General features: G+C 66.1%; 44 protein-coding genes, 1 tRNA gene, 1 other RNA gene and 1 riboswitch. Of the genes, 19 read left to right on the top strand and 27 right to left on the bottom strand.

The genetic code is table 11. From position 1 onward, the window contains the following. Window positions 1-490 (bottom strand): alpha/beta fold hydrolase (locus KBZ15_RS00230; RefSeq protein WP_255012386.1); only part of this gene is annotated, 490 nt, incomplete at its 3' end. A 49-nt stretch (window positions 491-539) separates the two neighbouring features. Here KBZ15_RS00230 and KBZ15_RS00225 point away from each other — a divergent pair. After that, window positions 540-854, top strand: coding sequence for a hypothetical protein (locus KBZ15_RS00225; protein ID WP_254930717.1), 315 nt, complete (start codon window positions 540-542; stop codon window positions 852-854). Here KBZ15_RS00225 and KBZ15_RS00220 read toward each other — a convergent pair. Together KBZ15_RS00220 and KBZ15_RS00215 are read right to left on the bottom strand one after the other, a co-directional pair. Further along, window positions 814-1,371, bottom strand: a complete 558-nt coding sequence (locus KBZ15_RS00220) for an isoprenylcysteine carboxylmethyltransferase family protein (RefSeq protein WP_255012385.1) — start codon at window positions 1,369-1,371, stop codon at window positions 814-816. The genes KBZ15_RS00225 and KBZ15_RS00220 overlap by 41 nt on opposite strands. Further along, on the bottom strand, window positions 1,343-2,698 hold the full coding sequence (locus KBZ15_RS00215; RefSeq protein ID WP_255012383.1) for a cation:proton antiporter: 1,356 nt from the start codon (window positions 2,696-2,698) through the stop codon (window positions 1,343-1,345). Before KBZ15_RS00215 ends, KBZ15_RS00220 begins: the two co-directional genes overlap by 29 nt. 141 nt (window positions 2,699-2,839) lie before the next feature. Between KBZ15_RS00215 and KBZ15_RS00210 the strand changes: the two genes are divergently transcribed. Continuing rightward, a complete protein-coding gene (locus KBZ15_RS00210) occupies window positions 2,840-5,251 on the top strand; it encodes a phosphoketolase (RefSeq protein WP_255012381.1) in 2,412 nt (803 codons plus the stop codon). Further along, a complete protein-coding gene (locus tag KBZ15_RS00205) occupies window positions 5,248-7,770 on the top strand; it encodes a glycogen/starch/alpha-glucan phosphorylase (protein WP_255012380.1) in 2,523 nt (840 codons plus the stop codon). The genes KBZ15_RS00210 and KBZ15_RS00205 overlap by 4 nt, the downstream gene beginning before the upstream one ends. Window positions 7,771-7,811: 41 nt before the next feature. Here KBZ15_RS00205 and KBZ15_RS00200 read toward each other — a convergent pair whose 3' ends face one another. The 4 genes from KBZ15_RS00200 to KBZ15_RS00185 form a co-directional block, all read right to left on the bottom strand. Further along, window positions 7,812-8,285, bottom strand: a complete 474-nt coding sequence (locus KBZ15_RS00200; RefSeq protein WP_254930722.1) for a hypothetical protein — start codon at window positions 8,283-8,285, stop codon at window positions 7,812-7,814. A 36-nt stretch (window positions 8,286-8,321) separates the two neighbouring features. Further along, window positions 8,322-8,654, bottom strand: a complete 333-nt coding sequence (locus KBZ15_RS00195; protein ID WP_255012378.1) for a hypothetical protein — start codon at window positions 8,652-8,654, stop codon at window positions 8,322-8,324. A 54-nt stretch (window positions 8,655-8,708) separates the two neighbouring features. Beyond that, complete coding sequence (locus KBZ15_RS00190) at window positions 8,709-9,218, bottom strand: cytochrome b/b6 domain-containing protein (protein WP_255012376.1); 510 nt, start codon at window positions 9,216-9,218, stop codon at window positions 8,709-8,711. Between the two features lie 33 nt (window positions 9,219-9,251). After that, window positions 9,252-9,325: transfer RNA gene (locus KBZ15_RS00185), tRNA-Arg, on the bottom strand. A 44-nt stretch (window positions 9,326-9,369) separates the two neighbouring features. Between KBZ15_RS00185 and rnpB the strand changes: the two genes are divergently transcribed. After that, window positions 9,370-9,779, top strand: an RNA gene (rnpB, locus tag KBZ15_RS00180) — RNase P RNA component class A. Window positions 9,780-9,797: 18 nt separating this feature from the next. Beyond that, window positions 9,798-10,517: a ribonuclease III family protein gene (locus KBZ15_RS00175; protein WP_255012373.1), complete on the top strand. Its 720-nt coding sequence runs from the start codon at window positions 9,798-9,800 to the stop codon at window positions 10,515-10,517. Here the strand turns inward: KBZ15_RS00175 and KBZ15_RS00170 are convergent. Then, window positions 10,495-10,674, bottom strand: coding sequence for an NAD(P)H dehydrogenase subunit NdhS (locus tag KBZ15_RS00170; protein WP_197153229.1), 180 nt, complete (start codon window positions 10,672-10,674; stop codon window positions 10,495-10,497). The two genes, KBZ15_RS00175 and KBZ15_RS00170, sit on opposite strands and share 23 nt — an antisense overlap. 76 nt (window positions 10,675-10,750) lie before the next feature. On the opposite strand from KBZ15_RS00170, the gene rimM reads away from it, so the two are divergent. Together rimM and KBZ15_RS00160 are read left to right on the top strand one after the other, a co-directional pair. Then, window positions 10,751-11,302, top strand: coding sequence for a ribosome maturation factor RimM (rimM, locus tag KBZ15_RS00165; RefSeq protein WP_255012370.1), 552 nt, complete (start codon window positions 10,751-10,753; stop codon window positions 11,300-11,302). 52 nt (window positions 11,303-11,354) lie between these two features. Next, on the top strand, window positions 11,355-12,815 hold the full coding sequence (locus KBZ15_RS00160) for a mannose-1-phosphate guanylyltransferase/mannose-6-phosphate isomerase (protein ID WP_255012368.1): 1,461 nt from the start codon (window positions 11,355-11,357) through the stop codon (window positions 12,813-12,815). Between the two features lie 48 nt (window positions 12,816-12,863). On the opposite strand, the gene glmS is transcribed toward KBZ15_RS00160, so the two are convergent. Both glmS and psaC read right to left on the bottom strand, forming a co-directional pair. Continuing rightward, window positions 12,864-14,783: a glutamine--fructose-6-phosphate transaminase (isomerizing) gene (gene glmS, locus KBZ15_RS00155; RefSeq protein ID WP_255012366.1), complete on the bottom strand. Its 1,920-nt coding sequence runs from the start codon at window positions 14,781-14,783 to the stop codon at window positions 12,864-12,866. Between the two features lie 88 nt (window positions 14,784-14,871). Continuing rightward, window positions 14,872-15,117, bottom strand: a complete 246-nt coding sequence (gene psaC / locus KBZ15_RS00150; RefSeq protein WP_006042515.1) for a photosystem I iron-sulfur center protein PsaC — start codon at window positions 15,115-15,117, stop codon at window positions 14,872-14,874. A gap of 145 nt (window positions 15,118-15,262) precedes the next feature. Here psaC and acpP point away from each other — a divergent pair, with 145 nt between their 5' ends. From acpP to KBZ15_RS00125, 5 genes are read left to right on the top strand one after another with little or no spacing between them, the layout of a single operon-like run. Then, window positions 15,263-15,505 (top strand): acyl carrier protein, encoded by a 243-nt coding sequence (gene acpP / locus KBZ15_RS00145; RefSeq protein WP_197153217.1) that lies wholly within the window; start codon window positions 15,263-15,265, stop codon window positions 15,503-15,505. An 8-nt stretch (window positions 15,506-15,513) separates the two neighbouring features. Next, a complete protein-coding gene (gene fabF / locus KBZ15_RS00140; protein WP_255012364.1) occupies window positions 15,514-16,761 on the top strand; it encodes a beta-ketoacyl-ACP synthase II in 1,248 nt (415 codons plus the stop codon). A gap of 34 nt (window positions 16,762-16,795) precedes the next feature. Further along, on the top strand, window positions 16,796-18,802 hold the full coding sequence (gene tkt, locus KBZ15_RS00135; protein ID WP_255012362.1) for a transketolase: 2,007 nt from the start codon (window positions 16,796-16,798) through the stop codon (window positions 18,800-18,802). A 33-nt stretch (window positions 18,803-18,835) separates the two neighbouring features. Continuing rightward, window positions 18,836-20,005, top strand: a complete 1,170-nt coding sequence (locus KBZ15_RS00130) for a glycosyltransferase family 2 protein (RefSeq protein WP_255012360.1) — start codon at window positions 18,836-18,838, stop codon at window positions 20,003-20,005. A gap of 24 nt (window positions 20,006-20,029) precedes the next feature. After that, window positions 20,030-21,538, top strand: a complete 1,509-nt coding sequence (locus KBZ15_RS00125; RefSeq protein ID WP_255012358.1) for a glycosyltransferase family 39 protein — start codon at window positions 20,030-20,032, stop codon at window positions 21,536-21,538. Window positions 21,539-21,578: 40 nt separating this feature from the next. On the opposite strand, the gene thiC is transcribed toward KBZ15_RS00125, so the two are convergent. From thiC to ruvB, 6 genes are all read right to left on the bottom strand, one after another. Continuing rightward, window positions 21,579-22,961: a phosphomethylpyrimidine synthase ThiC gene (gene thiC / locus KBZ15_RS00120; RefSeq protein WP_255012357.1), complete on the bottom strand. Its 1,383-nt coding sequence runs from the start codon at window positions 22,959-22,961 to the stop codon at window positions 21,579-21,581. Window positions 22,962-23,003: 42 nt separating this feature from the next. Continuing rightward, a riboswitch (TPP riboswitch) is annotated at window positions 23,004-23,121 on the bottom strand. Window positions 23,122-23,146: 25 nt separating this feature from the next. Further along, a complete protein-coding gene (locus KBZ15_RS00115) occupies window positions 23,147-23,737 on the bottom strand; it encodes a HEAT repeat domain-containing protein (protein ID WP_255012354.1) in 591 nt (196 codons plus the stop codon). Continuing rightward, window positions 23,734-23,952, bottom strand: coding sequence for a DUF3188 domain-containing protein (locus KBZ15_RS00110; RefSeq protein ID WP_197153201.1), 219 nt, complete (start codon window positions 23,950-23,952; stop codon window positions 23,734-23,736). Before KBZ15_RS00110 ends, KBZ15_RS00115 begins: the two co-directional genes overlap by 4 nt. Next, on the bottom strand, window positions 23,949-25,169 hold the full coding sequence (locus KBZ15_RS00105) for an amidohydrolase (protein WP_255012352.1): 1,221 nt from the start codon (window positions 25,167-25,169) through the stop codon (window positions 23,949-23,951). Before KBZ15_RS00105 ends, KBZ15_RS00110 begins: the two co-directional genes overlap by 4 nt. A 42-nt stretch (window positions 25,170-25,211) precedes the next feature. After that, window positions 25,212-25,967: a tetratricopeptide repeat protein gene (locus KBZ15_RS00100; RefSeq protein WP_255012388.1), complete on the bottom strand. Its 756-nt coding sequence runs from the start codon at window positions 25,965-25,967 to the stop codon at window positions 25,212-25,214. A 16-nt stretch (window positions 25,968-25,983) separates the two neighbouring features. Further along, window positions 25,984-27,042 carry a Holliday junction branch migration DNA helicase RuvB gene (gene ruvB / locus KBZ15_RS00095; RefSeq protein ID WP_254929879.1) on the bottom strand — a complete coding sequence of 353 codons (1,059 nt, stop codon included), beginning with the start codon at window positions 27,040-27,042 and terminating at the stop codon, window positions 25,984-25,986. 62 nt (window positions 27,043-27,104) lie between these two features. Here ruvB and smpB point away from each other — a divergent pair, with 62 nt between their 5' ends. Beyond that, window positions 27,105-27,602, top strand: coding sequence for an SsrA-binding protein SmpB (smpB, locus tag KBZ15_RS00090; RefSeq protein ID WP_254929880.1), 498 nt, complete (start codon window positions 27,105-27,107; stop codon window positions 27,600-27,602). Window positions 27,603-27,629: 27 nt separating this feature from the next. Here the strand turns inward: smpB and KBZ15_RS00085 are convergent, their stop codons facing one another. Further along, entirely contained in the window at window positions 27,630-29,630 is a 2,001-nt protein-coding gene (locus KBZ15_RS00085) for a protein kinase domain-containing protein (RefSeq protein WP_255012349.1), read from the bottom strand. Beyond that, complete coding sequence (locus KBZ15_RS00080; RefSeq protein WP_197153172.1) at window positions 29,630-30,631, bottom strand: cysteine synthase A; 1,002 nt, start codon at window positions 30,629-30,631, stop codon at window positions 29,630-29,632. The genes KBZ15_RS00085 and KBZ15_RS00080 overlap by 1 nt, the downstream gene beginning before the upstream one ends. An 81-nt stretch (window positions 30,632-30,712) precedes the next feature. Between KBZ15_RS00080 and egtB the strand changes: the two genes are divergently transcribed. From egtB to KBZ15_RS00060, 4 genes are read left to right on the top strand one after another with little or no spacing between them, the layout of a single operon-like run. Beyond that, window positions 30,713-31,921 (top strand): ergothioneine biosynthesis protein EgtB, encoded by a 1,209-nt coding sequence (egtB, locus tag KBZ15_RS00075; RefSeq protein ID WP_255012346.1) that lies wholly within the window; start codon window positions 30,713-30,715, stop codon window positions 31,919-31,921. A gap of 25 nt (window positions 31,922-31,946) precedes the next feature. Further along, window positions 31,947-32,918 carry an L-histidine N(alpha)-methyltransferase gene (gene egtD, locus KBZ15_RS00070; RefSeq protein WP_255012341.1) on the top strand — a complete coding sequence of 324 codons (972 nt, stop codon included), beginning with the start codon at window positions 31,947-31,949 and terminating at the stop codon, window positions 32,916-32,918. A 21-nt stretch (window positions 32,919-32,939) separates the two neighbouring features. Beyond that, on the top strand, window positions 32,940-33,176 hold the full coding sequence (locus tag KBZ15_RS00065; protein ID WP_255012339.1) for a hercynine metabolism small protein: 237 nt from the start codon (window positions 32,940-32,942) through the stop codon (window positions 33,174-33,176). Continuing rightward, the gene (locus tag KBZ15_RS00060) at window positions 33,173-33,652 is read left to right on the top strand and encodes a hercynine metabolism protein (protein WP_255012337.1); all 480 of its coding nucleotides are present in this window, start codon (window positions 33,173-33,175) and stop codon (window positions 33,650-33,652) included. Before KBZ15_RS00065 ends, KBZ15_RS00060 begins: the two co-directional genes overlap by 4 nt. Before the next feature lie 137 nt (window positions 33,653-33,789). On the opposite strand, the gene KBZ15_RS00055 is transcribed toward KBZ15_RS00060, so the two are convergent. From KBZ15_RS00055 to KBZ15_RS00025, 7 genes are all read right to left on the bottom strand, one after another. Then, entirely contained in the window at window positions 33,790-34,053 is a 264-nt protein-coding gene (locus tag KBZ15_RS00055) for a hypothetical protein (protein ID WP_190388593.1), read from the bottom strand. 44 nt (window positions 34,054-34,097) lie between these two features. Continuing rightward, window positions 34,098-35,639: a lysine--tRNA ligase gene (gene lysS / locus KBZ15_RS00050; RefSeq protein ID WP_255012336.1), complete on the bottom strand. Its 1,542-nt coding sequence runs from the start codon at window positions 35,637-35,639 to the stop codon at window positions 34,098-34,100. 12 nt (window positions 35,640-35,651) lie between these two features. Next, on the bottom strand, window positions 35,652-36,440 hold the full coding sequence (gene rpaB, locus KBZ15_RS00045) for a response regulator transcription factor RpaB (protein WP_197153451.1): 789 nt from the start codon (window positions 36,438-36,440) through the stop codon (window positions 35,652-35,654). Between the two features lie 140 nt (window positions 36,441-36,580). Then, window positions 36,581-37,939: an ABC transporter substrate-binding protein gene (locus tag KBZ15_RS00040; RefSeq protein ID WP_255012334.1), complete on the bottom strand. Its 1,359-nt coding sequence runs from the start codon at window positions 37,937-37,939 to the stop codon at window positions 36,581-36,583. 4 nt (window positions 37,940-37,943) lie between these two features. Continuing rightward, window positions 37,944-38,447 (bottom strand): rod shape-determining protein MreD, encoded by a 504-nt coding sequence (locus KBZ15_RS00035; protein ID WP_255012332.1) that lies wholly within the window; start codon window positions 38,445-38,447, stop codon window positions 37,944-37,946. Further along, window positions 38,444-39,184 (bottom strand): rod shape-determining protein MreC, encoded by a 741-nt coding sequence (gene mreC, locus KBZ15_RS00030; protein ID WP_255012330.1) that lies wholly within the window; start codon window positions 39,182-39,184, stop codon window positions 38,444-38,446. The genes KBZ15_RS00035 and mreC overlap by 4 nt, the downstream gene beginning before the upstream one ends. A 5-nt stretch (window positions 39,185-39,189) precedes the next feature. Beyond that, window positions 39,190-40,236 (bottom strand): rod shape-determining protein, encoded by a 1,047-nt coding sequence (locus KBZ15_RS00025; RefSeq protein ID WP_197153144.1) that lies wholly within the window; start codon window positions 40,234-40,236, stop codon window positions 39,190-39,192. 126 nt (window positions 40,237-40,362) lie between these two features. Here KBZ15_RS00025 and KBZ15_RS00020 point away from each other — a divergent pair, with 126 nt between their 5' ends. After that, window positions 40,363-40,776, top strand: coding sequence for a single-stranded DNA-binding protein (locus tag KBZ15_RS00020; protein ID WP_255012329.1), 414 nt, complete (start codon window positions 40,363-40,365; stop codon window positions 40,774-40,776). 124 nt (window positions 40,777-40,900) lie between these two features. On the opposite strand, the gene ahcY is transcribed toward KBZ15_RS00020, so the two are convergent. Continuing rightward, window positions 40,901-42,328, bottom strand: coding sequence for an adenosylhomocysteinase (gene ahcY / locus KBZ15_RS00015; protein WP_255012326.1), 1,428 nt, complete (start codon window positions 42,326-42,328; stop codon window positions 40,901-40,903). Window positions 42,329-42,448: 120 nt separating this feature from the next. Between ahcY and tsaE the strand changes: the two genes are divergently transcribed. Continuing rightward, complete coding sequence (gene tsaE, locus KBZ15_RS00010; RefSeq protein WP_255012324.1) at window positions 42,449-42,916, top strand: tRNA (adenosine(37)-N6)-threonylcarbamoyltransferase complex ATPase subunit type 1 TsaE; 468 nt, start codon at window positions 42,449-42,451, stop codon at window positions 42,914-42,916. On the opposite strand, the gene KBZ15_RS00005 is transcribed toward tsaE, so the two are convergent. Continuing rightward, on the bottom strand, window positions 42,917-43,206 hold a 290-nt coding region (locus tag KBZ15_RS00005; RefSeq protein ID WP_255012322.1), incomplete at its 5' end, for an NUDIX domain-containing protein.

The following is a 43,206-nucleotide window of genomic DNA, read 5'->3' as shown; positions in this document are numbered from 1 at the left end:
GCACCGGGCTTTTCAGCAGGGCGCCACCGATGGTCTGGCGGGCGATGGCAGCCCAGCCCTTGGGCGGAGCCTGCTCATCGCTGAACGGTCCGGCAGCATTCAGCAGCACCACTCCGGCCGCCTGGTTCCCCAGGGCCGCCCCGGCGGCCAGGGCAGAAAAGCCGCCTAGGGAATTGCCAACCAGAACGGTGGGCCGGCCGATGCGCTCGGCCACGTAGGCGGCCAGCTGGTCGCGCCAGAGGGCGCCGCCGTAGGCCAGCTCCGCCGGCTTGGCGCTGCGGCCGAAGCCCAGCAGGTCGATGGCGTGCACCTCATGGCGCTGGGCCAGCACGGGGATGTTGTGGCGCCAGTGGTCGGTAGAGGCACCGAAGCCATGCACCAACAGCACCGCGGGCCCAGCCGGCCCCTCGGGCCCCTCGGGCGCAGCCGTCACAACATGAACGGGATGACCGGCGTAATTCCAGGGCTGGGGGTCAGACAGGCAAGCCACTACGTAGGTCACCGGGCTGATCGATGCTAGGGAGATCCGCGGTCGGCCATTGCTCTACCCCAGCCCCGACTGGACCCCGTTCCTGCCGGGGGTCGCCCTCTGGGCCCTGGCGCTCTACCTACCCCTGAGCGGGCCCCTAGGGCGCCTGGAGGAGGCCCTGGCCGCAGGCCCCCTGCCTGGGGCGGCCCAGCAACTGCTGCTGGTGCTCAGCAGCCTGTTGCTGGCCCTGGCTATCGGCGTGCTGGCCGACCTGGCCCTGAGCTGGGCCCTGGGCCCGGACTGGGCCAGCAGCCTCGGCCTGATCGCCGCTGGCTGGGGGCTGTTCACAGCACTCGCCAGTCGAGCCAGGGAAGACGGGGAATGATCGCCGGGGTACTTGCTCGGTAGGCGACGTAGTCGGGATGCAGTCTCTCAAGGGATCGCTCCTCCCGCCTGGCCTTGCCCCCCAGCACGGCGCAGAGCGCCAGCAGCAGGGCCAGGTGCAGCAGGCTGCCCAGGGCAAGGCTCACCCCCAGGGAGCAGAGCAGCAGGGCCTGATAGAGGGGGTGGCGGCAGCGGCCGTAGGGGCCAACGGTGACCAGGGCAGCACCGGGAATCGGATCGGGCAGGGGGGTAAGGCTGGCGCCTAGCCCCCAAAAGGCCTGGGCCGCCAGCGCCAGCCCCAGTAGAAACAGCAAGGCCCCGCCAAGGGCAACCGGCAGGGGCCAGGCGTAACCCCACGCCCCTGGAGCCGGCCAAGGCGGAAGCAGGTGGGCGGCTATCAGGGCCAACTGGGCCAGCAACCACCACTCGCCGCGGCGATTGTCGAACCAGCCACCCCAGCTCAGGCCCCAGCGCCTCGGCCCGGGGAACTCAGGTTGGGTTTTCGGCGAGCGGATCAAGATCGGGCCCTCCAGCACTAGCTCCTAAAACCAGTCTGAGCAGGATCGGAGCCAGGAAGGTGGTGCCAATCACCATCAGCAAGATGGCGGCTTCCAGGGGTTTGGTGAGCAGGCCGGCCTGGGTGCCGAGGCCGAGGAAGATCAGGCCCACCTCGCCCCGGGGCATCATCCCCAGCCCCACCACCAGCCGGTTGGTCTTCTCCTTACTTATGTAGCTCCAGCCGGTTGCCACCTTGCCGGCAATGGCGACGATGAGCAGGAAGGCCGCCACGATCAGGCCCTCCCGGTTGGCGGGGTTGAAGGGGTTGAGCACCGAGAGATCCATGCCGGTGCCGATGAGCACGAAGAAAATCGTGGCAAACAGGGCCACCAGGGGCTTGACCGTGTCCTGGATGGCGTGGGTGTGCTTGGAGGAACTGAGGATCAGGCCGGCGGCAAAGGCGCCCAGGGCCGCTTCCAGGCCGATGGCCTGGGCCACGAAGCAGCAGAGCGACAGCACCACGAAGGCCGCCACCACGACCTCACCAGGGGCCTTGAGCTGGTCGAGCAGCCAGTCGAAGCCAGGGGCCGCGGTGCGGCTCAGAAAAAGGGCCGCCGCCACAAAAACCCCCGCTGCTGCCACCAGCTTGAGGATCGGGCCCAGACTGAAGCCCTCGCCACCGGCCAGGCTCACCACCACGGCCAGGATCACGATGCCGAGGATGTCATCGAGTACGGCCGCGCCGATCACGGTCTGCCCCTCGCGGGTGCGCAGAAACTTCAACTCGCCGAACACACTGGCGGTGATGCCGATGCTGGTGGCGGTCATAGCCGCCCCGGCGAAAATCGACGGTATCAGCGGCACATCGAAGAGGTAATAGAGGCCCGCAGTGCCGAGGGCAAAGGGCAGCACCACGCCGGTCACTGCCACCGTGGTGGCCTGGGCACCCACCGCCACTAGCTCGTCGAGCTCGCTCTCCAAACCGGTGAGAAACAGCAGGGCAAACAGGCCGATCTGGGAAACCGCCTCCAGATTTGGGAAGGTCTCGGTGTAGATCTCCTGCACCATTTCCGGTGAGAGATCGGCCAGGGAGCTGAGCAAGCCCAGCCCCCAGCCGCTGAGCTGGGCCTGGGTGTCGGGGGGCACGATCAGGTGCAAACCGGATACTCCGATCAGCACGCCGGCGACCAGCTCGCCCAGAATCGTGGGCAGCTGGACCCGCACCATCAGCTCCGCCAGTAAGCGCGCAGCCACAAAAATGACCAGGAACTCCCCCACCGAGATGAGGGTTTCAGCCACCTCGGACTGATGACTGCCGATTTCGAGCAGTAGCGCGGGCAGACCCATGGAAAGAGAGCGTGGGGGCGACCCTAGGTGGACCGGATCCCAGATATGGGAATCCCATCTCTATCCGGGCTTAAAGCTGCTGCGTAGCAGCCATGGCTACGGTCAGGTTTAGGGATTCGTGCACAGGGCATGGCGGCAACGATGACCTCGGCCCAGCTGCAACTGCTCGACGGCTGGTGGCGGGCCGCCAACTACCTGGCGGTGGGCATGATTTACCTGCAGGCCAACCCCCTGCTGAGGGAGCCGCTGCGGCCGGAGCACATCAAGAACCGGCTGCTGGGCCACTGGGGCTCCAGCCCGGGCCAGGCCTTCATCTGGGCCCATGCCAACCGGGTGATCCGGGCCCACGACCTGAGCATGATCTACCTCTCGGGGCCGGGCCATGGCGCGCCGGGGGTACTGGCCCCCACCTACCTGGACGGCTCCTACAGCGAGATCTATCCCGACAAATCCCAGGACACCGTCGGCATGGGCCGCTTCCTGAGGCAGTTCTCCTTCCCGGGCCACATCGGCAGCCACTGCACCCCCGAAACGCCCGGCTCAATCCACGAGGGGGGCGAGCTGGGCTATGTGCTCTCCCACGCCTGCGGAGCGGTGTTCGACAACCCGGAGCTGATCGCCCTGGCCTGCGTCGGCGATGGCGAGGCGGAAACGGGGCCCCTTGCCACCAGCTGGCACATCAACAAATTCCTCAATCCCGCCAGCGACGGCGCCGTGCTGCCGGTGCTGCACCTCAACGGTTACAAGATCGCCAATCCCACCCTGCTGGCCCGCATCCCCCGGGCGGAGCTGGCCAGCCTGCTGCGCGGCTATGGCTGGGAGCCCTTGTTCGTGGAAGGCAGCGAACCGCTGGCGATGCACGCCGCCATGGCCACCGCCATGGACAACGCCATCGACCGGATCCAGCAGATCCAGAGGGAAGCGCGCCGCAGCGGTGATCCCACCGACGTCAGCCGCCCGGCCTGGCCCATGGTTGTGCTGCGCTCCCCGAAAGGCTGGACCGGGCCAAAGGAACTCAAGGGCAACAAACTCGAGGGCTTCTGGCGCAGCCACCAGGTCCCCCTGCCAAACCCCAAGGGCGATCCGGCCCAGCTGCAGCAGCTGGAGACCTGGCTGCAGAGCTACCGCCCCGAGGAACTCTTTGATGGCCAGGGCCGCCTGCGGCCCGACCTGCAAGCCCTCTCGCCCAGCGGACAGCGCCGCATGGGCTCCAACCCCCACGCCAATGGCGGCCTGCTGAGGCGCCGGCTGCTGCTGCCCCGCCTGGAGAGCTACGCCGTCGCCGTTTCCGGCCCCGGCAAGCTGGAACACGAAAACACCGCCCCCCTGGGCGAACTGCTGCGCGACACCATTGGGCTCAACCCCGATTCAGTGCGGGTTTTCGGCCCAGACGAAACCGCCTCCAACAGGCTTCAGGCCATCTACGAGCGCAGCAAGAAGGTTTGGCTCGAAGAGCTGCTTCCCGAAGACGCCAACGGCGGCGAATTGAGCCGCAGTGGCCGGGTGGTGGAAATGCTGAGCGAGCACACCCTGGTGGGGATGATGGAGGGCTACCTGCTGACGGGGCGGCATGGGCTTTTCCACACCTATGAGGCCTTCGCCCATGTCATTGCCTCGATGTTCAACCAGCACGCCAAATGGCTGGAGAGCTGCATACACCATGCCCCCTGGCGGGCGCCGATCTCCGCCTGGACCTGCCTGATCTCCAGCACGGTTTGGCGACAGGACCACAACGGTTTCACCCACCAGGATCCGGGCTTCATTGACCTGGCCGGCAACAAGAGCGGCGACGTGGTACGGGTCTATCTGCCCGCCGACGCCAACTGCCTGCTGGCCGTTGCCGAGCAGGCCCTGATGGAAACCAACGTCTGCAACATCATCGTTAGCGACAAACAACCCCATCTCCAATACCTCACGCTCGAGCAGGCGCGCGCCCATGTGGCCAAGGGGATTGGCCTGTGGAGCTGGGCCAGCAACGACGACTGCAACAGCGACCCTGAAGACCCAGCCGTCGTCATGGCATGCGCTGGCGATATCCCCACCAAAGAGACCCTGGCAGCTGTGCAAATCTTGCGCCTAGCGATCCCCAGCCTCAAAATTCGGGTGCTCAACGTGGTCAAACTGTTTGCCCTTACCCAACCCAGCGAGCACCCCCATGGCCTCAGCGATCGCGACTTCGACAGCCTGTTCACCACGGATCGACCGGTGATCTTCAACTTTCATGGCTACCCCTGGCTCATTCACCGGCTCACCTATCGCCGCACCAACCACGCCAACTTTCACGTGCGTGGATATAAGGAAAAGGGCAACATCAATACTCCACTAGAACTGGCGATGAACAATCAGATCGACCGTTTTAATTTAGTCATGGACGTTATTGACCGAGTGCCGGGGCTTGGCTCCCGCGCCGCCCACATCAAGGAGCGCATGAAGGAATCGATCCTGGCCAACCGCGCCTACGCCCACCAGCACGGCATCGATGCGGAAAACGTGACGAACTGGCGCTGGGACCTCGGCTCCGAGCTGGCCCATGACGCAGTATTACCGCGATGAGCGATCTCCAACCCAGCAACCTGCGCCTGCCGACGCCTGGCTGCTACGCCGAACCCGACCGCAGTGGTCTGACCGCAGACGACGTCTTCGACGGCCTGACCAGTCACCTCTTCTACACGCTGGGAAAGCTGGCCCCCACCGCCAGCCGCCACGACCTCTACATGGCGCTGAGCTACGCCGTGCGCGACCGGCTGATGACCCGCTACCTGGCGGGTATTGAAGCGATCAGCGCCACCCCTACCCGGGTAGTCGCCTACCTCTCGGCCGAATTCCTGATCGGGCCCCAACTGGGCAACAACCTGCTGATGCTCGGCATCCAGGAGGAAGCGGCCGAGGCCCTGCGTCGCTTTGGCATCAACGACATCAACGAGATCCTCGACGTCGAGGAGGAGCCGGGCCTGGGCAACGGCGGCCTGGGCCGGCTGGCGGCCTGCTTCCTCGAATCCCTGGCATCGCTTGAGATCCCGGCCACTGGCTACGGCATCCGCTACGAATTTGGCATCTTCGACCAGCTGATCCGGGACGGCTGGCAGGTGGAGATCACCGACAAATGGCTCAAGAGCGGCTGGCCCTGGGAATTGCCCCACCCCGACCAGGCCTGCTTCGTGGGCTTCGGCGGCCGCACCGAGAGCTACCGCGACGACGACGGCACCTACCGGGTGCGCTGGATTCCCAGCGAGCACGCCATCGGCATCCCCCACGATGTGCCGGTGCTGGGCTACCGGGTGAACACCTGCGACCGCCTGCGTCTGTGGCGAGCCGACGCCGCCGAATCCTTCGACTTCTACGCCTTCAACATCGGCGACTACTACGGCGCTGTCGAAGAGAAGGTGGGCAGCGAGACCCTATCCAAGGTGCTCTATCCCAATGACGGCACCGACGAGGGCCGCCGCCTGCGCCTGAAGCAGCAGCACTTCTTCGTGAGTTGCTCGCTCCAGGACATGATCCGCAACCTGGATGCCCGCGGCCTCCCCATCACCGACTTCCCCGACCACTGGGCGGTGCAGCTCAACGACACCCACCCGGCAATCGCGGTGGCCGAGCTGATGCGCCTGCTGATCGACGACAAACACCTCGAGTGGGAGGAGGCCTGGAGCATCACCAGCCGCGCCCTCTCCTACACCAACCACACCCTGCTACCTGAAGCCCTGGAGAAGTGGGGGCTCGAGCTGTTCGGCTCCCTGCTGCCCCGCCATCTGGAACTGATCTACGAGATCAACCGCCGCTTCCTGCAGCAGGTGCGCCTGAAATACCCAGGCAATGAGCAGATTCTGAGCAAGGTTTCGATTATCGACGAGGAGGGCGGCAAGGCGGTGCGCATGGCCAACCTGGCAACCGTGGCCTCCCACCACGTCAACGGTGTGGCGGCCCTGCACAGCGAATTGGTCAAAACCGAGCTGTTTCCTGAATTCGCGGCCCTATGGCCCGAGAAGTTCACAAACGTCACCAATGGGGTCACACCGAGGCGCTGGGTGGCCCTGGCCAATCCCCAGCTCTCAACCCTGCTGAACGAGTCGATCGGAGAGGGCTGGATCAACCGGCTCGACGAGCTGCGCAAGCTGGAGCAGTTCGTCGACGACACCGGCTTCCTGGAGCGCTGGGAGGCCACCAAACTGGCGGTGAAGTGCAAGCTGAGCCACTACATCCACAGCCACACCGGCGTGCTGGTGGATCCGGCCTCGCTCTTTGATGTGCAGGTCAAGCGCATCCACGAGTACAAGCGCCAGCACCTCAATGCCCTGCAGGTGGTAGCCCAATACCTGCGTATCAAGAACGGCCAAGCCGAGGGGATGGCCCCGCGCACGGTGATCTTCGGCGGCAAGGCTGCACCGGGCTACTACATGGCCAAACTGATTATTCGTTTCATAAACGGCATCGCCGAAACGATCAATGCCGACCCCGACATGGACGGGCGCCTGCGGGTGATCTTCCTGGCCGACTACAACGTCAAGCTGGGCGAGCGGGTCTACCCGGCCTCCGATCTCTCCGAGCAGATCTCCACCGCCGGCAAGGAGGCCTCCGGCACGGGCAATATGAAATTTGCCATGAATGGGGCCCTCACGATCGGCACCCTGGACGGCGCCAACGTGGAGATCCGCGAGCAGGTGGGGGCTGAAAACTTCTTCCTGTTCGGCAAAACCGCCGCAGAAATCTCCGACCTCTACCGGGGCGGCTATCGCCCCTGGGAGCTGATCGGCACCATGCCCGAGCTCGCCGAGATCCTGCGGCTGGTGGAGCAGGGCCACTTCAGCAACGGCGATGGCGATCTATTCAGGCCGCTGCTGGAGAACCTCACCGGCCGGGATCCCTTCTTTGTGCTGGCGGATTTCAACGACTACCTGCGAGCCCAGGCCGAAGTGGATCGCACCTGGGCAAATCGGGGCCTCTGGAACCGCATGTCCCTGCTCAATTCAGCCCGCAGCGGCTTCTTCTCCTCCGATCGCTCGATCAAGGAATACGCCGAACGGATCTGGAAAGCTGAGAGCTTCCCAGTAACTATCACTTGCGAGACGGATTAAGTCTTGCAAGACCAATTAAGACCTGCAAATGGGATTGGGGCTCAGCCCCGATCCGGCAGGTCCGGGGTCTGGTGCAGCAGGCGGTTTAGCCTGAGTCGATCGGCGTTGAGGGGATCGGGGGCCAGCTCTCCGGCAACCTCGCGGAATTTTTGTTCCACCTCTTCAGGCACGCGCACATCAAAGATGCGCTCCATCAGCGCCTCGATCGAAAACAGATGGGCGTTGATGTTCTCCAGATCGGCCATGGCCTGCTGCACCGCATCGGGCTCCACGGCCTCATCGGCCACCGCCCCGGGCCCCTGGGGGGCAGGCACTGACTGATTGGCAGCCGAATCGCTTGCCTCCTGCTGCTTCTGCAACTCCTCCATAACCCGACCCGCCAGGGTCCGAAAAGACTGCAGCGCAGCCCAACTGAGCTCCTGCTGCTGACGCAGGGTGGGATTTTCGCGGATCAGCCGGTCATGTTCCCGGTAAAAACGCTGGCAATCAGGGCATTGGCAGGGCTCTTCGGGCACCGCTTTCCCTTCCGTTCTCAAATTCCATTATGGCACTCATGCCGCCAGGGGGCCCCAGTCAGGCAGGTCTTCGCTGGAGTCGTCGATCTCGCCACTGGCGGCGGGCAGGGGAATCTCAATGGAAGACACCACATTGATCACGTCGCGCAGGCGCATCGAATCGGCAAACCAGCCCATGGCTTGCTCGGTGTCGCTGCGACGCTCCGCATCTGTGGCCTGCTCCTCGTGGGATTCAGCCAGAAGGGCCAGCCAGCAGAGGCAGCGGGCCTGCACCACTGAGAGATCCAGCTCGTCGGGCTGGCTGGCGGCGATAAGTTCGCTCTCCTGCTGCACCAGCAGCCGCAGACGCAGGTCATGGAGCTGGGTCACCGCGATCAGACGATTGGGACCACGCTAGCCCCGGTGGCCAAATTGAAAAGACCACTACCGGTAGTGGGCACTACCCGATTGCTCAGCGCCGTTGGCCTGCATGCGCCAGCTGGCCATCGAGCGGGCCAGGGGAAGGCCGCCCCGCTGCAGCACCGCCCCCACATGCACCGCCACGCAGAAGGCAATGGCCAGCCAGGCCACCAGATGGACGCCGTACACCCAGTGATCGAGCTCGCCCTGGCGCAGCCAGTCTTCCTGCATCAGCTTGCCGCTGCCCACCGCCAGGGCCAGGGCCAGCAGGGCCAGGGCGTTGGCCGGCTGCTGCAGGCGCCGCCGGCCAACGCTGATGGCATAGACGCCAAACAGCAGAGCCACCGGCCAGAGCAGGACCCCGGTGCTGCCGTGGAGGTCGATCCAGTCGCCGCCGATCCGCCAGGGAAGGCGACCCCAGCGGCCATCGAGGTTGGAGTACACCAGCAGCCCACTCAGCCAGGCCAGGGGCACCAAAACAGCGGTGGCCCCGTGCAGCAGCCTCAGCAGGGAAGGTTGGTAGGGGCGGCCCATCGGAGCTGGCGGCTGCAGAGCACTACTGGAGCACGGGGCTGGCGGGACTCGAACCCACGACCTACGGTTTAGGAAACCGTCGCTCTATCCGGCTGAGCTACAGCCCCCCGCGGAAATCCCCAGGGGGACCCGCAGCGGCATTATGGGACGTGAAAGCAGGTGAGGTGATCGCGATCAGGGTCTAACCGCCTCTTCGGAGCGGCTCGGGCGCCTGGTTGAGGAAAGTCCGGGCTCCCCAATGGCCAGGCTTGCTGGGTAACGCCCAGTGCGGGTGACCGTGAGGACAGTGCCACAGAAACACACCGCCGATGGCAGGGGGCTCGCCCCCCGCACAGGCAAGGGTGCAAAGGTGCGGTAAGAGCGCACCAGCAGCATCGAGAGGTGCTGGCTCGGTAAACCCCGGCCGGGAGCAAGGCCCAGGGACAACGGTTGGCCATGACACCCGTCCCGATTCAAGTGCGCCGCTCGAGGCCGCCGGTAACGGCGGTCCCAGACAGATGATCACCCCCCACCAGCTTGCTGATGGGAGAACAGAACCCGGCTTACGACCTGCTTTCACCCCCTTCCCCCAAGCCAGCCATGCGGCCCGAACGCCACCAGCAACTGGTTGCCTTCCTCCGGTCGTTGGGCCTGGAGTGCGGCGACCGCGACCTGACCCCGATCGAGGAAGCTCTCACCCACACCTCGGCGGGACGGGCCCACAACCACGAGCGCCTGGAGTTTCTGGGCGATGCCGTGCTGCGGCTGGCCGCAGCGGAATTTCTACAACGGCACCACCCCGGCCTGGGCGTGGGCCGCTGGTCAGCCCTGAGGGCCCAGCTCGTGAGCGACCGCTGGCTGGCTGAAATCGCCGAGCGCTGCGGCATCGAATCGGTTCTGCTGCTTGGGCCGATGGCCACTGGCGACAGCGCCGGACGGGCCACCGTGCGAGCGGAATGTTGCGAGGCCCTGCTGGGGGGCCTCTATGAGGCCTGGGGGGGCGGCCATGGCGGCCTAGAGCCGGTGCACTGCTGGCTCACCCCCCACTGGCAGCTCAGCGCCGCCGAATTGCTGAGCGATCCCGATCGCCATAACTGGAAATCGGCCCTGCAGGAATGGAGTCAGGGCCAGGGCCTGGGGCTGCCCCAGTACAGCTGTGCTGAACGCAGCCAGGTGCACGGCGATCCCCATCGCTTTGGCTGCACGGTGCAGATCCTTGGTCAATCCAGCCATACGGGCCTGGGGCCCTCCCGGCGCAGCGCCGAACAGGCGGCGGCCCGGGCTGCCCTGGCGACCATCAAGCCTGCTCGAGGGTCTTGATCGGCATGGTCACCAACTTGTCCCAGTTACCGCCCTCGAACAGCACGGCGGCCCGCTGACCGCTGATCCGCTGCACAAAGCCCCGGTAGCCGTTGTAGATGGAGCGGCCATCACGCACCACCACGGTGGAGCCAGGCAGGATCGGCAGGTCGGCCATGGTTGGGGCGAGGCGTGGGGCGAGGCGTCCAGCCATTATCGATGGCAAAGGCACTCTGACGGTTATCCAAGCAGTTATGGAACCAGCCACAGAAGCAGCTACGGACCTGATGGTGGTGGGCAAGCTGGTGGCCGCCCAGGGCTTGAAGGGGGAGCTGCGGGTCCTGCCCATGAGCGATTTCCCGGAGCGCTTCACCCAGGCCGGTCGCCGCTGGCTGCAGCTCAAGGGGCAAACCCCGCAGGAGGTGGCCCTGCTCGGCGGCCGCCAGCTCCCGGGCAGGGACCTGTTTGTGGTCAGCCTGGCCGCCATTGACAGCCGCGTCGCAGCTGAGGCCCTGGTGGGGGCCGAACTGCTGGTGCCCTCCGATGACCGGCCCAAGCTGGCCCAGGGTGAATTTCACCTGCTCGATCTGGTGGGAACCGAGGTGCGCCTGCTGGAGGGACAGCGGCCGATCGGCCGGGTGTGCAACCTGATCCATGCCGGCAACGACCTGCTGGAAGTGGAGCAGGACACCCCGACCGGTTCCCGCCGCCTACTGATCCCCTTCGTGACCGCGATCGTGCCGGAGGTGCACCTTGCAGAGGGCTGGATCGGCATCACCCCACCGCCAGGGCTACTGGACCTCTGAGCTGGCCCGAAGTGGCTGAATGGCCTTGAATGGGTCCACTTTAGGCGCTCCCATGCCCGTCAGCACCCTGGTTCCGGTGATCCTCTGCGGCGGCACGGGCACCAGACTGTGGCCCCTCTCGCGCGCCAGCTATCCGAAGCAATACTGGCCCCTGGCCGGCGGCGGCGAGGAAACCCTGCTGCAGCAGACCCAGCAGCGACTGGAGGGCCTGGAGGGGCTGGCAGCGCCATTGCTGATCTGCAATGAAGATCACCGCTTCATCGTGGCCGAGCAGATGCGGCAGATCGGCGTAGAACCGGCGGGGATCCTGCTGGAGCCGGTAGGCCGCAACACGGCCCCGGCGGTGGCGGTGGCGGCACTTCAGGCCACGGCTCAAGGCAATGACCCCCTGCTGCTGGTCCTGGCGGCGGACCACGCCATTCGCAACGCCGCGGCCTTCCGCGACACGATCACGGCCGGCGCGGCGGCAGCGGAGGCGGGCCAGCTGGTGACCTTCGGGATCGTGCCCACCGCGGCTGAAACTGGCTACGGCTATATCGAGGCAGCCGAGCCCCTCGGGGAGGTCAACAGGCCAGTGCCGATCGCCCGGTTTGTAGAGAAGCCCGATCGGGCCACCGCCGAGCAGTTCCTGGCCACCGGCCGCTTCACCTGGAACAGCGGCATGTTCCTGTTTAAGGCCAGCGCCATCCTGGCGGAGCTCGAACGGCTGGTGCCTGAGGTGGTCAGCGCCTGCAGGCTGGCCCTGGAACAGGACAGTGCCGACCTCAACTTCCTGCGGCTGGAGCGGGAAGCCTTTGCCGCCTGCCCCAACGTGGCCCTCGACGTGGCCGTCATGGAGCGCACCGACCGGGGCGCCGTGCTGCCCCTGGAGGCGGGCTGGAGTGATGTGGGCAGCTGGAGCGCCCTCTGGGAAACCGCCGACCAGGATGATCAGGGCAACGTGCTGCGGGGCCGGGTGATCCACGAAGACTCCCGCAACTGCTACCTGCGCAGCGAGCACCGCCTGGTGGTGGGGCTTGGCGTCGAAGACCTGGTGGTGGTGGAAACCGACGATGTGGTGCTAGTCGCCCACCGCAACCGAGCCCAGGACATCAAGGGGATCGTGAGCCTGCTGGAGCGCCAGGGGGCCCCGGAGAGCAAGGCCCACCGCAAGATCTATCGCCCCTGGGGCTCCTATGACGGCGTCACCGAGGGATCCCGCTGGCAGGTGAAGCGGATCGTGGTCAACCCCGGCGCCAGCCTTTCGCTGCAGATGCACCACCACCGGGCCGAACACTGGGTCGTGGTGCAGGGCTCGGCGCTGGTGGAAAAGGATGGCCAGCAGGAGCTGGTCAGCGAAAACCAGAGCACCTACATCCCCCTGGGCTGCCGGCACCGGCTAACCAACCCGGGCAAGATCCCTGTAGAGATGATTGAGGTGCAGAGCGGCCCCTACCTGGGCGAAGACGACATCGTGCGCTTTGACGATCGCTACGGTCGCACCGACCAAATCAGTTCGAATGTTACGAAGTAGTAATCAGCTGTTCAGTAATCAGCCGACCAATAATTAGCAGTTCAGCTCTCACTCCACGGTGACGCTCTTGGCCAGGTTGCGCGGCTGATCCACATCCAGGCCCCGGTGGGCCGCGATGTGATAACTCAACAGCTGCATTGGAATCACCGTGAGCAGCGGGCTCAGCAGTTCATCCACCACCGGCACCGGCAGCAGTAGATCAAATAACTCCGCATCAGGGCAGTTGGGGGCGACACCGATCAGCTGGGCGTCCCGGGCCTTGGCCTCCTGGGCATTGCTGAGGACCTTGTCAAACACCTTGCCCGGCATGGCGATCGACACCACCGGCACCTTGGCATCGAGCAGGGCAATGGGGCCGTGCTTCATCTCCCCCGCCGGATACCCCTCGGCATGGATGTAGCTGATCTCCTTGAGCTTGAGGGCACCCTCCAGGGCAATTGGATAGTTGATGCCCCTGCCGAGGAAGATCACATCCTGGGTGCCCTCAAACCGGTGGGCCAGGCCAGCGCAGCGCTGGTCGTGATCGGCCACCAGGGCCTCGAGCTGCTGGGGCAATTGCCGCAACTGGGCCACCAAGGCTTCCAGACCGGCGCGGCTGCAGCCCGAACTGGCGCCATGCTGCTCTTTGCCCAGCCGGCGCTCGGCAAAGGCCAGGGCCAGGCCATAGAAAGCCAGCAACTGGGCCAGGAAGGTTTTGGTGGCTGCCACCCCCACCTCAATGCCCGCTCCGATATCGAGGATGTGATCCACCATCCGGGCCAGGGAGCTCTCCGCCCGGTTGGTGATCCCCAGCAGCCTGGGGGCAAAGGCTGGATCAGGGATCAACTGGCGCCGCTCCTGCTCCATGGCCAGGGCCGCCAGGGTGTCTGCCGTTTCCCCTGACTGGGTCACGCCGATCGTGAGGGTGTGGGCGGAGAGCGGCGGCGGCGAGTAGCGGAATTCACTGGCATAGAAGACACTGGTTGGAATTCCTGCCAGTTGTTCCAGCAGGTAGGCCCCCACCTGGGCCGCATGGCGACTGGTGCCGCAGGCCAGGATCTGGATCCGCTCCACCCCCTCAAACACCTCCGCAGGCAGGGGCAGGGCCACCAGGGGGCCGGCCTCGCCGGGCAGCGTCTGCGGCAGGTGACGGGCCACCCAGAGCGCCGCCGTTTCCGGCTGCTCGTGGATCTCCTTGAGCATGAAGTGGCGAAAGCTGCGCTTATCGGCCACGTGCTCGGTGCCGCTCAGCAGGCTGGGGCTGCGCTCTACCCGCCCCCCGGCCTGGTCGTATAGCTCTATACCCAGCGGAGTGAGCAGGGCTACCTCGCCGTCCTCCATCGGCAGGATTGTGCGGGTGAAGCCAGCCAGGGCTGGGGTGTCGCTGGCGCAGAGGAATTCCCCTTCCCCCAGGCCGATCAACAGCGGTGCCGCCCGGCGCGCCACCAGCAGGGCCCCGGGGGCCTCGGCCCACACCACCGCCAGGGCATAGGCCCCCTGCAGCAGGGGCAACACCTGCTGCACCGCCTCCAGCAGCAGTGCCCCACTGGGCTTGCGACCCGCCGCCGTGAACCTTGCCAGCTGCCGCGCCAGCAGATGGGGGATCACCTCGGTGTCCGTCTCGGAGCGGAACAACACCCCTTCTGCCTGCAACTCCTCCCGCAGGCTGCGGTAGTTCTCGATGATGCCGTTCTGCACCACCGCCAGCTGGCCGCTTCCATCGAGGTGGGGGTGGGCGTTGCGCTCTTCAGGCTTGCCGTGGGTGGCCCAGCGGGTATGGCCTATGCCGCAGTGGCCCGGGGCGCCCTCGGCCTCAAAGCGGGCCGTGAGATTGACCAGCTTGCCCTCGGCCTTGAGGCAGTGGAGCCCCGCCCCATCCACGCTGGCGATACCAGCTGAGTCGTAGCCGCGGTATTCCAGCTGGCGCAGACCTTCCAGCAGCTGGGGAGCCGCCTCCCGGGATCCAATCAGGGCAACGATGCCGCACATAGGGCTGGGCCAGCGAAGAGCGCAACAAAAAAGCCCGGCAACGGGCCGGGCTTGAGCCTATGGGCCCTGGAGCCAAGGCAAAGCTGGCTCAGTAGGAAAGGCCCATCGAGCGACTGGTTTCATCGCCGAGATAGACGCGGATGCTGAGGAAGTCGGTAGGGCAGGCGGTTTCGCAGCGCTTGCAACCCACGCAGTCTTCGGTGCGGGGCGAGGAGGCGATCTGGCCGGCCTTGCAGCCATCCCAGGGCACCATCTCGAGGACATCGAGAGGGCAGGCACGCACGCACTGGGTGCAGCCGATGCAGGTGTCGTAGATCTTGACGGCGTGGGACATGGCCCGGTGAAGGACGGCTTGACGCCCAACGTACCCAAAGCCCCAGGCAAGCCTGCGGCGGCCCCCCGACCCCGTCACCCTTGTTCATACGGCGGCAGATGCCCTGCAGAGCGACCCGTAGAGTGCGTCGACTCTCAAAGCAGCCATGTCCCAGGAAGCGATCTTCGAGAAAGTGCGCTCGATCGTTGCGGAGCAGCTCAGCGTTGATTCCGGGGACGTGAAGCCCGAATCCAACTTTCAGAACGATCTCGGTGCTGACTCCCTCGACACCGTCGAACTGGTGATGGCCCTGGAAGAAGCCTTCGACATCGAGATTCCCGACGAAGCTGCCGAAGGCATCACCACCGTGGGTGATGCCGTCAAGTTCATCCAGGACAAGCAGGCCTGAGCCATTCCATGGTGCAGGGACTCCAGCGCGTCGTCGTCACCGGTCTGGGCGCGGTTACGCCGCTTGGCAACGATGTCAAAACCTATTGGGAAGGTCTGTGTTCCGCCCGCAACGGCGTGGCACCGATCACCCTGTTTGATGCCAGTCGCCATGCCTGCCGCTTTGCAGCGGAGGTCAAAAATTTTGATCCTTCCGGCTGGCTGGAGCCGAAGGAATCCAAGCGCTGGGATCGCTTCTGCCAGTTTGCCGTGGTGGCCGCCAAACAGGCCGTGGGCCATGCCGGGCTGACCATCGACTCCAGCAACCAGAATCGGGTCGGCACCGCCATCGGTTCCGGCGTGGGTGGCCTGCTGATGATGGAAACCCAGGCCCAGGTGCTGGCAGACCGGGGGCCCGATCGGGTCAGCCCCTTCTGCGTGCCGATGATGATCCCCAACATGGCCACTGGCCTGACGGCGATCGCCTTGGCGGCGAGGGGGCCCAGCAGTGCGGTGTCGACAGCCTGCGCGGCCGGCTCAAACGCCATCGGCGACGCCTACCGCCTGATCCAGCTGGGCCTGGCTGACGCCATGGTTTGCGGCGGGGCGGAATCGGCGATCACTCCCCTCGGAGTGGCGGGTTTTGCCAGCGCCAAGGCGCTTTCATTCCGCAACGACGATCCGGCCACCGCCAGCCGTCCCTTCGACGCCAAGCGCAATGGCTTTGTGATCGGCGAAGGGGCCGGCATTCTGGTGCTGGAAAGCCTGGACCATGCCCGTTTACGCGGTGCCCAGATCCTGGCCGAGGTGGTGGGCTACGGCATGACCTGTGATGCCCATCACATCACCTCTCCCACCCCCGGTGGCATCGGCGGGGCCGAAGCCATGCGGCTTGCCCTCAAAGATGCCCAACTCGAGCCCGAGGCCGTCGACTACGTCAACGCCCACGGCACCAGCACCCAGGCCAACGACAGCAACGAAACCGCTGCCATCAAGCGCGCCCTCGGCGACTGGGCCTACCGGATTCCGGTTAGCTCAACTAAGTCGATGACGGGCCACCTGCTCGGCGGCAGTGGCGGCATCGAAGCCGTCGCGGCCGTGCTGGCCATAGGGCACAACCTGGTGCCGCCTACGATCAATTACCAAAATCCAGATCCGGCTTGTGATCTGGATGTGGTTCCCAACCAGGCCAGGGAACACACCCTCAACGTGGTGCTCTCCAATTCCTTCGGATTTGGCGGTCACAACGTCTGCCTGGCCTTCCGCCGCATGGCGTGAGCACCCTCCCCTCCCCTCCACACCAGTCCTAGCCATGGTCGCCGCCCCCCCTACCTCCCTCGAGTCGCTCTGCGTCAACAGCATCCGCTTCCTGGCGATCGACGCGGTCAACAAATCGAATTCCGGTCACCCGGGGCTGCCCATGGGCTGTGCACCGATGGCGTTCGCCCTGTGGGACAAGGTGCTCAAGCACAACCCCAGGAACCCCAAGTGGTTCAACCGCGACCGCTTCGTGCTCTCGGCCGGTCACGGCTGCATGCTGCTCTACGCCCTGCTGCACCTCACCGGCTACGACTCGGTGACCATCGAAGACATCAAGCAATTCCGCCAGTGGGAGTCCCGGACCCCCGGCCACCCGGAAACCTTTGAGACCCCCGGGGTGGAGGTCACCACCGGACCACTGGGCCAGGGCATCTCCAACGCCGTCGGCCTGGCAATCGCCGAAGCCCACCTGGCAGCCAAGTTCAACAAACCCGGTTGCGAACTGGTTGACCACTACACCTACGTGATCATGGGTGATGGCTGCAACCAGGAGGGTGTGAGCAGCGAGGCCGCTTCCCTGGCCGGCCACCTGGGCTTGGGCAAGCTGATTGCCCTCTACGACGACAACCACATCACCATCGACGGCAACACCGCCGTGTCCTTCACCGAGGACGTGCTGAAGCGCTACGAGGCCTACGGCTGGCATGTGCAGCATGTGGCCGAGGGCAACACCGATGTGGCCGGCATCGCCCGGGCGATTGAGGCCGCCAAGGCCGTCACCGACAAGCCCAGCTTGATCAAGGTGACCACCACGATCGGCTACGGCTCGCCCAACAAGGCCAACACCGCCGGCATCCACGGCGCGGCCATCGGAGCCGATGAGGCCGAGCTCACCCGCAAGGCCCTCGACTGGAATTACGGGCTCTTCGAAGTACCCCAGGACGCCTACGACCACTGGCGCCAGGCGATCAGCCGCGGTGAAGCCCTCGAAGCCGCCTGGAACGCCAGCCTGGCCACCTACCGCAGCCAATACCCCGCCGAGGCGGCCGAATTCGAGCGCCAGCTGCGCGGCGAACTGCCCCAGGGTTGGGATTCGACCCTGCCAAGCTTCAGCCCCGCAGACAAGGGCCTGGCCACCCGCATGCACTCCTACAACGCCCTCAATGCGTTCGGCCCCAACCTGCCCGAATTGATCGGCGGCTCCGCCGACCTGACCCACTCCAACCTCACCGACATCAAGGGCGAGGCCAGCTTCCAGAAAGGCGGGGAGGCCAACCGCTACCTGCACTTCGGCGTGCGCGAACACGCCATGGCGGCGATCATGAATGGCATCGCCTACCACGGCAGTGGCCTGATCCCCTATGGCGGCACCTTCCTGGTGTTTGCCGGCTACATGATCGGTGCCATGCGCCTCTCGGCCCTGAGCGAACTGGGCTGCATCTACGTGCTCACCCACGACTCAATCGGCCTGGGAGAAGATGGCCCCACCCACCAGCCGGTGGAAACCCTCGCCAACCTGCGCGCCATCCCCAACCTGCTGGTGATCCGCCCCGGCGACGGCAACGAAACCATGGGGGCCTACCAGGTGGCCGTCACCAACCGCAAGCGCCCCACCGTGCTGGCCCTCAGCCGCCAGGCCATGGCCAACCAACCCGGTTCGGCTGCAGCCCATGTGGCCAAGGGCGGGTACATCCTCGAAGACAGCAACGGCAGCCCCGAGCTGATCCTGATCGGCACTGGTACTGAACTGGAGCTCTGCACCAAGGCCGCAGCCCAGCTGCGGGCCGAAGGCAAGAACGTGCGCGTGGTGTCCATGCCCTGCATCGAGCTGTTCGAAGAGCAGGGCGCGGCCTACCGCGAAAGCGTGCTGCCCGCCGCCTGCCGCAAGCGCATCGTGGTGGAAGCTTCCAGCAGCTTCGGCTGGCACAAGTACAGCGGCTTCGACGGTGACACCGTGTCGATCGACCGCTTCGGCGCCTCCGCCCCGGGGCCGGTTTGCATGGAGAAGTTTGGCTTCACCGTCGACAACGTGGTGGCCAAGGCCAAGGCGCTGGGCTGATCACAGCCCCAAGCTAAATACCAGATACCGCCCATGGCAGCCGCCATGGGCTTTTCATTTGCACAAGTTGAAACCCACAAAGCCGTGCAAAGTGACGAAAGCATTCAGCAGACGAAAGCAACGATCGTTCTGCCCACGTATAACGAGAAAGACACCATATGCCCCCTCATAGGGCAGCTCATTGGACTCAAGAATAATTTCAGCCTGGAAATACTGGTTGTAGACGACGACTCATCAGACGGCACCGCTGAGCTGGTCCGCCAACTGGCTCGCGAAGAACCCTGCATACGACTAATCCGCAGGCTGGGGCGCTCAGGCCTGGCAAGTGCGATCAAGGAAGGGCTCATGGATGCCACCGGTGACGTGGCCCTCGTAATGGACAGCGATGGACAGCACGAGCCAGCTTCTGTCTACCAGGCCCTCCATACCCTGATCAGGGGGGATCTGGATCTTGTGATCGGAAGCCGTTTTGCCGCTAAAGCACAAATCATTGGGCTAAGCAACCGGCGCACAATGGGCTCAAACTGGGCAAACAAATGGGCCCGCCTGAGCCTGCCCGAGGCCTACGCCAATCTCAGTGACTATATGAGTGGCTTTTTTGCCCTGCGTCTAGATACAATAATTCCGGTGATTCGCGCCGTAGACGTAAATGGCTTCAAATTCCTATATGAACTTCTTGCGGTGAGTCGGGGCCGGTTGAAGACCGCGGAAATACCCTTGCAATTCCAACCACGCTGCCACGGCGAGTCAAAACTAGATCTGGCCGTTTTCTGGGATTTTCTGATCTCAATACTACACAGTTTAAGCCTGAGAATTATACCCCGAAGGGCCATTAGTTTTGCCTTGGTTGGGGCCAGTGGAGTAGCTGTTCAACTCCTAACAACCCAGCTACTGGTGGGCGGATTTGGGATGCTGTTTCAGCAAGCCCTGCCCTTTGCGGTGATGACATCGGCGTGCTCAAACTATCTAATCAACAATACGCTCACCTTCCATTTCCAGCGCCTTAAAGGGGCGGCCCTTTTTAGGGGGCTGCTAAAATTCTCACTGGTGGCATCTCTTCCCGCAATTGCAAATGTAGGGCTGGCCTCTGGTTACTATAATCTTATCGCCAAAGATGCCCTATTTGCCCAGCTGGCCGGAATCCTGGTTGTCTTCGTATGGAACTACGCCGCCAGCAGCCGCTTCGTGTGGAATACTCCATAAAGGTAGCCAAACCAAAGGGCGCAAATGACAAAAAAAGCGGCTTTTCTTCTATTTAGTTTCACGGCCCTAAGGCTCCTGCTTGCATTTGTGTGGCCAGCAGGAATAGATGAGGCCTATGCGATATCCATCTCACCCGACTGGTCCCTTTCCTACTTCGACCATCCTCCGGCAGTCTTTACGATCGCAGGCCTTGCCCATTTGGCAAGCGGCAGCAATTCAGCCAGCATTCTGCGCATTCCATTTGTGCTACTTGGAACGGCAAGTGCTTGGCTTATATACGATATAACCCGGAGAGCCTACGACTGCTCAGCTGCTTTTTGGGCCCTGGCCTGGTATTCAATCGCTCCGTTCTTCCTGATCTCAGCTGGCCTATTTGTAGTGCCTGATGGGCCCCTTAATTTCGGCCTATTGGCGACCCTATGGATTCTGCTGCCAGGCATACTTGAGCCGAAATACAAACTAGAACCATTTCGATATGGGGCGGCAGGCATATTCTTAGCGATCAGCCTAGCATCTAAATATCAGGCAGTCGCCTTCGCGGCCTCAATCGGTATTTTTACCCTTTTAAACAAAAAGAACAGGGCATGGCTCCGCTCTCCAGCAATATTTACAACCATAATCATTGGCCTGGCCGGCCTAATTCCCATACTCATTTGGAATGGCTCCCACGATTGGATATCCTTTGGCTTTCAATCAGGCAGGGCTGGCAACGCCGGTCTCCAGCTTTTCCCACTGAACTTTCTTACGATCGTGGTCGGCCAGATGGCCTATCTGTTGCCGGGCACTTGGATAGTGGCAATGGCTTGCTCACTAAAAGGCGTTTCCAAAGCGAAGTCGCCCGCCGATTCCCTATTCAGCTGGTTGACCATAGTTTTGCCGCTGGCCTTCCTGTTAATCGCACTAGTGAGCGAGCGCTCCCTGCCCCATTGGTCGATGGGGGGCTTTCTTTTCGGCTTCCCGCTTGTAGGCCAATGGACCTCAAGACAAACTCAAACCCATCTCATTCTTATTAAAAAGGTGTGGGCAAGCGCCGCCCTACTCCTCTCGATTGCGGCCATAGGCGTAGGCCTTCAATTCAAGGATGCGATCTTTACAAGAGCCATATTTAAGGAGCCCCCATCCATAGATCGCAACTGGCAGCTACAAGACTGGGGTTCCCTGCCCAAGCTCTGGAATGATTTCGGCAAGCCAGCCAACATTGTCACCCGCAGCTGGATGGTTGGGGCAAAGGCTGGCTACACCTTGGGCCCAAGGGCAAAGATCCTCCCCCTTAACGACCCCCGCCATTACCAATTCATGGCCGCCCCCAACCAATCAGGATATTTAGCAATCGAACCAATTGATCCACGGATCAACGAGAAAGAGGCGATTAAGGCCTTCTCAGATTTACTTGCATCAAATGGCTGGGTGCCCCAGGGAGAGCCCGCAATCGTCGTACAAAGAAGCCAGAACTACTCTCGCTTTAAAATAATAGGAATAGGTGTTCGCAGGGCCGCTGGCAGCCAAGGAGCGGGGCTAAATCGCAACGGCTGATCAATGCGACTTAGGCCCCAAACCCACCTCGCCCCTTCGCTTAGACAGCCGCGGCCTCGCCCGCTTTTTGCTCCGCCAGCACCTGTTCAAGCCCAGCTAGATCCTCGTCGGTGATCTTGGTCTGCATCGGGCAGTGCTTGGGGCCGCACATCGAACAGAACTCTGCCTGTTTATAGATATCGGCGGGCAGAGTTTCGTCGTGGTATTCGCGAGCCCGCTCCGGATCAAGCGAGAGGTCGAACTGCTTGTTCCAGTCGAAGGCGTAGCGGGCGCGGCTGAGTTCGTCGTCGCGGTCGCGGGCACCGGGTCGGTGGCGGGCGATGTCGGCGGCGTGGGCCGCGATCTTGTAGGCGATCAGGCCCTCGCGCACATCCTCGGCATTGGGCAGGCCAAGGTGTTCCTTGGGGGTGACATAGCAGAGCATGGCCGTGCCATACCAGCCGGCCATCGCCGCGCCGATGGCGCTGGTGATGTGGTCGTAGCCGGGGGCGATGTCTGTAACCAACGGGCCGAGCACATAGAAGGGCGCTTCGCTGCACTCCTCCATCTGCTTTTTAACGTTGAACTCGATCTGATCCATCGGCACATGGCCCGGACCCTCAACCATCACCTGGATGTCGTGCTCCCAGGCGCGGCGGGTGAGCTGGCCGAGGGTTTTGAGTTCAGCCAGCTGGGCGGCGTCGGAGGCGTCGTGCTGGCAACCGGGCCGCAGGGAGTCTCCAAGGGAGAAGCTGCAGTCGTAGCGCTTGAAGATTTCGATGATGTCATCGAAATGGGTAAACAGGGGATTCTGCTTGTGGTGATAAAGCATCCACTGGGCCAAAATCCCGCCGCCACGGCTGACGATCCCGGTGAGGCGGCCCTTCACTAGCGGCAGATGCTCAATCAGCAGGCCGGCATGAATCGTTTGGTAGTCAACGCCCTGCTGGCAGTGCTTCTCGATGATGTGCAGGAAGTCGTCGGCGTCGAGCTTCTCAATCGAGCCATGCACGCTTTCCAGCGCCTGATAGACGGGCACCGTGCCGATCGGCACCGGCGAAGCGTTGATGATCGCCGTGCGCACCTCATCGAGATTGACGCCGCCGGTGGAGAGGTCCATCACCGTGTCAGCGCCGTATTTCACCGCCAGGCGCAGCTTGGCCACCTCCTCATCGAGATCGGAGGCATTGGGGGAAGCGCCGATGTTGGCGTTCACCTTGCAGCGGCTGGCGATGCCGATCGCCATCGGCTCCAAATTGAGGTGGTTGATGTTGGCCGGGATGATCATCCGCCCCCGAGCCACCTCCTCCATCACCAGCGATTCGGGCAGGTTTTCCCGCTTGGCCACATAGGCCATTTCTTCGGTCACCACGCCCTGGCGGGCATAATGCATCTGGGAATAGTTCGCGGTGCCGCGACGCTTCTCGATCCAGGCGCTACGCATGTGGGGCTGCAGATAGGGCGGGGCGCAGCCTGAGAGTGGTTTCACAATCCAGTTCCACTTCCCTGCGCCGGCATTACCCGGATCAGGTTCGGAGGGTGTGATCTCAGCCCGGTGCTGCACAGCTGATTAGGCCGGCAGCGGGGCACCCCTAGTGACATGCGAAACCTAGCAAGGCTGTAACCGGTTTAGCCCTGTAACCCGTTAAACGCCGCGGCCACCACCCGGTGATCGGCGTCAGTCTGGAGCTGCTGCAGCAGGGCACGGGCCTCCCCATCACCGTGCTCCCGCACGAGACGGCCGAGGATCTCGGCTCCGCCCACCCGCACGGTGCCATCGGCATCGGTGATCGCCAGCGACGCCAGCTCCAGCAGCCAGGCCGGATTGATTTCGGCCTGTTCGGCCAGGGCCGAGAGGATGCTGCAGCGCACCAGCCACTGCCGATCGGCTGCAAACAGCTGAAGCACAAGGGGCCAGGCCCGTTCCAGCGAATGGCTGACCAGGGAATTGGCTGCTTCAGCCCGCACATTGGCGTCCTCGTCGTGCTGGGCGGCGCCCACCAGGGCCTGCCAGCCGGCCTCGCTCTGCTTCACCCCGAGGCCGGCGCAGCTGAGCGAGCGCACCATGAAAACCTCCTGCTCCAGACCCAACAGCAACAGGGGCACGGCCTCTTCAACCGGCATCTGCCGCAGGCCCGCCAGGGCCGGCATGGCCCGGCTGGGATCGCCGGAGGCGATCGCCTCACGCAGGGCAGCGAGATCGGGCGAAGGGGTGTTCATTGGGGGCCATCCTGGCCCAGGGCCGCCAGCAGGTTGCGGCGGCGGCGGCGCCAGCCCAGCAGACTCGTCCCCAGCAGACCCGTTCCGATCAACAGGGCGGGCAGGGCCGGCAGGCGATCGACACCGCGGCGCTGCAGCAAAACCAGCAGGGACATCAAAATCAGCAGGGGGGAAGAGAGGGCCAGCAAACCCCTAAGCAGGGGCCGGTTCCTCATGGCCGCTGCTCCATCCAACGCAGCAGGCTCAGGGCGAGCACCCGTACGCCCACCGGCAGGGCCGCCTCGTCAGGGGCAAAGGAGTTGCTGTGCAGAGGGGCACAGCCCGCCGGCCCTGCCACCCCGAGTCGAAACATGGTGCCGCGGGTGTCCTCCAGCAGCTGGGCAAAGTCTTCAGCGCCGAGGGAGGGCTGCTCGAGCCACTGCACCTGGGAGCGGCCCAGCAGCTCCACCGCAGCAGCTGCCACCAGCTGGGTGAGGGCTGGGTCGTTTTGCACCGGCGGCGAGATGCAGCGATAGCTCACCCGCGCCTCGCCACCGTGGCCCCGGCAGAGGGCCTGCACCGTGTCTTCAATCCAGCCCGGCAGCTGGGCATGCACCTCGTTATCGAGGCAGCGCACCGTACCCAGCAGGCGCACATGGTCGGCGATCACATTGAAGGCCTTGCCGCCCTCGATGCGCCCGAAGCTCACCACCACCGGATGCAGGGCATCGAGGCGGCGGCTGATCGCCTCCTGTAGGCCACTCACCACCCGGGCCGCGATCCAAATGGCATCGGTGCTCTGGTGGGGCCGGGCGCCGTGACCGCCCTCACCCAGCACCTCCACCTCCAGCTCCCCCGCGGCCGCCGTAAGGCTGCCGCTACGCACGCCGATCGTGCCCACCGGCAGGCTTGGGAAGACGTGCAAACCAAACAGGCCCTCCACCCCGTCCATGGCCCCGTCGGCCCTCATCCAGGCCGCCCCCTGGGCCGTCTCCTCGGCGGGCTGAAACAGCAGCCGCACCCGGGCCGTGAGCAGGTGGGGCTGGCGCTGCCACAGCCCCCCCAGCAGGTGGGCCACCCCCAGCCCCACCGCAGTGTGCAGGTCATGGCCACAGGCATGCATCAGGCCCTGTTGGGTGGAGGCGTAGTCGAGGCCGGTGCGCTCCTCCACCGGCAGGGCATCCATGTCCACCCGCAGGGCCACCAGCGGCACCTGGAGGCCCGCCGGGCCCAGCTCCGCCAGCACGCCAGTGCGGCCCACCCCCTCGCGCACATCCCAGCCCCAACGGCGCAGCTCACCGGCAACCAGCGCGGCCGTCTGCTGCTCGTGGCCACTCAACTCGGGATGGCGATGGATGTGTCGCCGTAGCTGAATCAGCTCCGGCAGCACCTCTGCCAGGGCGGCCTCGAGGCCGAGCTCTTGCCAATTCAACCTGCAGGGTGTGGCTGTCATTCGTAGGCCGTCATGCGGGGGCCTTCATTCGGGGGCAGTCATTCAGGAGCCCAGGGCAAGGAATTGGGCTAGAGCTTCGACCGGCACGGGGGGCCAGCGCCGCGTCGATCGCAACCATTCTTGCTGCCGGTAGCGCGGATCGAGACCGGAGGCCGCAGCCCAGTTGCTCTCGGCCTCACCGCTGGCCCCCTTTTGCCACAGCAGGGCGGTGAGAGCGGCACGGGCATCGGCAAACAGTGGGTAGCGGCGGATCAGGTTGCGCAGCTCCCGCTCGGCCCCAGCTTTGTCTCCGAGTTGGAAGGCGGCCAGGGCGGCACTGGAGCGGGCCATGGCAAAACCAGGCCGGGCCAGGGAAGCCGCCTCAAAGCAGCGGCGCGCTTCCTGCCAATCGCCCAGGGAGCCATGCACGTTGCCGAGGTTGTAGAGGGCCGAGGCCCGCGGTTCGCCCGTGTCGCTGGGGGCCCGCTCCAGGATCCAGCGGTAGTCGGCCTCGGCGGCGGGCCAATCACCCAGGGCCTCCTCGGCCGTACCCCGGTTGAGATGGGGATCGGGGCTCTCGCTATCGAGGGCGATGGCCTTGGTCTGGTCGGCAATGGCCGAGCGGGGATCGCCCAGGGCCAGCAGCACGTTGCCCCGGTTGCTCCAGGCCGCCGCATCGTTTGGGGCCACCTCCAACACCTGGTTCCAGAGGGGCAGGGCCTCGGCGAAGCGCCCCTCCCGGCTGGCACTGAGGGCCTGGTCAAAGAGTTGGGGCAGCAGCAGCTGCACCCCCAACAGCAAAGCCAGCAGGGTGGAGATCACGAGCGGAGCCCGCTCATGCCGCGGCTCCGGCCGGCCAACCCAGGTGGCTGCGACCCGCCAAGGTGACCAGCCGGCCCCGCGGCGTGCGCTGCAGAAAGCCCAGTTGCAGCAGGTAGGGCTCGACCACCGCTTCGAGGGTTGCGGAATCTTCGCCCAGGCCCGCCGCCAGGGTGTCGAGGCCCACGGGCCCCCCGCCATAGGCCTCCAGCATCAGGGTCAGCAGACGCCGATCGCTGGCATCGAGGCCCCGATCGTCGACCCGATGCAGGCTGAGGGCCTCGGCCACCAGCGCCGGGCCGATGCGGCCATGGCCGCGCACCGATGCCACATCGCGCACCCGCCGCAGCAACCGATTGGCGATGCGGGGGGTGCCGCGGCAGCGTCGGGCCACCTCCAGAGCGGCGTCGGCCTCGAGCGCGATCTGGAGCAGGCCAGCGGCCCGCTCGACGATCGCCTGCAGGTCGTCGATGCCATAAAACTCCAGCCGCTGGATCAGGCCAAAGCGATCCCGCAGCGGAGAACTCAAAGCGCCGGCCTTGGTGGTGGCCCCCACCAGGGTGAAGGGCGGCAGCTCCAGGCTGCGGGTGCGGGCGGTGGTGCCCTTGCCCACGGTGAGATCGAGGCGGCAGTCTTCCATTGCCGGGTAGAGGATCTCCTCTGCCACCCGGTTGAGCCGGTGGATCTCGTCGATGAACAGCAGCTCATGGGGCTGCAGGTTCACCAGCAGGCCAACGATGTCGCGGGGGCGCTCCAGGGCCGGCGCACTGGTGATGCGACAGCGCACCCCCAACTCCTCGGCCAGCACCAGGGCCATGGTGGTTTTTCCCAGACCCGGCGGGCCGTAGAGCAGCACGTGGTCGAGGGCCTCCTGGCGGGCCCGGGTGGCCTCCACGGCGATGGCCAGCACCTGCTTGAGCTCGCTCTGGCCGATGTAGTCGGCAAGGCGCTTGGGGCGCAGGCCGTCTTCCCGGGCGATCGGCCCAGGCCCGGCCCCGACCTCGCCGACCACGGGGGTGGGATCCACCAGCCGCGGCTGGGAAGGCTGCGGGGATCCCGAGGAAACGATGGCCATGCAGCGAGGGTACCGGCAGCTCCCTAGGGTCGGAAGGTCCAGGGGAAGGATGCGGAGCAGCGATGGCAAAGGGCGGGGGCAAGAAAAACGCCAAGGCCCAGCGTGATGCCGCCAACAAGCTGCTGGCCGACAACCGTTTCGCCCGCCACCAGTACGAGATCCTCGAAACCCTGGAAACGGGCGTTGAACTGCTGGGCACGGAGGTGAAGTCGATCCGGGCCGGCCACTGCAACCTGCGCGACGGCTTCTGCCTGATCCGCAAGGGGGAGCTGCAGCTCCACAACGTGCACATCTCCCCCCACACCCATGCCGGGGCCTACTTCAACCACGAGCCCCTGCGGGTGCGCAAACTGCTGGCCCACCGGCGCGAGATCGAAAAACTGCGGGTGGCCCTCGATCAGAAGGGCCTCACCCTGATCCCCCTCAACCTGCACCTCAAGGGGTCCTGGATCAAGCTCACCATCGGCCTGGCCAAGGGCCGCAAGCTGCACGACAAACGCCACGAGGAACGGCGCAAGCAGGACATCAAGGACGCCAAGGCGGCCATCGCCCGGCTCTGAGTCGGGGCGCGGCCTGCCCGACTGGAATCAATTGACTGGCGGTTGCACCGGCGGCGGCGGGGCGACGGCAGGCGGTGCGGGAGCCGGCCCGGGCTGGAGCTGGGGCCGCTCCAGCTGGTCCGGCGGCGCCGGGGATGAGGGCTCGGGGGCGGCCGGCGGCGGGGCCACCTGGGGCAGGGGCGGATCCGCCCGCAGGGAGAGGGTGATCAGGGCCGGAGCCACACCCTCGTTCGTGACCAGCAGCTGGACCGGCGAGCGTTTCTGCGCCCCCAGGCTCACCACCCGCAGGGGCCCCTTGGCCTCCAGCAGGTCGCCATCGGGGCCGAAGACACTCATCTGCATCAGCGGCGAGCCATTCACCCCCAGCACCAGCCGATAGCCGGCGGGCAGCCGCACGGGGAAAAGGCGGGCCCCCCCGGCCTCCACCTGGGCCGAAAGCACCCGGGTTTCCAGGGGCTGGGCCTGGATCGCCTCGATCTGCACATTGGCCAGACCCTGCTCGGCTGCCGCATACCAGAGCTGCCGGAAGGGTTCAGCCGGGATGTCGGCGCCGGGCCGGCCCGGCAGCAGGTTCTGGGCACTGCCCGAAACCAGCTGGCGCAGCACCGCGGGGCTGAGCCCCTGGCTCACCAGGGACTGCTGGCGCCGCTCCCAATCCCCATTGGTGTAGCTGCCGAGGCGGCGGCGGATGTCAAGGGGAAGTTGCTCCACCCTGGCCAACCACTCCTCGGCAAGCTCGTTCCACACCTTGCGCAGGGGAGCCTCCTCGAGGGAATCGCCCGGCAGGCGACCACCCCGCTCAGGAAACTGGGCGAGCAGGCTGGCATCCACCAGCTTGAGAAACCAGCCCCGGTCAATCTGCAGGGCCCGTAACCGGTTGAGCAGCTGCTGGCGCTGGTCTACCTCCGCCGGCGGCAGGCTGGTGGGCAACTGCAGGGCCGCATCGGGGGTGGTCAGGGCCACCCGACCGCGGCTCAGCCACCACCAACCCAAGGCAGTGCCGACCACGGCCGAGAGCACCAGGGCGATCACCACCGGCCAGATACCGCCCTCGGCGGCCTCCTCCCGCTCCTCGAGCCGGGTGCGCGGGGCGGCGGCTGGGGCTGGGACTGGGGCCGGTTCGGGCTGGGGTGGCGGAGCGACCAGCACGGGCAGCACCGGCGCCGGCGCCGCTGGGCGTTCGGTCACCGGTGGTGGCACCAGGGCAACGGTGCTGTCGGCCCGGGGCACCGGGCCCGTGCTCTCAGGCATGGCCAGGGCCTGGAAAGCTGCCAGGGCCTTGGCCGCAGAGGCAAAACGCTCCCCCGGCTGGCGCAACAGCAGGCGGCTGATCTGGGCCTGCAGCTCGGGTTGGCCGGCCAGGGTGGCAGGCCAGCGCCAGGCAAGGCTGACCGGATCCAACAGCCTGGCGGGCCCCTCACCACTCAGCAGCACCAAAGCCACCACGCCAAGGGCATGCAGATCCATCCACGGCTCGCTCTGGAGCAGGTGGGTGCGCTCCGGCGGGGCATAGCCAGGGGTGGCCTGGGCCGCACCAGCCACCGAGCCGAAATCAATCAGCACCGGCAGGCCATCGCTGTCGCGGCGCAGCAGGTTGGCGGGGCTGAGGTCGCCGTGCACCAGCTCCTGGCTGTGCAGCACCGCCAGCACCGGCAGCAGCTGGCGCAGCAGCAGCAACACCTCGCCGGCACCAAACACCAGCTGCCGTGCGGCCCGGGCCTCGAGCAGTTGCTGGTAGGTGCGGCCTCCCTGCCATTCGCGCACCAGCCACAGCCCCTCGGCGGCCTCGATCGCCGCCCCCATGCGCGGCACCTGGGGATGGAGCACCCCCTGCAACCGGCCCCAGCGCTGACGCGCCATGGCCAGATCGATTTCCCGCCCCAGTAGGCGCAGGGCCATCGGCGCCTCTGCCGCCAGCAGGTCGCTGGCCCGCCACAACTCCCCCTGTACTTCAGCCCCGCTGCCCAGGCTGAGGCGCTCTTCCAACCGATAACGCTCGCCGATCAGCTGACCCTGCTGCGCCGCCATCAGCCCACTCCTGCCAGGCAGCGCTCAGGTTGACGCAGACCCTTGGCCGCGAGCCAGTCGGCTTCATAGAGCCGCGACCGGTAGCGGTCGCCGCTGTCACACAACACGGTGACGATCGTGTGGCCGGGGCCCAGACGCCGGGCCGTCTCCACCGCCGCGGCCACATTGATGCCCACCGAGCCGCCCAGGAATAGGCCTTCGCGCCAGAGCAGCCCGTAGATCGTGTCGAGGGCGGCCTGGTCATCGATGCGCACGGCATCATCAACGGGGGATCCCTCCAGGTTGGCGGTGACGCGGCTGTTGCCAATCCCCTCGGTGATCGAGCTGCCCTCGCTCACGAGCACTCCATCGGTGGCCCAGCTGTAGAGGGCACTGCCATGGGGATCGGCCAGGACGCAGCGCACCGCCGGGTTCTGCTCCTTGAGGTAGAGGGCCACGCCGGCGTAGGTGCCGCCGGTGCCGGTAGCCGCCACCCAGGCATCCACCCGACCGCCGCTCTGCTGCCAGATCTCCGGCCCGGTGGAGTTGTAGTGGGCGCGGCGGTTAGCCAGGTTGTCGAACTGGTTGGCCCAGACGGCGCCGGGGGTCTCCGCGGCGATGCGGCCCGAAAGCCTCACGTAGTTGTTGGGGTCGCGGTAGGGCACCGCCGGCACCGTGCGCACCTCGGCGCCCAGGCTGCGCAGCAGGCCGATCTTCTCCGCCGACTGGGTGTCGGGAATCACGATCAGGGCCCGGTAACCGCGGGCATTGCAGATGTGGGTGAGGCCGATGCCGGTGTTGCCGGCCGTACCCTCCACCACCGTGCCGCCGGGCCGCAGCAGCCCCTGCTCCTCCGCCTCCAGCAGAATGCCCAGGGCAGCGCGGTCCTTGACCGAGCCCCCGGGGTTCATGAACTCGGCCTTGCCGAGGATCTCGCAGCCGGTGAGCTCACTGGGGCCCCTGAGCCGGATCAGGGGCGTGTTGCCGACGGCGCCCACGAACCCCGAAGTGATGCCGGCCATGCCCACGTGCTGTGCGTGGCGAGATCGTAGGCAAGCCCTCTAGGGTCAGACCTGATTTCAGCCCGAATTGGCGGCAGCGGGATGGGACAGGAGCTGGCGGCGCGGTACATACGGGGACGCCAGCAGAGCCTGGCCCTGGTGGCCCCCCTGCAGCCAGAGGACCTCTGCCTGCAGGGGATGGCCGACGCCAGCCCGCCCAAATGGCACCTGGGCCACACCACCTGGTTCTTTGAGCAGTTTGTGCTGCGGCCCCAGCTGGAAGCTGGCCTAGCGGGGGCCTATCAACCAGCTCCCGAGACCTGGAGCTTTATTTTCAACAGCTACTACGACGCTGTCGGCGCACGCCACCCCCGGCCCCAGCGGGGCCTGCTGAGCCGCCCGCCCCTGGCCGAGGTGCTGGCCTGGCGGGCGGAGGTGGATGGGGCCGTGCTGGCCCTGCTGGCTCAGCTGGATCAGGGTGCCCCCCAGCTGGAGCTGGTGGAGCTGGGCCTGCAGCACGAGCAGCAGCACCAGGAGCTGCTGCTGATGGACCTGCTCGATGGCTTCAGCCGCAACCCCCTGGAGCCGGCCTATGGCCGCGAGCCGGAGGACGCCAGCCCCAGCCTGGCCGGGGAGCCCGAGCCCCCCTGGCTGGAGCACGGCGGCGGCCTGGTCGAGATCGGCCACTCCGGCGGCAGCCTTCATTTCGACAACGGCTTTCATTTCGACAACGAGGCGCCCCGCCACCGCCAGTGGCTGGAGCCTTTCGCCATCGGTAGCCAGCTGGTGAACAACGGCGCCTATGGGAACTTCATTTCCGACGGCGGCTACCGCAGGGCCGAGCTGTGGATGAGCGAGGGCTGGGCCGTGGTGCAGGAGCGGGGCTGGCAGGCGCCGCGCTACTGGCGTGGGGGAGATGAATTTGGCCTGGCAGGCCGCCAGCCGCGGCGGGCGGAGCAACCGGTGCGCCACCTGAGCTGGTTTGAGGCCGACGCCTTCGCCCGCTGGGCCGGGGCCAGGCTACCCGGCGAGGCCGAATGGGAATTTGCCGCCACCAGGGGGGGCCTGCCGCAGGCCTTCGGCCTGCTCTGGCAGTGGACCGCCAGCCCCTACCGGCCCTATCCAGGTTTCGTTCCGGCCTCCGGTGCGGTGGGGGAATACAACGGCAAGTTCATGAGCTCCCAGATGGTGCTCCGCGGCAGCTGCTTCCTCACCCCCAGCGGCCACGAACGACCCACCTACCGCAACTTCTATCCGCCGGCGAGCCGCTGGATGGCGGCGGGTCTGCGCCTAGCCCGTGATCTCACCTGATATTTCGCCAGATATGCCTCCAGATATGTGTCCAGAGCAGCAATCCCAGCTGATCAACCTGCATCCACCGGCCGCCGACATGCGCCGCCTGGTGGTGGCCGGCATGGAGCGCCACCCCCGCCAGTTACCGGCCTGGCTGCTCTACGACGCCGAGGGTTCCCGCCTGTTCGAGGCGATCTGCGAGCAGCCCGAATATGGCCTGACCCGCACCGAAACGGCCCTGCTACAGGCCCGGGCCCCTGAGCTGGCGGCAGCCCTGGGCCCGGGGGTGCTGGTGGAATTCGGCGCAGGCAGTGCCCGCAAGGTGGGGCCCTTGCTGGAGGCCCTGGGGCCGCCGGCCTACGTGGCCCTCGACATCAGCCCCCACCACCTGGAGGTCGCCTGCCGGGAGCTGCAGGCCCGCCATCCGGCGGTGCCCGTGCTCGGCATCTGCTGCGATTACAGCCAACTGCAGCAGCTGCCAGACCACAGCCTGCTGCGGGGCGAGCGGCGGCTGGGCTTCTACCCGGGCAGCTCAATCGGCAATTTCAGCCCGGTTGAGGCGAGCTTGCTCCTGGCCCAACTGCGGGGCCTACTTGGACCGGGGGCCCGGCTGCTGATCGGCATCGACCAACCCAAGCAGGTGACACGGCTGGAGGCCGCCTACAACGATGCCGCCGGGGTTTCCGCCGCCTTCGCCCGCAACCTGCTGGTGCGGCTCAACCGAGACCTAGCCGGCAACTTCGATCCCCAGGCCTTCAGCTACAGCGCCCGTTGGCAGCCCGAGCACAGCCGCATCGCCATGGCCCTGGTGAGCCGCAGCGCCCAGAGCGTGCAGCTGGCAGGCCGCAGCTGGAACTTCAGCCCAGGGGAGGAGCTGATCACCGAATACAGCTTCAAATACACCCCAGAAGCCTTCCTGGCCCTGGCCTCCAGCGCCGGCTGGCAGGGCGCCGGCCGCTGGAGTGATCCGCGGCACGACCTATCCCTGCACCTGCTGGTGACGCCAGACTCCTGATCCCAGACCCCAATCACAACCATGGGCCGCGAAGAACAACGGGCCGCCATGCGCCAGGTGCGCGAGGGACTGATCAGTGAATTGGAGGAGCTCTACCGCAACGCCTTTGACCGGATCGGCAACCAGGACCTGGGCGAAGGGGCGATCGCCCGGCTCACCCAGCTGCTGCTGCGCTCCCGCGAAGCGGCAATAACGCCGCTGCAGCAGGAAATCGAGGCCCCCCTGATCACCACCCCAGCTGGGCAGCCAGCACCATGAGCAGCTCGAGCTGGTTGGATCAGCTGGAGGCGCGGCTCGACCAGCAGCTGGAGGCCTTCCTCGCCGCCAACCCCAGCCAGGAGGCCCTGCTGGAGGAGCAGGGAGCGCGCGATCGCCAGGCCCGGCTGGTGGGTCAGCGACGCCAGTTGCAACGGCAGGCGGAACAGGAGCGCCAGGCCCTGCTGCAACTGGCCGACGAGATTCGGCGCTGGCAGGAGCGGGTGGTCAAGGCGCAGGCCGCCGGTGCCACCGCCCTGGCCGAGCGCGCCAAGGCCCACCAGCAAGGCCTGATGGAGCAGGGCCGCCAACGCTGGCAACAGCTGGGCGAGCTGGGGGTGAGCTTCGCGGCGGTGGAGCGCGACCTGCGCGACCTCGACAGCCGCTCGCGCCCGCCAAGGACCTCCAGCCTGGAGCAGGACTGGGCCGCCTTTGAAGCCGACCAGGCCCTGGAAGAGCTGCGGCGGCAGCAGCGCTGAAGATGCGGGGCCACCGCCCAGGCGGGTTTTCCGGCGGGGGCGGCCAAATTCGGTGTCTCCTCAATTCCGTACAGGCTGTACTGAAGCTGGGAGAGCCCACAATCACGGCCGCTGGAGCTGATCGAACCTGCTTGGGTTCAGGCCTTGGGAGCGGGCGGCACCAGGCTCACCCCTTCCGGTGGTGGGGTGGGATCGGGATCGGCGATCAGCATGTGTTGCAGAACTATTTCCGGACGTTCGCTGTCGCGCCAACGGATCCGGTAGGCAGGCATCTTGGTGCCTCGACTGGTGGTCTGCTCGACGGGCTCCATCACCCAGCCCCGACGAGAACGACCCTGGGGATTGCGCTTCACCACAGCGTCCGCGTGTTTGAAGCGAAAACCGACGCGCTCGCCACTCATGGAATCGTTGGCCCCCAGATGGGGCAGATTGCCTACTGGCGCAATTATCCCATTGTGGCCGGCCGCGCCTCAGGGCGCAGCAGCGGGAAGGCGATCACATCGCGGATCGAGGGGCTGTCGGTGAGCAGCATCACCAGCCGATCGATGCCAATCCCCAGACCCCCGGTGGGGGGCATGCCCACCTCCAGAGCCTGGAGAAAATCCTCATCCACCGCCTGGGCTTCCAGGTCGCCTGCCGCCCGACGGGCCTGTTGGGCCTCCAGGCGCTGGCGCTGGTCCACCGGGTCGATCAGTTCGCTGAAGGCATTGGCAGTCTCGCGGCCGGCGATGAACAACTCGAAGCGCTCCACCAGCCCCGGCTTGCTGCGATGGGCCCGGGCCAGGGGTGAATTCTCCACCGGGTAATCGAGCACGAACGTGGGCTGGATCAGGTTTGCCTCGACCCGCTGGTCAAAGGCTTCCACCAGCAGGCGCCCCACCGAATCGGCCAGGGCCGGCACCTCCAGCCCCTGGGCGGCCATCGCCGCAGCCGCCTCGGCACGGCTGCTGAAGGAGTTGAAGTCGAGCCCGGTGGCGTCCTGCACCAGCCCGTGCATGGTGGCCCGCCGCCAGGGGGGGGCCAGATCGATTGCCGTGCCCTGGTAGCTGATCAAGGTGGTGCCGCACACCTGCTGGCACACATGGGCAAGCAGCTGCTCGGTGAGCAGCATCATGTCGGTGTAGTCGGCGTAGGCCTGGTAAATCTCCACCGAGGTGAACTCGGGGTTGTGGCGGGTGCTCACCCCCTCGTTGCGGAAAATCCGGCCCAGCTCGTAGACCCGCTCAAAGCCCCCAACCACCAGCCGCTTGAGGTGGAGCTCGGTGGCGATGCGCAGGGTGAGGGGCAGATCGAGGGCGTTGTGGTGGGTTTCAAAGGGCCGGGCGTCGGCACCGCCGGGCACGCTCTGCAGCACAGGCGTTTCGATCTCCAGAAACTCGCGCTCATCCAGCCAGCGGCGCATGGCGCTCACCGCCAGGGCCCGACGGCGGAAGGTTTCTCGAGTATGGGGCGACACGATCAGATCGAGGTAGCGCTGGCGGTAGCGCTTCTCCACATCCGCCAGGCCATGCCACTTATCAGGCAGGGGCTGGAGGGATTTGCAGAGCATGCTCCAGCTCTTGAGCTTCACCGAAAGCTCGCCCCGGTCGGTGCGCCGCAAGCTGCCGACGACGCCGATCAGGTCGCCGGCATCTACCAGGGAAGTGAGGTGGGCGAAAGCACCGGGTGGGGGCGCATCAGGAGAGGCCGCATCAAGGGTGGCCTTCTCGATGAAAAGCTGAATCGAGCCGCTCTCATCGGCCAGGGTGAAGAAGGCCAGCTTGCCCATCACCCGACGGGTCATCACCCGGCCCGCAACGGACACCTCAACGTCCCGCTCCTCCCCATTGGCCAGATCCAGGTGGGCCTGCTGCAGAGCAGCGGCGCGATGGGTGGGCTCAAAACGCAGACCGTAGGGGCCCTGACCCAGGGCCGCCAGGGCGGCAGCTTTCTCGAGACGGGTCTCGCGCAGATCCGACAAGGCAGGCAGGGGGCTGAAGCGACCCATCCTGCAGGAGCGTCAGCTGCTCGCCGCCAGAGTCAATTCGGCCATCCGCTGGGAGGCATAGCCGGTGCCCCGCACCGTGAGGATCAACTCGGGGTTGCGGGGGTCGGGTTCGAGCTTGCCGCGCAGGCGGGCCACATACACATCCACCACCCGCAGATCGGCGGCCCGGCGGGGGGGATAGCCCCAGAGCTGCTCAAGGATCTCAGCCCGCGGCACCACCCGACCCGGCTCCCGAAACAACAGCTCGAGCAGGCTGAATTCCGTGTAGGTGAGGCCGATGCGCTCCCCATCGCGGGTCACCTGGCGGCGGTTGGTGTCGACCACCAGATCGCCGACGCGCAGAACCCCACTGCCGCTTGGAACCTCCCGGGGCTCGGCCGCTGCGGAACCCCGACCCACCCGGCGCAGGATGGTGGCGATCCGGGCTTCGAGCTCCTTGGGGCTGAAGGGCTTGGGCAGGTAGTCATCGGCGCCGAGGTCCAGCCCGGAAACCCGCTCGGCGATCGCATCGAGGGCCGAGAGAAAGATGATTGGCACGCAGGACTCGGCCCGCAGGCGGCGGCAGACGGCGAAGCCATCCAGCTTCGGCAGCATCACGTCGAGCACGATCAAATCTGGCTGCTCCTGGTGAAACAGGGTCAGGGCCTCCTCACCATCCTCGGCGCAGATAACCCGGTAGCCCGCCAGCTGGAGGCGCATCACCAGCACCCGCCGCACGGCCGCCTCGTCGTCCACCACCATCACGGTGGCCCTGGGCTCAGCCTGGGAATCGCCGGTACTGGGCCTGTCCTCCAAGGGCATGGGCGAAGCGCCGAGATGAAGAATCGCAACCATACCCCTAGGCGCGTCCCCCGGTCATCCCCCAGAACCCCGCCCCTGGAGCCACTCTGACTACTTTTAAGGATTTCTACAGAAACAGACAGAACCTGGAAACCCTGATATCAGCCCCAGCGGGCCCGGGCGTAGCGGTTCCACTCATCGGCAGCAGTGGCCAGGGCGGCATCACTGTCCACCTGACCCAGCATGGCCCGCTGCAGCTGGGTGTAGACGATCGCCTGCAGCCGCTTCACCCCTGGGCTGGCCGGCACCAGCACCCTGGCCCGCCGCAGGGTCTGGGCCGAGAGCAACCGCGCCCGCAGCACCAGGGACTCCTGGCCATTCGGCTGGGCAGTAGCCCCCGCTGGGCCCAGGGCAGCCTCCAGCGAGGCCTCCAGCTGCTGGAGCGCCACCTGGTTGGAGGGCAGCACCCTGGCCTGCTCGGCAAAGGCCAGCTGGTTGGGGCCGTTGGTGAGAAAGAGGGCGAAGCGGGTCGCCTCGGCCGCCAGGGCGCTCTGCCTGGGCACGACCAGGTTCATCACGGCCACGTTGGCCTCACCGCCGGCCCCGCTGAGTGGCACGTAGGGAGCCGTCACGGCGGCGATCCCCGGGGCGTTGGTCTGCAGGTTGCGCAGGAAATCGGGGCCGGTCGCCACCTGGGCCAGGTCACCCGATTGGTAGAGCTCAATCGCCCGCCGGTAGCCCTGGCTCACCACCTCGCGGGGCAGCAGGCCGCGCCGGTAGAGGTCGCTCCAGAAGGCGAAGGCACGCCGACCCGCCGGGCTGTTGAATGCGGCCCGCTGCTGCCCGTCGAGCAGTTGCACCCCCATCTGCACCAGGATCTCCAGCAACTCGGCGGAGTCGTCGGGCACGACGGTGACAAACAGGGCGTAGCGGCCGGTGCGACGGCGAACCGCCTCCGCATAGGCCGGCACCCCACTCCATTGGAGGGGCGGGGCGGCATAGCCGGCGCGCTCCAACAGCCGGCGATTGGCCATGCTGATTCGGGCGGTCAGATACCAGGGGATGGCGAACTGCTCGGCCGAAGCCCCTACCCCCTGGCGCCCCGCCTCCCAGATCGCTGGCAGGTAGGCCCCGGCGGCTCCGGCGGGCAACACCTCGGTGAGGTCCCGCAGCCCCCCCTTGCTGGCCAGGTTGGCAGCGAAGGGGGGGTTGAGATTGACCAGGTCAGGGGCGGTGCGGGCGAAGACCGCAGCCAGCAACTTGCGTTCCACCGAGCTCCAGGGCACGTCGGTCCAGCGCACCCGGATGCCGGGGTTCTGGCCCTCCCAGGCCGCAATCAGCCCCAGTACATAGGCGTTGAACTTGGGGGCCAGGTCCAGGGTCCAGAAATTGAGCACCCGCCCGTCAGCTCCCCCGGGGCCGGGCCGAGCGCAGCTGCCCAGGCTCGCCGCCAGCAGGGCCGTTCCACTGCCCGCGCCGAGCAGTTCCAGAAATCGACGCCGGCCCAGCTCGCCTCCCATCAGCTCAGCTTCGCCCCCCCAGGGTCTGGCGCCGCCAGAGCAGCAGCTGGAGGGAACACAGAGGTGGTGCCAAAAGGGCCGTCAGCAGGGTCTGGGCCAGCCAGGTGTGCAGGGCGGGCAACAGGGGCCAGCCACCCGCCAGCAGGCTCTGCAGGAGCAGGCTGCCCCCCACCAGGGCCGCGCCGATCAGGGCCAGCAGGCCAAGGCTGAAACTGCGCTCGATCGGCGGGCCAAGGCGCCCCATCCGGCCCCACCACCAGCCCAACAGGGCCAGGGCTGGAATCTCACTGATCGGGCCCAGATGCAGGCCGTCAAGCACCAGACCCAACCCCAGGCCGGCCAGGGCACCGGACAGGGGTCCATCCACCAGCGCCCAGGGCAAGAGCCACAACACGGCCCAGGCTGGCGCCACCCCGGCGAGTTTCAACGGACCCGGCGAAGCCAGCACCAGCCAGGGCACCAGCAGGGCCGTGGCCAGGCACCTTCGGTGGCGGGTCAGCTGACTCACGGCACCAGCACCTGCACCCAGTCGACCGCATCCAGCGGGGCACTGAGCTGCACCACCGCATCGGTGGCCGGCACCGCCCGCTCATCGACTGTTTGGATCACCCCGACGGTGAGGTTGGGCGGGACCAGGGTGCTGGCCGGCGAGGTGACCACCACATCGCCGGGACGCACGCCGGGATCCTTCTCCAGAAAGCGCAGCAAGGGCCGGCTGGTGCCGATCCCCGTAAGTAGGCCGTGGCGCTGGATGCGGCCCACCCAGACCCCCACGCGGCTGCCCGGATCGGTGAGCAGAGCCACCGTTGCCGTGCTGGGGGTGACACTGGCCACCCGGCCGATCAGGCCCCCTGGTGCGGTCACGCTCATGCCTGGGCGGACGCCCTGCAGGGCGCCGCTGCCGATCACCAGCTGCTGCCACCAGCCCCCGGGTTGGCGGGAGATCACCGGCGCCGACACCATGCCCTTGCCGCCTGTCTGCAGCTGCAGCAGCGAGCGCAGCCGGCGATTGTCCACCTCCAACTGACTGAGCCGGGTTTGGCTGTTGAGAATCTCGGCACTGCGCAGCCACTCCCCCTGGGCGCTGCCAGGCCAGAAGGGCCGACTCAGCAAGGCGTAGGCGTCAGCAAAGCCAGCCCCCTTGCTGAGCCTCACGGCCAACAGGGCCAGCAACAGCAGCACCCAGGGCCAGGCCTGAAGAATCCCCCCCAGGGCGGGGAGGCGTTGCCGGCGGCCTGGCGGCATGGAGCTCAGACGGTCTGGCGGGCGAAATCAGGGGTATCGAGCACGCGCTCCAGCCGCTTGTAATCCTCAAGCACGATGCCGCAGCCATTGACCACGCAGAGCAGGGGGTCCTCGGCCACATGGGTGAGGATGCCGGTCTCGTGGCTGATCAGGTCGGTGATGCCCCGCACCTGGGCGCCACCGCCGGCCAACATGATGCCCCGATCGACGATGTCGGCTGCCAGCTCGGGCGGGGTGCGCTCCAGGGTGCGTTTAACCGCCTCGACGATCACGTTGAGGGGTTCGGCCATCGCCTCGCGGATGTCGCCAGCGCGCACGTTGATGGTGCGGGGCAGGCCGGAGAGCAGGTGCAGCCCACGCACATCCATCGAGGTGCTGTCGTGGGGGTCGTCGGGGAAGGCGGAGCCGATGCGGATCTTGATGTCCTCGGCGGTGCGCTCACCGACCACCAGGTTGTGCACCTTCTTGAGGTAGACGCCAATCGACTCGCTGAGCTCATCTCCGGCGACCCGCACCGACTCGCTGATCACGGTGCCGCCCAGGCTCAACACCGCCACTTCGGTGGTGCCGCCGCCGATATCGACGATCATGGTGCCCACCGGATCGGTTACGGGCAGGCCCGCACCGATGGCCGCCGCCACGGGTTCGTCGATCAGATGCACCTCCCGGGCGCCAGCGAGACCGGCTTCGCGCACGGCCCGACGCTCCACGCCGGTAACGCCACTGGGGATGCCGATCACCAGGCGGGGAGCCATGATCCCGCGGCCCTCGTTCGCCTTGAAGATGAAGGTCTTGATCATCTGCTCGGCCGCGTCAAAGTCGGCGATCACCCCATCTCGCAGCGGCCGCACGGCCCGGATGTTGCCCGGGGTACGGCCCAGCATCAACTTGGCCTCATTGCCCACCGCCAGGGGCACGCCCCGCTCGAGATCCATGGCCACCACGGAGGGCTCCTGGAGCACGATCCCCTTGCCTGACACGAAGATCAGCGTGTTGGCCGTGCCCAGATCAATGCCGATGTCCCGCGAAAATCGAAACCGACGAAAAAACACGGACGTCCGCCTGCAAGGGCTGAATCATAGGGGGGTGTTACAGACGGCCCGAACGGTGGAACTGATGAAAGGTGGCAGCCCAACCGGGTGCCCCATCATTGACTCAACAACACAGGAGACAGCGCCATGGGCGTCAATTCAATAACCCTCGTCGGCCGGGCCGGCCGCGACCCGGAAGTTCGCTACTTCGAATCGGGCAGCGTGGTGGCCAACCTCACCCTGGCCGTGAACCGCCGCAGTTCCGGAGACGAACCCGACTGGTTCAACCTGGAAATCTGGGGCAAGCAGGCCCAAGTAGCCGCCGACTACGTCCGCAAGGGAGCCCTGGTGGGCATCATCGGCAGCTTCAAGCTGGACCGCTGGACTGACAGGGCCAGCGGCGAGGAGCGCACCAAACCCGTAATCCGCGTCGACCGCCTGGAACTGCTGGGCTCCAAGCGGGACGCCGAAAATGGCGGCGGTATGGCTGGAAGTGGCATGGCTGGAGGCGGCTCCAGCTTTGGCGGCGGCTCCCCCAGCGAAGAGGAAGTGCCCTTCTGAGCGCCAGGCGCCAACAAATAGCCCTGCAGGCCAGGCTCCTGGCCTGACTGAGGTGGTGTGCTCCAAGCCCGCCGTTCGCACGCATGTGCGGGCGGGCGGATCACACCACCTCAGGCGGTACCCATCAGTAGCGGTAGTGCTCGAGCTTGTAGGGCCCTTGCACCGGCACGTTGATGTAGGCGGCCTGCTCGGCGCTGAGCTCGGTGAGCTTGACGCCGATCTTCTCGAGGTGCAGCCGCGCCACCATCTCATCGAGATGCTTGGGCAGCACATACACCTGCTTGTCGTACTGGGCACCCTTGCTGAACAGTTCGATCTGGGCCAGCACCTGGTTGGTGAACGAGTTGCTCATCACGAAGCTGGGGTGGCCGGTGGCGCAGCCCAGGTTCACCAGCCGACCTTCAGCCAGCAGGATGATCTTGTTGCCTGAGGGCAGCAGGATGTGATCAACCTGGGGCTTGATGTTGTCCCAGGGGTACTGCTTGAGCGAAGCCACGTCGATCTCGTTATCGAAGTGGCCGATGTTGCAGACGATCGCCTGATCCTTCATCTGGATCAGGTGCTCGTGGTTGATCACCTTGAAGTTGCCGGTGGCGGTCACGAAGATGTCCACATCGCCCACCACGTCGTCGAGGCGAACGACGCGGTAGCCCTCCATGGCGGCCTGCAGGGCGCAGATCGGATCGATTTCGGCGATCATCACGGTGGCGCCCAGGCCCCGCAGCGACTGGGCCGAACCCTTACCCACATCGCCGTAGCCCATCACCAGGGCCACCTTGCCGGCCACCATCACATCGGTGGCGCGCTTGATGCTGTCCACCAGGGATTCCCGGCAGCCGTAGAGGTTGTCAAACTTGCTCTTGGTGACCGAGTCGTTGACGTTGATCGCAGGGAAAGGCAGTTCGCCGGCCTTCTGCATCTGGTAGAGGCGGGCCACGCCGGTGGTGGTCTCCTCGGTGACGCCCTGGATGTTGGCGTAGATGCGGGAATAGAAGCCGCTCTGGGCAGCCAGCTTCTGGCGAATCGAGTTGAAGAGGGCCGTTTCCTCTTCATTGGAGGGGTTATCGAGCACCGAGGGATCACTCTCGGCCTTGGTGCCCAGCACGACTAGGCCGGTGGCATCGCCGCCGTCGTCGAGGATCATGTTTGGGGTACCGCCGTCGCCCCACTCGAGGATACGGTGGGTAAAGGCCCAGTACTCGTCAAGGCTTTCGCCCTTGTAGGCGAACACCGGCACATCGGCAGCAGCAATCGCCGCGGCCGCGTGATCCTGGGTGGAGAAGATGTTGCAGCTGGCCCAACGCACCTCGGCGCCGAGGGCCACCAGGGTTTCGATCAGAACGGCCGTCTGGATCGTCATGTGCAGGGAACCCGCAATGCGCGCTCCCTTGAGGGGCTTGTCGGAGCCGAACTTCTGGCGCAGGGCCATCAGGCCAGGCATCTCGGTTTCGGCGATCGCAATCTCCTTGCGGCCAAAATCAGCCAGGCCGAGATCGGCAATCACATAGGTGTTGGTGCTCTGCAGTGCAGGAGCCGTGGGGGTAGCCACCATGGGTTTTTACTGGGTGTACTGCTCGCTCCCGACTGGGAGGGCGTGGTTTGGAAATATCTGCGGAGACGCCGAGGCTTCGGGCTCGCTATCGACCAATCTACAGCTGTGTAATCAATTGCTGTGAGCCTTTACCTCGCCGACGCCGCCGCCACCTTGGCCTTCGGCCGGCAGCTGGCATCCCGGCTGCCCCCCGCCAGCACCCTGCTGCTGCACGGCGACCTGGGGGCCGGCAAAACCTGCCTAGTGCAGGGCCTGGCCGCCGGCCTGGGCATCGACGAACCGATCACCAGCCCCACCTTTGCCCTGGCCCAGCACTACCGGCTGGCGGGCATCAGGGGCCCAGCTGGCGACGCAACTGGTGGCGGGCTGGTGCACCTCGATCTCTACCGGCTGGACCTACCCGCCGCCGCCGATGAACTCCTCGCCCAGGAGGAGGAGGAGGCGCGCGCGCTCGGCGCCCTGCTAGCGGTGGAGTGGCCCGAGCGACTCAGCGGCCTACCTGCCAATTGCTGGCAGGTGCACCTCAACCTGGCCGACCCCCACAACCCCGATGCAGGGCGCCGGCTCGAGTTGAGCGCACCAACTTGATCAGGCCCGCAGCTGGAGCCGCTCCAGCAGGGCGGCAATGATCCGCCCATTGGCCGCCGGAAAGGGGTATTTGTCCAGCTGCTCGGGCCGCACCCAGAGCACCTGCTGGGAGGCCAGGGGCTGGGGCGCCCCCGAGCGCCAGGTGCACAGGTGCACCACGAAGCGCAGCCGCTTGGGGCCGTAGGCGTGCTCGATCACGACCAGCTCCTCGCCCACCTCCACCGCGATCGCCAGCTCCTCCTCCAGCTCGCGGCGAATGGTTTCGGCGATCGGCTCGCCGGGCTCCTGCT

Origin of the sequence: Cyanobium sp. BA20m-p-22 (assembly GCF_024346275.1) — a bacterium.
In the GTDB taxonomy this organism is placed as follows: domain Bacteria; phylum Cyanobacteriota; class Cyanobacteriia; order PCC-6307; family Cyanobiaceae; genus Cyanobium_A.
The sequence above is the reverse complement of the archived record's forward strand: the minus strand, read 5'-3'. Positions and strand labels throughout refer to the sequence as shown.

Bases quoted from the DNA above. Each gene is read 5' to 3' on its own strand.
- KBZ15_RS00215 (WP_255012383.1), bottom strand. From the start codon at position 2,698: ATGGGTCTGCCCGCGCTACTGCTCGAAATCGGCAGTCATCAGTCCGAG.
- KBZ15_RS00210 (WP_255012381.1), top strand. From the start codon at position 2,840: ATGACCTCGGCCCAGCTGCAACTGCTCGACGGCTGGTGGCGGGCCGCC.
- KBZ15_RS00205 (WP_255012380.1), top strand. From the start codon at position 5,248: ATGAGCGATCTCCAACCCAGCAACCTGCGCCTGCCGACGCCTGGCTGC.
- KBZ15_RS00190 (WP_255012376.1), bottom strand. From the start codon at position 9,218: ATGGGCCGCCCCTACCAACCTTCCCTGCTGAGGCTGCTGCACGGGGCC.
- KBZ15_RS00175 (WP_255012373.1), top strand. From the start codon at position 9,798: ATGCGGCCCGAACGCCACCAGCAACTGGTTGCCTTCCTCCGGTCGTTG.
- KBZ15_RS00170 (WP_197153229.1), bottom strand. From the start codon at position 10,674: ATGGCCGACCTGCCGATCCTGCCTGGCTCCACCGTGGTGGTGCGTGAT.
- rimM (WP_255012370.1), top strand. From the start codon at position 10,751: ATGGAACCAGCCACAGAAGCAGCTACGGACCTGATGGTGGTGGGCAAG.
- KBZ15_RS00160 (WP_255012368.1), top strand. From the start codon at position 11,355: ATGCCCGTCAGCACCCTGGTTCCGGTGATCCTCTGCGGCGGCACGGGC.
- glmS (WP_255012366.1), bottom strand. From the start codon at position 14,783: ATGTGCGGCATCGTTGCCCTGATTGGATCCCGGGAGGCGGCTCCCCAG.
- psaC (WP_006042515.1), bottom strand. From the start codon at position 15,117: ATGTCCCACGCCGTCAAGATCTACGACACCTGCATCGGCTGCACCCAG.
- acpP (WP_197153217.1), top strand. From the start codon at position 15,263: ATGTCCCAGGAAGCGATCTTCGAGAAAGTGCGCTCGATCGTTGCGGAG.
- fabF (WP_255012364.1), top strand. From the start codon at position 15,514: ATGGTGCAGGGACTCCAGCGCGTCGTCGTCACCGGTCTGGGCGCGGTT.
- tkt (WP_255012362.1), top strand. From the start codon at position 16,796: ATGGTCGCCGCCCCCCCTACCTCCCTCGAGTCGCTCTGCGTCAACAGC.
- KBZ15_RS00130 (WP_255012360.1), top strand. From the start codon at position 18,836: ATGGCAGCCGCCATGGGCTTTTCATTTGCACAAGTTGAAACCCACAAA.
- KBZ15_RS00125 (WP_255012358.1), top strand. From the start codon at position 20,030: ATGACAAAAAAAGCGGCTTTTCTTCTATTTAGTTTCACGGCCCTAAGG.
- thiC (WP_255012357.1), bottom strand. From the start codon at position 22,961: ATGCGTAGCGCCTGGATCGAGAAGCGTCGCGGCACCGCGAACTATTCC.
- KBZ15_RS00115 (WP_255012354.1), bottom strand. From the start codon at position 23,737: ATGAACACCCCTTCGCCCGATCTCGCTGCCCTGCGTGAGGCGATCGCC.
- KBZ15_RS00110 (WP_197153201.1), bottom strand. From the start codon at position 23,952: ATGAGGAACCGGCCCCTGCTTAGGGGTTTGCTGGCCCTCTCTTCCCCC.
- KBZ15_RS00105 (WP_255012352.1), bottom strand. From the start codon at position 25,169: ATGACAGCCACACCCTGCAGGTTGAATTGGCAAGAGCTCGGCCTCGAG.
- ruvB (WP_254929879.1), bottom strand. From the start codon at position 27,042: ATGGCCATCGTTTCCTCGGGATCCCCGCAGCCTTCCCAGCCGCGGCTG.
- smpB (WP_254929880.1), top strand. From the start codon at position 27,105: ATGGCAAAGGGCGGGGGCAAGAAAAACGCCAAGGCCCAGCGTGATGCC.
- KBZ15_RS00085 (WP_255012349.1), bottom strand. From the start codon at position 29,630: ATGGCGGCGCAGCAGGGTCAGCTGATCGGCGAGCGTTATCGGTTGGAA.
- KBZ15_RS00080 (WP_197153172.1), bottom strand. From the start codon at position 30,631: ATGGCCGGCATCACTTCGGGGTTCGTGGGCGCCGTCGGCAACACGCCC.
- egtB (WP_255012346.1), top strand. From the start codon at position 30,713: ATGGGACAGGAGCTGGCGGCGCGGTACATACGGGGACGCCAGCAGAGC.
- egtD (WP_255012341.1), top strand. From the start codon at position 31,947: ATGTGTCCAGAGCAGCAATCCCAGCTGATCAACCTGCATCCACCGGCC.
- KBZ15_RS00065 (WP_255012339.1), top strand. From the start codon at position 32,940: ATGGGCCGCGAAGAACAACGGGCCGCCATGCGCCAGGTGCGCGAGGGA.
- KBZ15_RS00060 (WP_255012337.1), top strand. From the start codon at position 33,173: ATGAGCAGCTCGAGCTGGTTGGATCAGCTGGAGGCGCGGCTCGACCAG.
- KBZ15_RS00055 (WP_190388593.1), bottom strand. From the start codon at position 34,053: ATGAGTGGCGAGCGCGTCGGTTTTCGCTTCAAACACGCGGACGCTGTG.
- lysS (WP_255012336.1), bottom strand. From the start codon at position 35,639: ATGGGTCGCTTCAGCCCCCTGCCTGCCTTGTCGGATCTGCGCGAGACC.
- rpaB (WP_197153451.1), bottom strand. From the start codon at position 36,440: ATGCCCTTGGAGGACAGGCCCAGTACCGGCGATTCCCAGGCTGAGCCC.
- KBZ15_RS00040 (WP_255012334.1), bottom strand. From the start codon at position 37,939: ATGGGAGGCGAGCTGGGCCGGCGTCGATTTCTGGAACTGCTCGGCGCG.
- mreC (WP_255012330.1), bottom strand. From the start codon at position 39,184: ATGCCGCCAGGCCGCCGGCAACGCCTCCCCGCCCTGGGGGGGATTCTT.
- KBZ15_RS00020 (WP_255012329.1), top strand. From the start codon at position 40,363: ATGGGCGTCAATTCAATAACCCTCGTCGGCCGGGCCGGCCGCGACCCG.
- ahcY (WP_255012326.1), bottom strand. From the start codon at position 42,328: ATGGTGGCTACCCCCACGGCTCCTGCACTGCAGAGCACCAACACCTAT.